General features: G+C 67.8%; 57 protein-coding genes and 2 pseudogenes (1 of these 59 cut by a window edge). 19 read left to right on the plus strand and 40 right to left on the minus strand.

Annotation, left to right across the window (positions count from 1 at the left end; translation table 11 throughout):
• The 20 genes and pseudogenes from KBI52_RS18905 to KBI52_RS19000 all read right to left on the minus strand — a co-directional run.
• Positions 1-800: pseudogene (locus KBI52_RS18905) on the minus strand (hypothetical protein); the annotation flags it as partial.
• A gap of 485 nt (positions 801-1,285) precedes the next feature.
• Positions 1,286-4,273 carry a bifunctional [glutamine synthetase] adenylyltransferase/[glutamine synthetase]-adenylyl-L-tyrosine phosphorylase gene (locus KBI52_RS18910; protein ID WP_262265451.1) on the minus strand — a complete coding sequence of 996 codons (2,988 nt, stop codon included), beginning with the start codon at positions 4,271-4,273 and terminating at the stop codon, positions 1,286-1,288.
• Positions 4,274-4,572: 299 nt separating this feature from the next.
• Positions 4,573-6,006 carry an ATP-binding protein gene (locus KBI52_RS18915; RefSeq protein ID WP_210810322.1) on the minus strand — a complete coding sequence of 478 codons (1,434 nt, stop codon included), beginning with the start codon at positions 6,004-6,006 and terminating at the stop codon, positions 4,573-4,575.
• 10 nt (positions 6,007-6,016) lie between these two features.
• Positions 6,017-6,715, minus strand: coding sequence for a response regulator transcription factor (locus tag KBI52_RS18920; RefSeq protein WP_210810327.1), 699 nt, complete (start codon positions 6,713-6,715; stop codon positions 6,017-6,019).
• 140 nt (positions 6,716-6,855) lie between these two features.
• The gene (locus KBI52_RS18925; protein ID WP_210810332.1) at positions 6,856-8,076 is read right to left on the minus strand and encodes a trypsin-like peptidase domain-containing protein; all 1,221 of its coding nucleotides are present in this window, start codon (positions 8,074-8,076) and stop codon (positions 6,856-6,858) included.
• 293 nt (positions 8,077-8,369) lie between these two features.
• Positions 8,370-8,804 carry a hypothetical protein gene (locus KBI52_RS18930; protein WP_173946979.1) on the minus strand — a complete coding sequence of 145 codons (435 nt, stop codon included), beginning with the start codon at positions 8,802-8,804 and terminating at the stop codon, positions 8,370-8,372.
• 183 nt (positions 8,805-8,987) lie between these two features.
• Positions 8,988-9,446 (minus strand): cytochrome c-type biogenesis protein, encoded by a 459-nt coding sequence (locus KBI52_RS18935; protein ID WP_210810335.1) that lies wholly within the window; start codon positions 9,444-9,446, stop codon positions 8,988-8,990.
• Between the two features lie 3 nt (positions 9,447-9,449).
• Entirely contained in the window at positions 9,450-11,429 is a 1,980-nt protein-coding gene (locus tag KBI52_RS18940; RefSeq protein WP_210810342.1) for a heme lyase CcmF/NrfE family subunit, read from the minus strand.
• Between the two features lie 28 nt (positions 11,430-11,457).
• Positions 11,458-11,916 carry a cytochrome c maturation protein CcmE gene (gene ccmE / locus KBI52_RS18945; protein ID WP_173946982.1) on the minus strand — a complete coding sequence of 153 codons (459 nt, stop codon included), beginning with the start codon at positions 11,914-11,916 and terminating at the stop codon, positions 11,458-11,460.
• Positions 11,913-13,004, minus strand: coding sequence for a c-type cytochrome biogenesis protein CcmI (gene ccmI, locus KBI52_RS18950; RefSeq protein ID WP_173946983.1), 1,092 nt, complete (start codon positions 13,002-13,004; stop codon positions 11,913-11,915). The genes ccmE and ccmI overlap by 4 nt, the downstream gene beginning before the upstream one ends.
• Positions 13,005-13,069: 65 nt before the next feature.
• The gene (locus KBI52_RS18955) at positions 13,070-14,467 is read right to left on the minus strand and encodes a sensor histidine kinase (protein WP_371823192.1); all 1,398 of its coding nucleotides are present in this window, start codon (positions 14,465-14,467) and stop codon (positions 13,070-13,072) included.
• Positions 14,464-15,135, minus strand: coding sequence for a response regulator transcription factor (locus KBI52_RS18960; protein ID WP_173946984.1), 672 nt, complete (start codon positions 15,133-15,135; stop codon positions 14,464-14,466). The genes KBI52_RS18955 and KBI52_RS18960 overlap by 4 nt, the downstream gene beginning before the upstream one ends.
• Positions 15,136-15,149: 14 nt before the next feature.
• A complete protein-coding gene (locus KBI52_RS18965) occupies positions 15,150-15,464 on the minus strand; it encodes a PepSY domain-containing protein (RefSeq protein ID WP_210810349.1) in 315 nt (104 codons plus the stop codon).
• A gap of 95 nt (positions 15,465-15,559) precedes the next feature.
• Complete coding sequence (locus KBI52_RS18970) at positions 15,560-15,769, minus strand: hypothetical protein (protein WP_210810353.1); 210 nt, start codon at positions 15,767-15,769, stop codon at positions 15,560-15,562.
• Position 15,770: 1 nt separating this feature from the next.
• A complete protein-coding gene (locus KBI52_RS18975; RefSeq protein ID WP_210810391.1) occupies positions 15,771-16,319 on the minus strand; it encodes a glycoside hydrolase family 108 protein in 549 nt (182 codons plus the stop codon).
• Positions 16,320-16,329: 10 nt separating this feature from the next.
• Positions 16,330-17,865, minus strand: coding sequence for a DUF2793 domain-containing protein (locus KBI52_RS18980; protein ID WP_210810395.1), 1,536 nt, complete (start codon positions 17,863-17,865; stop codon positions 16,330-16,332).
• Positions 17,866-18,053: 188 nt separating this feature from the next.
• Positions 18,054-21,911, minus strand: coding sequence for a glycoside hydrolase/phage tail family protein (locus KBI52_RS18985; RefSeq protein WP_210810401.1), 3,858 nt, complete (start codon positions 21,909-21,911; stop codon positions 18,054-18,056).
• Positions 21,911-22,339: an NlpC/P60 family protein gene (locus KBI52_RS18990; protein WP_210810405.1), complete on the minus strand. Its 429-nt coding sequence runs from the start codon at positions 22,337-22,339 to the stop codon at positions 21,911-21,913. Before KBI52_RS18990 ends, KBI52_RS18985 begins: the two co-directional genes overlap by 1 nt.
• Before the next feature lie 218 nt (positions 22,340-22,557).
• Positions 22,558-23,448: a DUF2163 domain-containing protein gene (locus KBI52_RS18995; protein WP_210810409.1), complete on the minus strand. Its 891-nt coding sequence runs from the start codon at positions 23,446-23,448 to the stop codon at positions 22,558-22,560.
• A gap of 144 nt (positions 23,449-23,592) precedes the next feature.
• The gene (locus tag KBI52_RS19000; RefSeq protein WP_210810413.1) at positions 23,593-24,231 is read right to left on the minus strand and encodes a DUF2460 domain-containing protein; all 639 of its coding nucleotides are present in this window, start codon (positions 24,229-24,231) and stop codon (positions 23,593-23,595) included.
• 83 nt (positions 24,232-24,314) lie between these two features.
• Here KBI52_RS19000 and KBI52_RS19005 point away from each other — a divergent pair, with 83 nt between their 5' ends.
• Positions 24,315-24,560: a YdcH family protein gene (locus tag KBI52_RS19005; protein ID WP_173946993.1), complete on the plus strand. Its 246-nt coding sequence runs from the start codon at positions 24,315-24,317 to the stop codon at positions 24,558-24,560.
• Between the two features lie 84 nt (positions 24,561-24,644).
• On the opposite strand, the gene KBI52_RS19010 is transcribed toward KBI52_RS19005, so the two are convergent.
• The 7 genes and pseudogenes from KBI52_RS19010 to KBI52_RS19040 form a co-directional block, all read right to left on the minus strand.
• Positions 24,645-25,328, minus strand: coding sequence for a phage tail tape measure protein (locus KBI52_RS19010; RefSeq protein ID WP_247654500.1), 684 nt, complete (start codon positions 25,326-25,328; stop codon positions 24,645-24,647).
• A 335-nt stretch (positions 25,329-25,663) separates the two neighbouring features.
• Positions 25,664-25,882 (minus strand): annotated as a pseudogene (locus KBI52_RS19015) (phage tail assembly chaperone); the annotation flags it as partial.
• A 110-nt stretch (positions 25,883-25,992) separates the two neighbouring features.
• Positions 25,993-26,325 carry a gene transfer agent family protein gene (locus KBI52_RS19020; RefSeq protein ID WP_210810419.1) on the minus strand — a complete coding sequence of 111 codons (333 nt, stop codon included), beginning with the start codon at positions 26,323-26,325 and terminating at the stop codon, positions 25,993-25,995.
• An 89-nt stretch (positions 26,326-26,414) separates the two neighbouring features.
• A complete protein-coding gene (locus KBI52_RS19025) occupies positions 26,415-26,825 on the minus strand; it encodes a phage major tail protein, TP901-1 family (protein WP_210810429.1) in 411 nt (136 codons plus the stop codon).
• A 242-nt stretch (positions 26,826-27,067) separates the two neighbouring features.
• Positions 27,068-27,478 carry a DUF3168 domain-containing protein gene (locus KBI52_RS19030; RefSeq protein WP_173946997.1) on the minus strand — a complete coding sequence of 137 codons (411 nt, stop codon included), beginning with the start codon at positions 27,476-27,478 and terminating at the stop codon, positions 27,068-27,070.
• A complete protein-coding gene (locus KBI52_RS19035) occupies positions 27,475-27,810 on the minus strand; it encodes a phage head closure protein (protein ID WP_173946998.1) in 336 nt (111 codons plus the stop codon). The genes KBI52_RS19030 and KBI52_RS19035 overlap by 4 nt, the downstream gene beginning before the upstream one ends.
• A 267-nt stretch (positions 27,811-28,077) precedes the next feature.
• A complete protein-coding gene (locus KBI52_RS19040; RefSeq protein WP_173946999.1) occupies positions 28,078-28,644 on the minus strand; it encodes a hypothetical protein in 567 nt (188 codons plus the stop codon).
• A gap of 24 nt (positions 28,645-28,668) precedes the next feature.
• Between KBI52_RS19040 and KBI52_RS19045 the strand changes: the two genes are divergently transcribed.
• Both KBI52_RS19045 and KBI52_RS19050 read left to right on the plus strand, forming a co-directional pair.
• A complete protein-coding gene (locus tag KBI52_RS19045) occupies positions 28,669-29,409 on the plus strand; it encodes a trypsin-like serine protease (protein WP_210810434.1) in 741 nt (246 codons plus the stop codon).
• Positions 29,410-29,644: 235 nt separating this feature from the next.
• On the plus strand, positions 29,645-30,442 hold the full coding sequence (locus KBI52_RS19050; RefSeq protein WP_173947001.1) for a trypsin-like serine protease: 798 nt from the start codon (positions 29,645-29,647) through the stop codon (positions 30,440-30,442).
• Between the two features lie 250 nt (positions 30,443-30,692).
• Here the strand turns inward: KBI52_RS19050 and KBI52_RS19055 are convergent, their stop codons facing one another.
• The 9 genes from KBI52_RS19055 to KBI52_RS19095 all read right to left on the minus strand — a co-directional run bounded on the left by KBI52_RS19055 (position 30,693) and on the right by KBI52_RS19095 (position 39,318).
• Complete coding sequence (locus KBI52_RS19055) at positions 30,693-31,931, minus strand: phage major capsid protein (RefSeq protein ID WP_210810440.1); 1,239 nt, start codon at positions 31,929-31,931, stop codon at positions 30,693-30,695.
• A gap of 205 nt (positions 31,932-32,136) precedes the next feature.
• The gene (locus KBI52_RS19060; protein ID WP_173947003.1) at positions 32,137-32,340 is read right to left on the minus strand and encodes a hypothetical protein; all 204 of its coding nucleotides are present in this window, start codon (positions 32,338-32,340) and stop codon (positions 32,137-32,139) included.
• Positions 32,341-32,447: 107 nt separating this feature from the next.
• Positions 32,448-32,984, minus strand: a complete 537-nt coding sequence (locus tag KBI52_RS19065) for an HK97 family phage prohead protease (RefSeq protein WP_173947004.1) — start codon at positions 32,982-32,984, stop codon at positions 32,448-32,450.
• Positions 32,981-33,163, minus strand: coding sequence for a hypothetical protein (locus KBI52_RS19070; RefSeq protein ID WP_210810443.1), 183 nt, complete (start codon positions 33,161-33,163; stop codon positions 32,981-32,983). The genes KBI52_RS19065 and KBI52_RS19070 overlap by 4 nt, the downstream gene beginning before the upstream one ends.
• Complete coding sequence (locus tag KBI52_RS19075) at positions 33,160-33,360, minus strand: hypothetical protein (protein WP_173947006.1); 201 nt, start codon at positions 33,358-33,360, stop codon at positions 33,160-33,162. The genes KBI52_RS19070 and KBI52_RS19075 overlap by 4 nt, the downstream gene beginning before the upstream one ends.
• A gap of 376 nt (positions 33,361-33,736) precedes the next feature.
• Entirely contained in the window at positions 33,737-34,912 is a 1,176-nt protein-coding gene (locus KBI52_RS19080) for a phage portal protein (protein WP_210810451.1), read from the minus strand.
• 847 nt (positions 34,913-35,759) lie between these two features.
• Positions 35,760-36,917, minus strand: a complete 1,158-nt coding sequence (locus KBI52_RS19085) for a terminase large subunit domain-containing protein (RefSeq protein WP_210810525.1) — start codon at positions 36,915-36,917, stop codon at positions 35,760-35,762.
• A gap of 103 nt (positions 36,918-37,020) precedes the next feature.
• Positions 37,021-37,569 carry a hypothetical protein gene (locus KBI52_RS19090; RefSeq protein ID WP_173947008.1) on the minus strand — a complete coding sequence of 183 codons (549 nt, stop codon included), beginning with the start codon at positions 37,567-37,569 and terminating at the stop codon, positions 37,021-37,023.
• A 642-nt stretch (positions 37,570-38,211) separates the two neighbouring features.
• Positions 38,212-39,318, minus strand: a complete 1,107-nt coding sequence (locus KBI52_RS19095) for a helix-turn-helix transcriptional regulator (protein WP_210810456.1) — start codon at positions 39,316-39,318, stop codon at positions 38,212-38,214.
• A gap of 217 nt (positions 39,319-39,535) precedes the next feature.
• Between KBI52_RS19095 and KBI52_RS19100 the strand changes: the two genes are divergently transcribed.
• The 3 genes from KBI52_RS19100 to KBI52_RS19110 are packed head-to-tail and all read left to right on the plus strand — an operon-like array spanning position 39,536 to position 40,590.
• The gene (locus KBI52_RS19100) at positions 39,536-39,886 is read left to right on the plus strand and encodes a hypothetical protein (RefSeq protein WP_210810462.1); all 351 of its coding nucleotides are present in this window, start codon (positions 39,536-39,538) and stop codon (positions 39,884-39,886) included.
• 2 nt (positions 39,887-39,888) lie between these two features.
• Entirely contained in the window at positions 39,889-40,233 is a 345-nt protein-coding gene (locus KBI52_RS19105; RefSeq protein ID WP_173947012.1) for a hypothetical protein, read from the plus strand.
• Between the two features lie 57 nt (positions 40,234-40,290).
• Positions 40,291-40,590, plus strand: coding sequence for a hypothetical protein (locus KBI52_RS19110; RefSeq protein ID WP_210810467.1), 300 nt, complete (start codon positions 40,291-40,293; stop codon positions 40,588-40,590).
• 36 nt (positions 40,591-40,626) lie between these two features.
• Here KBI52_RS19110 and KBI52_RS19115 read toward each other — a convergent pair whose 3' ends face one another.
• On the minus strand, positions 40,627-41,658 hold the full coding sequence (locus KBI52_RS19115; protein ID WP_210810477.1) for an endonuclease/exonuclease/phosphatase family protein: 1,032 nt from the start codon (positions 41,656-41,658) through the stop codon (positions 40,627-40,629).
• 163 nt (positions 41,659-41,821) lie between these two features.
• Here KBI52_RS19115 and KBI52_RS19120 point away from each other — a divergent pair, with 163 nt between their 5' ends.
• The 7 genes from KBI52_RS19120 (at position 41,822) to KBI52_RS19150 (ending at position 46,862) form a co-directional block, all read left to right on the plus strand.
• Complete coding sequence (locus KBI52_RS19120) at positions 41,822-42,028, plus strand: hypothetical protein (protein ID WP_210810482.1); 207 nt, start codon at positions 41,822-41,824, stop codon at positions 42,026-42,028.
• Positions 42,029-42,136: 108 nt separating this feature from the next.
• The gene (locus tag KBI52_RS19125; RefSeq protein ID WP_210810485.1) at positions 42,137-42,403 is read left to right on the plus strand and encodes a hypothetical protein; all 267 of its coding nucleotides are present in this window, start codon (positions 42,137-42,139) and stop codon (positions 42,401-42,403) included.
• 161 nt (positions 42,404-42,564) lie between these two features.
• Positions 42,565-43,653 carry a TRAP transporter substrate-binding protein gene (locus tag KBI52_RS19130; RefSeq protein WP_173947017.1) on the plus strand — a complete coding sequence of 363 codons (1,089 nt, stop codon included), beginning with the start codon at positions 42,565-42,567 and terminating at the stop codon, positions 43,651-43,653.
• A gap of 160 nt (positions 43,654-43,813) precedes the next feature.
• The gene (locus KBI52_RS19135) at positions 43,814-44,419 is read left to right on the plus strand and encodes a DUF2939 domain-containing protein (protein ID WP_173947018.1); all 606 of its coding nucleotides are present in this window, start codon (positions 43,814-43,816) and stop codon (positions 44,417-44,419) included.
• Between the two features lie 71 nt (positions 44,420-44,490).
• The gene (locus KBI52_RS19140; protein WP_210272057.1) at positions 44,491-44,805 is read left to right on the plus strand and encodes a glycine zipper domain-containing protein; all 315 of its coding nucleotides are present in this window, start codon (positions 44,491-44,493) and stop codon (positions 44,803-44,805) included.
• A gap of 390 nt (positions 44,806-45,195) precedes the next feature.
• Positions 45,196-46,284, plus strand: coding sequence for an AI-2E family transporter (locus KBI52_RS19145; RefSeq protein WP_173947019.1), 1,089 nt, complete (start codon positions 45,196-45,198; stop codon positions 46,282-46,284).
• A gap of 230 nt (positions 46,285-46,514) precedes the next feature.
• Complete coding sequence (locus KBI52_RS19150) at positions 46,515-46,862, plus strand: hypothetical protein (protein ID WP_173947020.1); 348 nt, start codon at positions 46,515-46,517, stop codon at positions 46,860-46,862.
• Positions 46,863-46,893: 31 nt separating this feature from the next.
• On the opposite strand, the gene KBI52_RS19155 is transcribed toward KBI52_RS19150, so the two are convergent.
• The 3 genes from KBI52_RS19155 to KBI52_RS19165 form a co-directional block, all read right to left on the minus strand.
• Positions 46,894-47,115, minus strand: a complete 222-nt coding sequence (locus tag KBI52_RS19155) for a hypothetical protein (RefSeq protein WP_173947021.1) — start codon at positions 47,113-47,115, stop codon at positions 46,894-46,896.
• Positions 47,116-47,138: 23 nt separating this feature from the next.
• The gene (locus KBI52_RS19160) at positions 47,139-48,530 is read right to left on the minus strand and encodes a M10 family metallopeptidase (protein ID WP_210810526.1); all 1,392 of its coding nucleotides are present in this window, start codon (positions 48,528-48,530) and stop codon (positions 47,139-47,141) included.
• Positions 48,531-48,893: 363 nt separating this feature from the next.
• Positions 48,894-49,397, minus strand: a complete 504-nt coding sequence (locus tag KBI52_RS19165; RefSeq protein WP_173947022.1) for a YcgN family cysteine cluster protein — start codon at positions 49,395-49,397, stop codon at positions 48,894-48,896.
• 348 nt (positions 49,398-49,745) lie between these two features.
• On the opposite strand from KBI52_RS19165, the gene KBI52_RS19170 reads away from it, so the two are divergent.
• The 6 genes from KBI52_RS19170 to KBI52_RS19195 all read left to right on the plus strand — a co-directional run.
• Complete coding sequence (locus tag KBI52_RS19170; RefSeq protein ID WP_210810490.1) at positions 49,746-51,953, plus strand: transglycosylase domain-containing protein; 2,208 nt, start codon at positions 49,746-49,748, stop codon at positions 51,951-51,953.
• A gap of 20 nt (positions 51,954-51,973) precedes the next feature.
• Positions 51,974-52,624 (plus strand): DUF1214 domain-containing protein, encoded by a 651-nt coding sequence (locus KBI52_RS19175; RefSeq protein ID WP_210810493.1) that lies wholly within the window; start codon positions 51,974-51,976, stop codon positions 52,622-52,624.
• The gene (locus KBI52_RS19180; RefSeq protein WP_173947025.1) at positions 52,621-53,184 is read left to right on the plus strand and encodes a hypothetical protein; all 564 of its coding nucleotides are present in this window, start codon (positions 52,621-52,623) and stop codon (positions 53,182-53,184) included. Before KBI52_RS19175 ends, KBI52_RS19180 begins: the two co-directional genes overlap by 4 nt.
• Before the next feature lie 4 nt (positions 53,185-53,188).
• Positions 53,189-53,698: a GNAT family N-acetyltransferase gene (locus KBI52_RS19185; RefSeq protein WP_210810498.1), complete on the plus strand. Its 510-nt coding sequence runs from the start codon at positions 53,189-53,191 to the stop codon at positions 53,696-53,698.
• Between the two features lie 590 nt (positions 53,699-54,288).
• The gene (locus KBI52_RS19190; RefSeq protein WP_210810502.1) at positions 54,289-55,200 is read left to right on the plus strand and encodes a hypothetical protein; all 912 of its coding nucleotides are present in this window, start codon (positions 54,289-54,291) and stop codon (positions 55,198-55,200) included.
• 108 nt (positions 55,201-55,308) lie between these two features.
• Positions 55,309-55,735 carry the 5' portion of a carboxymuconolactone decarboxylase family protein gene (locus tag KBI52_RS19195; protein ID WP_210810506.1) on the plus strand. It continues 158 nt past the right edge of the window, so the window shows 427 of its 585 coding nt (coding positions 1-427); its start codon is at positions 55,309-55,311; its stop codon lies off the right edge, out of view.

Below are 55,735 nucleotides of genomic sequence, written 5' to 3' on the forward strand. Positions count from 1 at the left end.
ATGCCGCTCGTGGCGCTCTGGTACGAGGCCACGTCCCAGCCCTCGCCGCCGTCGATCAGGTCGGCGCCCACGCCGCCGTCGAGCCAATCGTGGCCGGTGCCGCCGCGGAGAGCGCCCGCATCACCATTCCCAACAAGAATATCGTTACCGGCGTCGCCTAGCAGGAGCCCGGCACCTTGAATACGGTCATCATTCATAGTGCCGAATTTTAACTCGACTTCGGCATAGGATGATTGGCTCGTTGCAATGTAGAAGCGCGCTTTCTGGATCCCCGCAACTGGTTCAGATGGAGTTGTAGGTTCTTGGGGCTGCGAAGGGACCGTTTCACCAAATACCTGGTCCCGAACCCAGTGGTTGAATGAGTTCCATGTGTCACGCTCGAAATTGAAGATCGAGTCGACCACTGCAACGCCGGCCGAACCAAAACTATTCCAGCCTGAGGCGATCGTTTCCGAGAGGAATGTGGGAGTGGAGGTGCCAGGCCGATACATGACAACCATATCATAGTGATCGGCGCCGTCGGAGACGTTATAGTTGACAATGTAGCTGTCGCCTGACCAGTCCGAATAGCCCCACTCGCTTTCGAGATTTCCGTCAGGACCATACTGTTTGCCATCTGAGATATCGCCTACGATGTACGACGATCCGGTTCCCGACCCGCCGGTCGGGTTGCCTGTGACCGCTCCGCCTTGCCCGGTACCTCCATATTGGATGCCCGTACTTCCATCGGGATTCCGTCCGCCCGTGTTGTTGAACACGCGCAGCAATTCCTGCAAGAAAAAATCCTGGACAGTGGCCATCTTCTAATCCCCCAAGCGTCCGGTGGACCTCATGATCCGACATGCCGCAACCGGCCGGAACCGGACAAGGCAGCCGCGCTCATGAGGGCAATCGGCATCGTTCAGCCATGAACCATTGCAACGTTATATCTTTATAAACGTTTGGCAAGTGCCTTACCGCACATCTCATAGTTATCGCCGGCAGCAACTTGTGGTTTTGCATTCTTGATTAAGGTAAAAAGATAATCCGTCCGAATGAATTAAGTTGATTTCACCAATAGCGCTGCAAATCAACTTCGTGCAGTTAGTCTTTACTACATATACCGCCCAATGAGCATTAATCCCGGCAGCTACGATAGCCAGCCTTCTCAATGAAGTTCCTGCAACCACAGTGTCATCTTTGAGAAGCTCATTATTTCCTCTGCGACATGACAACGGCCGTGCTTCGCCTGGATCGATACAGCCATCGATTTGTCACCGAGCCTCAGATCGCTGAATCCCGATAATCAAGCCAGGCGCCCTGTGGATTCCCGGCCCTCTGCAACCTTCAGTATCCGGTCGTAAAGGCCGGCCACTTGGCTCTGCGTCTCCTTCAGGTGGTGCAGGAGCACTTTCGGGTTCGGTAATCCCGCGATGGCGGCGAGGCGCTTCAGGATGGCGGGCGAGACGGATGAGGGGTCGAAGCGCCCCTCGATGGTGAGGCGCTGCCATTGGAAGATCGCATGGAACAGGCGATGCGCCTCCACGAGACTGCGCGCCTCCTCCCCGTCGATCAGCCCGACCCGGCTCGCCTCCGCGAACGTCTCCTCCGATGCATGACCGATGAGGCCTGGATGGGCGGCGCCGTGCGCCAGCACGAGGGCCTGCGCGATGAAGTCGAGATCCGTGAGACCGCCCCGCACGAGCTTGAGATCCCACGGATCGTCGTCGCCCTTTTCCTGCGCGATGAGATCGCGCATGGAACGGACCTCCGCGAAGACCTTTGCCGCTTCCCGCCGGTCTCCCACGATCCGCCGCACCGCCGCCTGCACCTTCGCGCCGAAGCCGTCGTCTCCCGCCAGCACGCGGGCTCGCGTGAGGGCCATGTGCTCCCAGAGATCCGCCTCCGTCGTCTGATAGGCCACGAAGCCCTTGAACTGCGACGCCACGGGCCCCTTGCCGCCCTGCGGGCGCAGGCGCAGGTCGACCTCGTAGAGCAGGCCCCGGCGCGTCGGTACCGTGAGCGCCGCCACGAGACGCTGCGTCAGGCGCGTGAAGTAGACCACCACGTCGAGGGGGCGCGGTCCCGTGCTGTCGCGCCGCTCCTCGTCGAAATCGTAGATGACCACGAGATCGAGGTCGGACCCGGCCGTCAGCTCTTTCGTGCCGAGGCGGCCGAGACCCAGGATCGCGATGCTCGCCCCCGGCACAATGCCATGTTCGGCCTCGAACTCCTCGCGCACCCGTTCGAAGGACGCCCGCACGATGGCGGTCGCGACGGCCGCATAGGCCTCGCCGGCCTGCGCGGGCGAGATGATGTCGGAAAGGAGCCGCGCGCCGGTGATGAAGCGCATCTGCCGGGCGGCGTCGCGGGCACGGTCGAGGAAGTCCTCGTAGCTCTCCGGATGGCCGATGATCTGGCGCACCTGCTCTTCGATCGCGGTCTCGTCGACGAGCGGCGTGTTGAAGGCGGGATCGATCAGCACGTCGAGCACGTGCGGGGATTGCGCCACCGTGTTGGCAAGCCGCGGCGCGGTGCCGAGGAGATCCGCAAATCGCAGGCGCAGCCTGTCATGGGATTGCAGGATGGTGAGGAGTTCGACGGCGGCGGGCATGCGGCCGAAGGCGCTGTCGAGGGCCGCGAGCGCACCATCGGGCTCGGCGGTGCCGCCGAGCGCCAGGAGCAGCGCCGGCGTGAGTTCCGTAAGGACCTCGCGGGCCCGCGCGCTCTGAATTGCGGGGCGGCGCCCGAAATGCCAGCCGCGGACCGTCTCGGCCACACGCTCCGGTTCGCGAAAGCCGAGGCGCTGGAGGGTAGCCAGGGTCTCCGGATCGTCGCCGGTGCCGGTGAAGACGAGGCTCCCGGCATCGGACGCAAGCTCCGGCCCCTCCTCGAAGAGAAGCGCGTAATGGCCCTGCACGATCTTGGCCTGATCGGTCAGGGCCCTGGCGAAAGCCTTGATGGTGGGATAGCCGCAGAACCTAGCGAAGCGCTTGAGCGTGTCCTCGTCGGCAGGCAGACGCTGCGTCTGCTCGTCTGCGACCATCTGCAGCCGGTGCTCGATGGTGCGCAGGAAGCGATAGGCGTCGGAGAGTTCATCGCGCGCCGTGGCCGTGATCCAGCCCTCGTCGTGGAGCGCCTTGAGCATGTCGAGGGTCCGCCGCCCGCGCAGGGCGGGCCGGCGCCCGCCGAAGACGAGCTGCTGCGTCTGCACGAAGAACTCGATCTCGCGGATGCCGCCGCGTCCGAGCTTGATGTCATGGCCCGCGACAGCGATCTCGTCATGACCGCGCACCGCATGGATCTGCCGTTTCATGGCATGCACGTCGGCAATCGACGCGAAGTCGAAATACTTGCGCCAGATGAACGGACGAAGCTCCGTCAGAAAAGTCTCGCCGAGGACGAGATCACCCGCCACGGGGCGCGCCTTGATGAAGGCGGCCCGCTCCCAGTTCTGCCCGACGGTCTCGTAATAGACATAGGCCGACGACAGCGACATGGCGGTCGGCGTCGAGCCCGGATCGGGCCGCAGGCGGTAATCGACACGATGCACGTAGCCGTCCGCAGTGCGCTCCTGCAGGAGCTTGGCGAGCTGCTGGGCAATGCGCGTATAGACCGTGGCCGCCTCGGACGGATCCTTCAGGGCCGTGGTGTCGGGGTCGAAGAAGATGACGAGATCGATGTCGCTCGAATAGTTGAGTTCGCCCGCGCCGTGCTTGCCGAGCGCCAGGACCGTGAAGCCGGAGCCCTCGCCGGGAGATTCGGGATTTGCGAGGTGGATGCGTCCGAGATCGGCCGCCTCGCTCAGCACCAGGTTCACGCCGCCGGTCACGGAGGCGTCGGCAAAGTCGGACAGGGCCTGCGTGACCTGCTCCGTGCCCCAGAGCCCGCCGATATCGGCCAGCGCCACGAGCAGCGCATGGGCGTTGCGGTTCTGCCGGAACGCCCGGATGGCATCATGGCGCGTCATCGCGCCGGCCCGCACCTCGCGGAACAGATGGGCCTGGCTGTCGATGATGGCGCGGTGCGCCTCTTCCGGTGGCGTGAAGGCGAGGCGTGCCATCCGGACCGGATCGTTGACCACGAGCTGCCAGAGAAAGGGCGAGTGATCGGCTAGCGCCAGAAGAAGGTCGCGCGGCAGACCGGCCGCGAGACGGCCCGCGAGCGCCTCCGCCTCGGGCTCTTCGCGGACGCGCCCGAGGAAGTCCGCCAGCTGCGCCTTGGCGCGCCTCGCATCCGAAACCAGCGGGGCCCTCGTCAGGCGTTCGAGCAAGGAGTTCGTCGGGTCCGGCACGGCCAATCCATCGGGTGTCTGCGGGGTCCCTGAGTGTTCACGCCGGAGCCGAGGAGGCAATCGAAATCTTGCCCGGCGGGTTTGCATCGCTCGAGAATGAACCCGACCCCGTCATGGCCGTCCCTGGGCTTGATCCGGGAATCAGTCCCGGCCATCCCGCTCCCGTCCTGACACCCTCTCTCGTCATGGCCGGCCTTGTGCCGGCCATCCCAACACGGAAAACCGCGGCGTTCCAAGCAGTCGGGATTACCGGGACAAGCCCGGTGATGACGTGGAAACCGCAGCGATGTCCTTCACCGTCACGCGGCCGATTGCAGGGGCGCCTGCGGCAGTTCGACGGCCTTGAGAGGCATGGCTAGGATCACCCGCAAGCCGGGCTCGTTATCCTCCAGCAGCAGGGCTCCGCCGTGCAGCCTCGCGACGGCGGCCGCCAGGCTGAGGCCGAGGCCGAATCCCGGGCGGGAGCGCGCCGTCTCGAGACGGACGAACCGCTCGAGCACGCGGCCGCGTTCCGAGGCCGGGATGCCGGGGCCGTGATCGGCCACCGCGATCCGCACCTCGCCGTCGCGGCGATGCGCCGACACGCTGATCGTCTGAGGCACGCCGCCGGCCGCGGAACCGTATTTCAGCGCGTTGTCGAGGAGGTTCGCCATGGCCTGCCCCAGAAGCTCGCGGCTTCCATGGATCGGCAGGTCGTCCTCCACGGACACGGCGAGCGACACGCCCGCCTCCTCGGCCAGCGCCTCGTAGAGCTCGGCCACATCCCGCACCGCCTCGGCGGCGTCGAAATCCGCCAGCCCCTCGCGGGCGTTGCCGGCCTCCAGGCGGGCGATCATGAGCAGCGCGTTGAAGATGCGGATGAGGTTGTCGCTCTCCTCAATGGTGGCCTCGAGGGCGGATCTCAGCTCGTCGGGCGTGCTCGCGGTACGCAGGGCCTCGTCGGCCTTGTTGCGCAGGCGCGTCAGCGGCGTCTTCAGGTCGTGGGCGATGTTGTCCGAGACCTCCTGCATGCCGCGCATCAGCTCGCCGATGCGGTCGAGCATGTCGTTGAGGTTCTGTGCCAGGCGGTCGAGCTCGTCGCCGGTTCCGGCGATCTTGAGGCGCCCGCCCAGATCTCCGGTCATGATGTGGCGCGTGATCTCGGTCATGTCGTCGACGCGCTTGAGAACGCGCCGCGTGATGAACCAGCCGCCGACGCAGCCGAGCACGACGATGAAGAGCAGCGAATAGCCGAAGGCGCGGTAGATCACCTCCTGAAGGCGCCGGCGTTCCTCGATGTCCCGCCCGACCAGCAGCCTGAACCCGCCGGGCAGGAGATAGACCCGCACGATCGCCATGTCGGGCCGCGCCTCCGTCTCGTCGGTGCGGTTGTAGAGCGTCTCGAACTGGCCCGTGCGGCCGATCACGCCTGGCGGCAGGGCGCCCACGTTGCCCGCGACCCGCTCGCCCGTTTCCGTGGTGACGAGGTAGAGCATGGCGCCCGGCGCGCGCGAGCGTCGCTCGACGATGTTCACGAGGCGGCGCAGGCCGCCGAACCGGTACTGGTCCGACAGGCTGTTGATCTCGCTCTCGATGGTCGACACGAACTGCTCGGTGAGCAGCCGCTGGGCGTTCCAGGCCACGTAGCCCAGGCCCACGAAGGCGAAGATGGTGAAGATGAGGAGATACGCGAAGGACAGCTTGAACGCCGTCGTCCGGACGAGCTTGCCGAGGGCGCTCATGGAAGCGTTCATCGCGGCACGCTCATTCCTCGTCGCCCTCCTGGCCGACGCGCACCATGTAGCCCGCCCCGCGGATGGTGTGAATCAGGGGCTTGTCGAAGCCCTTGTCGATCTTGGCGCGCAGGCGCGAGACGTGCACGTCGATGACGTTCGTCTGCGGGTCGAAGTGATAGTCCCACACGTGCTCCAGCAGCATGGTGCGGGTGACCACCTGGTTGGCGTTCTTCATGAGATATTCGAGCAGCCTGAACTCGCGCGGCTGCAGCACGATCTCCTGGCCGGAGCGCGTCACCCGATGGGACAGGCGGTCGAGCTCGAGATCGGCGATGCGATAGACCGTCGGCTCGGTGCTGGGGGCCGCGCTGCGGCGGCGCGAGAGAACCTCGACGCGGGCCAGAAGCTCGGAGAAGGCATAGGGCTTGGGCAGGTAATCGTCGCCGCCGGCGCGAAGGCCCTTCACCCGGTCGTCGACCTGGCCCAGGGCGGACAGGATGAGGACCGGCGTCTCGACCCGCTGCTCGCGCAGGGACCGGATCAGGGACAGGCCGTCGAGCTTGGGCAGCATGCGGTCGACCACGAGCACGTCGTAATCGCCCTCCTCGGCCATCGCGTAGCCGTCGAGCCCGTCGGCGGCGTGATCCGCCACGTGGCCCGCTTCCCGGAACGCCTTGACGAGATAGGAGGCCGCCTCTTTGTCGTCCTCGATGATGAGAATGCGCATCTGCCCGCTTGTCACGCGATGGAAAAACCCGACGGCAGGCCGGCCTTGGAGGGGGATGAGGCCGGCCTGCCGTGGGCAGAAGACACCAGGTGTCAGGGGCAATCAACTCAAAACCCCGGTGTCCTACTACCTTGTGTGGATCATGCGCCCTTCGGCTGAGCCCCGACCTCGAGGGTCACGGTCCGCTCCTTGCCCTCACGCCAGAGGGTGAGCGACAGGGACTTTCCGGGAGCGACGCCCGCCACCTTGCGGGACAGATCCTTCGCTTCCTTGATCGGCTCGCCGTCGACGGCCACGATCGTGTCGCCGGTCCGGATGCCGGCCTTGGCGGCGGGGCTGTCCTTCAGGGCCTCGGCCACGAGGGCGCCCTTGGGCTCCTTGAGGCCGATCGCCTCGGCGATCTCCTTGGTCACCGGCTGCATCTGCACGCCGATGAAGCCGCGGGTCACGGAGCCCTTGTCCTTCAAGGACGACACCACGCTGTCGACGGTGCTCGCCGGGATCGCGAAGGCGATGCCCACGTTGCCGCCCGACGGCGAGAAGATCGCCGTGTTCACGCCGACCACCTCGCCGGCCAGGTTGAAGGTCGGGCCACCCGAGTTGCCCTTGTTCACCGAGGCGTCAATCTGGATGTAGTCGTCGTACGGGCCCGAGCCGATGTCGCGGTGCTGGGCCGACACGATGCCGGCCGTCACCGTGCCGCCGAGGCCGAACGGGTTGCCGATCGCCATCACCCAGTCGCCGATCCGGGCCTTCTGGGGCGCCAGGCGGACATAGGGAAAGTCGTTGCCTTCGACCTTCAGCAGGGCGAGGTCGGTCTTCGGGTCGGTGCCGATCACCTTGGCGTCGAGGGTCTTGCCGTCGTCCATGGTGATCTCGACCGCGGAGCCGTTCTCGACCACGTGGTTGTTCGTCACCACATAGCCGTCGCCCGAGATGAAGAAGCCGGAGCCGAGAGCCTGGCCGAACTGGCGCGGGCGCTCCTGGCGCGGACCACGATCGCCGCGGCCGGGCATCTGATCGCGGAACTGGCGGAAGAAGCGCTCCATCGGATGGCCCGGGGGCAGGTCGGGCATCGAGAACTGCTGGCCGTCCTCGTCGTCGTCGTTGTTGTTGCGGTCGGCGACGTTCTGCACCTTGACCTTCACGGCCACGACGGCAGGCTTGACCCGGTCGATCACGTCGGCGAAGGACGGGACGCTCTGGACCGGCTGCGCCATCGAGCGCAGTTCGGCATGGGCGGGCGTGGGAGCAACCAGACCGCTCTCGACGGCGCCGCCCGCGATGATCGCGGCCACGGCCGCTGCGCCGAGCCACTTTGCGGTGCGCTTGCGGGCGGGGGTGGAAACCTTGTCCAACATCTCTTGTCTCTCCTCGAAGAATCTTCGGCGGAACCCTCTCGGGTTCGTCATGGGAGCAAGATGGGGGGTCGCGCCTTACGGCACCCTCACCCGGAGATGAATTGTTGGTAAGGTTTGAGGATGGGCGGCCTCGGCCTCCCCTCCCTCGTCATCACCGGCCTTGTGCCGGTGATCTCGCTTGTTTGAGGTGCCGCGCCTCACCGGACCGGGATGGCCGGGACAAGCCCGGCCATAACAGCCCGAGTGTCTTGAAACAGCCCGAGTGTGTTGAAGCGGCCACGACGTGGGAGACGTTACCGCCCCCGGCGGGACGAGACCCTGACCTTCCGGCCCTTGGACTTCGCCGCTTTGGCCGGCCTCGCCGAAGCGATCTTCGTCCTCTCGCGGTTCGCACGCCCAACCTTGCGGCTCGGCGCGTCCCGGCCAGGCAGGACCGCGTCCGGCCGCCCGTCGGCGTCGTCGAGCACCCGCTGCGGCGGCAGCGGCGCGCTGCTGCGGGCCACCACGGTGCTGCTGATGCACTGGGTCACGTAGGCCGCGCGCCGCTCCACGATGCGCCGGTAATCGTCGACCTGGATCTTGCGCTTGGGCACGATCCGGCTTCGCGCCTCGATGCGGCAGGACTCGCGCTTGGCGACGAGATCCTCGGCCACGAGATCCTCGCCCGCGCGGGCGGTGAAAGGAAGGGCGAGAAGGAACAGACACAATCCACGGGCCGCAAGCTTCACGACCGGACCTTTCGCAGGGGAAATATCGGGAGATGTGAGTGTCGGATATCAGCCGATCCTCAGCTTGGCGCCGCGACAAAATGGCTTGCTCAACAGAAAGGCGGGAACGTGCTTAACGCGCGCCGCGCCGCCGTTCGAGAGACCGGCCCGGATCGCCCGTCCCGCGGACCCGGCCGCGGGCCGTCAGGCCCCCTGATCGCGCTTGAGCAGGTCCTCGAGCGCCTTCTGCTCCTGCGCGTCGAGTGCGGCGGCGGGCCGCAGGCGGCGTTTCATGGCCGCGTAGGCCCCGATGCCGCCGAGGACCAGAACGAGCGCAGGCGTCAGCCAGAGCAGCAGGGTGTGCCCCCGGAACGTAGGCTTGAGCAGCACGAACTCGCCGTAGCGCTGCACCAGGAAGTCGCGCACCTGGGCGTCCGTGTCGCCCGCCACCAGGCGCTCTCGCACCAGGAGCCGCAGATCCTTGGCGAGCTGCGCGTCGGAATCGTCGATGGACTGGTTCTGGCAGACGAGGCAGCGCAGGCCCGCTGAAATGTCGCGCGCCCGCTTCTCCAGGGCCTGATCCTTCAGCACCTCGTCCGGCTGCACGGCGAGGACCGGACCGGCGAGCGCGAGAGCCGCGAGGAGAGCGAGCACGAAACGCATGGCCTACTCCGCCGGGACCGCAGCCGGCGGCGCGATCTTCGCACGCGCCGGAGCCCCGATGCGCAGCCGCCGGTCCGTCAGGGACAGCGCGCCGCCGGCCGCCATCACGAGGGAGCCAATCCAGATCAGCAGGACGAGCGGCTTGTGGTAGAGCCTCATGCCGATCGACCCGTCCGCCTGCACCTCGCCGATGCTGGCATAGACTTGACCGAGGCCCGTGGTCAGGATGCCGGCCTCCGTGGTCGGCATGCCGCGCGTCACGTAGAGCCGCTTCATGGTCTCGATCGTGCCGAGCTCCCGGCCCGCCCCCATGACCGTCAGGATGGCGACGTCCTCCCGGTAGTTCGCCTCGACGCGCGGAATGATGCGTTCGAGGCGCACCTCGTAATCGCCCGCCCTGAGCCGCTCGCCGACCCGCAGGCTGCCGATGGCTTCCACGCCCCAGGCCGTCGCGGCGATGCCGATGACCGTCAGGCCGACGCCCGCATGCGCGATCGCCGTGCCCCAGGCGGAGCGCGGCAGGCCGCGGGCCTTGCGCCAGGCGACGGCAAGCGGCGTGCCCCGGGACCAGGACCGCGTGAGGATTTCGTTGAGGGAGCCGAGAACCAGGTAGACGCCGAGCCCGACCCCGAGCGGCGCGGCCACCGGCCCGCCGTGCTGGAGCGCGAACAGGGCGACTGTCGCCACCAGCGAGACGCCGAACACCGCATAAAGGCGCTGGGCCGTGCCGAGGAAGTTGCCGCGCTTCCAGGCCAGCGTCTGGCCGAGCGGCAGCAGCAGCAGCAGCGGCACGATCAGCGGCAGGAAGGTGAAGTTGAAGAACGGCGCCCCGACCGAGATCTTCTCGCCGGTCAGCACTTCGAGCGCGAGCGGGTAGAGCGTGCCGATGAACACGGTCGCGCAGGCGGTGGCGAGGAAGAGGTTGTTGAGGACGAGCGCGCCCTCCCGCGACACGGGCGCGAACAGGCCGCCCTGCCGGAGCATGGGCGCGCGCCAGGCGAAGAGCGCCAGCGAGCCGCCGATGAACAGGATCAGGATCCCGAGGATGAACGTGCCGCGCTCCGGATCGACCGCGAAGGAATGCACCGAAGTGAGCACGCCCGAGCGGACCAGGAAGGTGCCGAGCAGCGACAGGGAGAAGGTCAGGATCGCGAGCAGGATGGTCCAGACCTTGAGCGCGTCGCGCTTCTCCATCACGACGGTGGAATGCAGGAGCGCGGTGCCGGCGAGCCACGGCATGAGCGAGGCATTCTCCACCGGGTCCCAGAACCACCAGCCGCCCCAGCCGAGTTCGTAATAGGCCCAGTACGACCCCATGGCGATGCCCAGCGTCAGGAACGCCCAGGCGCCGAGCGTCCAGGGACGCACGATCCTGGCCCAGACCGCATCGATGCGACCGTCGATCAGGGCCGCGCACGCGAACGCGAAGGAGATCGAGAAGCCCACATAGCCGATGTAGAGCAGCGGCGGATGAATCGCGAGGCCCGGATCCTGCAGCAGCGGGTTGAGATCCTGTCCCTCGGGGGCCGCCGGGAGGACGCGGGCGAACGGATTGGACGTGGTGAGGATGAACAGCAGGAACGCGATGGTGATCAGGGCCTGAACGGCGAGCGTGTTCGCCTGCAGCCGCATCGGGACGTTTCGTGCAACCGCCACCACGGCGCCGAACAGGGACAGGATCAGCACCCAGAGCAGCATGGAGCCCTCATGGTTCCCCCACACGCCGGAGATCTTGTAGATCAGCGGCTTCGCCGAATGGGAGTTCTGGACCACGTTGAGCACCGAGAAGTCGGAGTTCACGTAGGCCAGGGTCAGGGCCAGGAACGAGAACGCGATGCAGGCGAGCACGGCGAGCGCGCCCGCCGGCGCCACGGCCATGAGCACGGGATCGTTGGCGCGCGCGCCCCAGAGCGGCACGACGAACTGGATCAGGGACAGCCCAAGCGCCAGCGCGAGTGCGAAATGTCCGGCCTCGACCAACACGAAGGCTCTCCCTTGCTACTGCGTCACGTTACTGCGTCTTGGGCGCGGCATTGGCCTCGCCCATCCAGTGCCCCTGCTTCTTCAGGGTATCGGCCACCTCGCGGGGCATGTAGTTCTCGTCGTGCTTGGCGAGCACGGAATCGGCCCGGAAGGCGCCTGGGCCGACGAGCACGCCCTCGGCCACGACGCCTTGTCCCTCGCGGAACAGGTCGGGCAGCAGGCCCTTGTAGCTCACCTGGATGGCCGCCTGCGCGTCCATGACCTCGAAGGTGATCTGCTGGTCGGAGCCGCGCTGCACGGAGCCCTCCTTGACGAGGCCGCCGAGGCGGATGCGCGTCCCGGGCTGCACGTTCTTCGCCTGGATGTCGGCCGGCGAATTGAAGAACACGATCGTGTCGTTCATGGCGTAGAGCACGAGGCCGAGCGCGATCGCCAGGACGCATCCTGCGACACCGATGAGAGTGAGGCGGCGTTGTTTTCGCGTCATGGCTGAGCGTCGGTCAGTTTCAGTTCCTGGGCCATCGTGTCGATGGTCTTCAAGCCGGCGTTGTCCTGCGCCAGCGCCTCCCGGGCCCGTCGTGCGGCCGCCAGGGCTTTATCACGCTGGCCCAGGACCGTATAGGAGCGCATCAGTCGCGCCCATTCCTCGGCCGAGCCGCCTTGCGCCTCCAGGCGGCTCGCGAGGCCCGCCACCATGCCGGCGATCGCCTCCGGGCCGATCCGGTTGTCCGCCGCCTGGCCGGCCGGCGCGTCGAGGGATGCCAGTTCCTGCCTCACGGCCTCGACCCAGGGCGCGTCCGCGGGCGAGGATGCGAGCAGTTCCGCATAGGCGGCCTTGGCCTTCGCGGTCTGCCCGTCCTGCGCCGCCGCGCGGGCCAGGTAGAAGCGGGCCTTGGGCGAAGCCGCATCGAGCTTGACGGCCTGTTCGAAGGCCGCCTGGGCATCGGCCGACACGAGCCCGTCCTTGGACATGACCAGGACCTCGCCGTAATTGGCGAACCGGTCGGCATCCGGCGGCAGGGAGCGGACCGCCGCCTCGTAGGCCTTCACGGCATCGTCCATGCGGCCCATGCGGAGGTAGACCGGCGCGATGACCTCCCAGCCGCGGCCGTCCTGGGGGTTGTTCGCCAGATGGGTCTCGATCTGGGCCACCGCCTGCATGAGATCGACGTTGCCGGCCGGCTGGGCCGTTGCAGCCGTCGGCACCTGGGCGGGCGCCTGGGGCGACCCGTAGATTTCATAGGTGGCGAGCGCCAGGATCGGGATGATCGACAGGGCCAGGGTCGAGGCCGCCCGACGGCGGCGCAGGGCCGGCTCCCCGACCGCCGCCTGATCCTGGCCGTGCAGCCCGGTCGCCCGCAGGAGGCGCCGTCCGGCCTCGGCCTTGGCGGCGTCGGCTTCGCTCGGCATCAGCACGCCGCGCGCCTGATCCCGCTCGATCTCGGCGATCTGCTCGCGGTAGAACTGCGTGTCCGGATCCGCCTGCCGCGTGACGGCGTAATGACGCGACAGCGGCCAAAGCACCGCCATCACGGCCGCCGCCGTCATCGCCAGGAGAATGATCCAGATCACCATAAAGTCCTATTTACTGCGTGTCCCCCTGAAGCACGACGGTGGCACGGTGTCACGCGTAAATGTCCTTAAGGCGCGCTCCTATCCCCTGGCAGTTCGAGGATGGCGCGCAGGCCCCCCATGGGCGACGCGTCGAGTCGGAGCGAGCCGCGGTAGAGCGCCGCCAGATCGCTGACGATCGAGAGCCCGAGGCCCGATCCGGGCTTGGTCTCGTCGAGACGGCGGCCGCGCTTGAGGACCTCCGCGCGGGCGGCCTCCGGCAGGCCCGGGCCGTCGTCGTCGATGAGCAGGCGGAAGCGGGGCCGGTCGTCCTCGCGCACGATCTCGACCGACACCTCGACCTTGCCGGCGGCCCATTTGGCCGCGTTGTCGATGAGATTGCCGGCCATCTCCTCCAGGTCCTGCCTCTCGCCGCGGAAGCGCAGGTCCGGCGGGACCGCCAGCGCCACCTCCAGGTCCTTGTCGCGGTAGATTTTCGCGAAGGTGCGCGCGAGGCCCGCGATGACGGGCTCGGCCTCGGTGAGCGTGCCGAGGGTTCCCGCGAGCGCCGCCGCGCGTGCCCGGTCGAGATAGTAATTGACCTGGTCGCGCATGGTCGTGGCCTGCTCGCGGACCCGGGCGGCCACGTCGTCGGGTGCGTTCTCGGCCTCGTTCATGATGATGCTGAGCGGCGTCTTGAGCGCGTGGGCCAGATTGCCGACCTGCGTGCGGGCGCGCTCCAGGATCTCCCGGTTGGTGTCGAGCAGAAGGTTCAGCTCGCCTGCCAGCGGAGAGATGTCGCGCGGGTATTCGCCGACGATCCGCTCCGCCTCCCCGCGCCGGATCGCCCCGAGAGCGCTGCGCAGATTGGCGAGCGGCCGCAGGCCGAAGCGGATCTGCAGGAGCGTGGTGAAGCCGAGGCCGATGCCGAGGAGCGCGAAGGTGACGGTCAGGGCGAAGATGAAGTCCCGCACGGCCACGTCGATCTCGTCGGCCGGGCCGGCGACCCGGATGATGTAGCGTCCGTCCTCGCCGAGATCGATGTCGCGCTCGATGATGCGCAGGTTGCGCTCGTCCGGCGCCCGGCCGTAGCCGCGGCGGATCTGGCCGAAGCGGTTGTCCCCGGTGGCGAGGCTCGGCAATTGCCCGCCGAACAGGGATTTCGACGAGCGGATCTCGCCCGCCGCCGCATTGGGCCGCGCCACCTGCCAGTACCAGCCCGACAGGGGCAGCTCGAACCGGGGATCGCCAATGGGGCCGAGATCCCGGTCCGGATCGCCCGGCCCGACGAGGTTGGACGCGAGCGTGTTGGCGTAGACGAGGAGCCGCTGGTCGAAGGCGCGTTCCGTGTTGTCGCGGTAGAGCGTCGACAGGATGAGCCCGGCGATCAGCAGGATCACGAAGCTCCAGAAGACGGACGAGACCGCGAGACGGACCGCGATGGGCCGGCCCGCGAACCGTTTGACGAGCGGCGACAGGCCGGTCACGTCTTGGTCTGGCTCGCGTCGAGGAGATAGCCCAGTCCCCGCACCGTCTGGATGATGTCGACCCCGAGCTTCTTGCGCAGGCGGCCGATGAAGACCTCGATCGTGTTCGAATCCCGATCGAAATCCTGATCGTAGAGATGCTCGGTCAGCTCGCCGCGCGAAACGATGCGGCCGGTATGGTGCATGAGGTAGGACAGGAGCCGGTACTCGTGCGAGGTGAGCTTCACCGGGTTGCCGTCGACGGCGACCCGGCCCGAGCGGGTGTCGAGCTTCACGGGCCCGCAGGCGATCTCGCTCGTGGCGTGGCCGGCGGAGCGGCGCAGCAGCGCGCGGACGCGGGCGAGAAGCTCCTCCATGTGGAAAGGCTTGGTCACGTAGTCGTCGGCGCCGGCGTCGAAGCCCTGGACCTTGTCGCTCCAGCGGTCGCGTGCGGTCAGGATGATCACCGGGGTCTTGTGCCCCTCGCGGCGCCAGGCGGTCAGGACCGACACCCCGTCCACCTTCGGCAGGCCGAGATCGAGGATGATGGCGTCGTAGGGCTCGGTTTCGCCGAGGAACTGCCCTTCCTCGCCGTCCATGGCGGCATCCACCGCGTAGCCCGCCTGCTCAAGGGCGGTCACGATCTGCTGATTGAGGGTTCTGTCATCCTCGACAACGAGTAGGCGCACGGTTCGAGCTTCCCTTAATGGACCGACTTCACGCGACCGGAGGGTCCGTCGATCGTCACCTGGACGATGCGACCGTCCTTTTGCAGGACCGAGATCACATAGACAAGGTCGTCGCTGTTGCGGCAGAGGCTGGCCCGGACCACGTCGGCGCCCGGGATCTGGCGCCGCGCCGTCATCACGGCGGATGCCGGAGCGACGACGCCCTTGGCCGCCACCGCCTCCTGCATCTCGCGGGGAGGCAGGCAGTTCTTCAGGGCCGCGGCCGCGCTCTGCGCCGACGCCGCCCCCACCATGCCCCACAACGCTATCAACACCCAGACCAGACGCATGAGACGACCATGCCTTTGCCGCACTGAACGAATTCTGAATGCGATCGGGGCCGGCTTCCGTGCCGACGACCGGCCCCATCTCCCTGAAAATGCTTCTAATTCAGAATCTGTTTCGTGGCCAGGATCCGGAACATCGTCGAGGCGATGAAGCTCGCCGCCGCGACGAGCTGGACGAGCGCCTCCTCGAAGGCGCCGGTGGCCAGGGCCGACCCGTCGAAGCCGAGGAGCCCGAGGATGAGCGCCGCGAGGCCGACGAGGTTGGCCCAGACGGTGCGGCTGGCGAGAATGGTCTTGGTATCGAGCATGTCAGACGTTCCTTGAGGACGAGGGTGGAAGGGATGCGAGCCGGAGGGCCTCCCGCTCGACGGCGAGGACGCGCCGGCGCCAGCCGATGCCGAAGACCGGCCAGGCGGCGAGGCATCCGAGAAAGCCGAGACGCGCCTTCATGAGGCGGCGGATCGTCTCCGGGATGTCGGCCGCGCGGGCCGCCTCGAGCGTGACCGGTCCGACGATGCCGTCGGCCGGGACGCCGAGGATCTCCTGCAGCATGCTGGCGGCCCGCGCGGGGCCGGAATTGACCGCGAGGTCGAACACCGCGAAATCGAGCCCGGGCGGCAGCTCGTCCGCCCGAACGGCGTTCCAGAACAGCCGCCGGTAGATGGCGACCGCCTCGCGGCGGGTGAGGCGCCGCACGTCGGCCGCGGAGACCGGACGGCCGCGCGCCCGGGCGAGGGTCTCGCGGGTGATGCCGAACTTGGTCGCGCCGCCCGGGTCGCGGGGATGCTGCACGAAGCCGCCTTCGTGCCGGAGCGTCTGTTCGACGGCGGTCTCGAAGCGTGACGAAGAACCAGTCATCCGCGTCTCCTCACAGTTCCGCCTGCAGGGCGAAGAAGGCCAGGTTACCCAGATAGAGGTTACCGACCGCGCCAACCGATCCGCTGAACGCGGTGCCGGCCTGCAGCCGAAGGACGAGGCCGGCCGCACCGGCCGCCGTCAGGGTCGTGACGGTCAGCGCTCCGGTGATCAGCGTCCAGGACGCGCCGGAATTGTTGTAGAAGCCGATCTGGTTGCCCGACGGGACTCCGTTGAACCAGCCGAGCCCGCTGGTCGTCAGCACCGGGTCGGCCCGCATCGGCACCGGCAGGGTGCAGGGACAATCGATGACGTTGTTGCCGACGCGCTGCCCGAGGGCGCCGAGGATGGCAGGCGTTCCGCCGCTGGCGGCAAGGCGCTGGTAATAGCGCCGGCAGCGCAGCTCCTCGATGTCGGCCGTCACGCCCGCCCAGGGCGTCGCCTGCACGCCGAGCTCCAGCTTGACCCGCCGGAAGGAGCATGGGGCCGACGGCTGGAGCCGCACCGTGACGGGCCAGGTCTCGGACCCGTCGAGCGTGACGCTCGCCCAGCGCCGTCCGGGACCGGCCGGGATCGTGGCGGTCTTCGTCCCGACGGCGACCGGCAGAGGATCCGACGGATCCTCGACCGAGAGCGTCAGGGTCGCGCCGGCGAAGCTCGCCGCGCCGGTCTCGGCCGCCTGGGCGACGTCGACCACCTGATCGAGCGCCCCGGACAGCGAAACCGTGCCGTCCGCCGCGACGCCGAGGGTGCAGCCGCCCGGTCCGGCCTTCCAGCGGTCGAAGCCGTAGATGCCGGCCGCGAGCGCCCCGCCGGCGAACCGGCGCTGGTTCACCCGAAAGGCCGCGTTGATCAGGAGGTTCGCACCCGGCACGTTCGCGAGGCCGCACGGAAAGGACGCGACGCCGGTCCGGCGGTCCACGAGCAGCGCGTCGCGCCACAGGGTGCCGTCGGCGGACACGCGGATGCAGAAATCGTCGCTGCCGATCAGGCCGGTCTCCGCGCGCCCGCTGTATCCGCGCTGGTAGAGCTGCGACAGCACCCCGGCCTCCGTGCTCTTGTCGAGCACGACGCGCAGATCGCCCGTGCCGCCCTCCTCGGCGGACAGCGCCGAGAACAGCGCCGCGTTGAGCTTCGCCGACAGGCGGTTGGTCCCGTCGGCCGCCGTGCCGATCCCGAGCCGATCCAGATTGTCGAGCGCGTCCGGAACCGCCCCGACGGGAGTCCAGGCGGCGCCGTCGAACAGGACGAGCAGATCCTCGGCCTCCACATAGGCGCGCCATCCGGGGCGCGGCGTGAGGAAGCGCCAGCTCGCGAGGTCGAACAGCGCGACGGCGCCCTCATGGCCCGCGAAGGCGCCCGTGGCGCCCGCGCCGACGAGGAAGCGGTCGCCGTCCTCGGGCGAGGCCGGCGGCGCGGTGCGGCCGCGTTCCTTGACGGCGAGCTGCACGAGCGCGTCAAGCGATGCGAGCGCCTCGTTGTGGGTGACGTGCTTTTGCGCCTGCGCGGCAGCGAGCAGCGGCAGGGAGAGATGAGGCGTGGAGGACATGAGGTGATGGGCTCTGATGGAGACAGGGAAATGGGGCCACCCGCCACGTCATCACCGGCCTTGTGCCGGTGATCCCGATACGAAAAGCGCGGCGCTTCAAGCAATCGGGATGGCCGGGACAAGCCCGGCCATGACGGTGGAGGGTATCGTGCCCGGCGCGCCGGCGCGGCCGAAAAGCACGCGGTCGGTCAGCGCACGGCGACCGTTGCATGCCGCTCGAGGCCGCGCCCGGCCACGGCGCTCCATTGCGCGATGCGGACGGCGAGCGCGGATTGAGGCGCGCCGAAATCGGCCGCCTCGTCGGCATGGGCGTAAAGGACGGAGGCCTGTGGGCTGGCGAGCGTGCGCACGACCCCGTTGTCCTTGAGGATGTCGATCGCGTAGCGCTCCGCATCCTCGGCCAGCGGCACGTCGAGCGGCTCCCAGCCGTCGCCGCCCTGGCGCGTGCGGCGCGTCCATGCGAGGCGGACGCCGCCGGCCTCGCGGGTGGCCGCGACATGCACGGGGCTCAAGGGCCTGAGTGCATCCGCCCCCGCCGTCGCGATGGTTTCGGCAACCGCCGGATCCGCATGGTCCCGGCCCGAGGGACCGACGCGGTAGCGCCAGGTCCGGCCGAGATCCTGCAGGCCCGTGGCGAGTGGTACGACAGCCTCGTCGAGTTTGACCAGAAGGGCTCCCGCCGGCACCGTGCGGCCGGCCTCGGGCTCGGACCCGGCGAGGCCGCGCAGGAAGCGCGAGAGCCGATAGCTGCGCTCGCCGATCATCTCGGCGCGCGCGGCGGCGACGATCTCCCAGCGGCCGTCCGGACCCTGCAGGGCAAAGAGGTTGCGGCCGCCGAGCACGGCCTCGTCGTCGAGGCTGCTCAGGGCTCCCGAGGAGATCTCCACGTCGAGCGTGGCGCGCGGGTCCCAGCGCCAGAGCGGACCCGGCGGGAGCGCCGTCCCGGTCCGTCCGATCACGGCCGGCAGGTCGATCACCCGGACGGGCGCGAAGCTGGCGGCATCGCCGGAACGCCAGATCGTCATGGCGCCGGGCCAGGGATCGGCCGCGACCGCCACGTATTGCAGGGGCGCCGGATCGCCGAAGGCCGCCGGCAGGTCGAGCACCACGACCTGCGGCTTGCCGGGAACCGGCGGCGGACGCCTCACCGGTTTCTCGGCGGATGCGCCCGGCCGCTCGAACACGGCGGGTTCGACCGCGCGCGTGCTGACCTTGCGCGTCGCCCCGTCGGCGATGCGCGTGATGCGATGCAGTTTGGGACCCGCATCGGTGGGAAGCGCGATCACGTCGCCCGGCTCCAGGTCGAGCCGCCGCGGCGACAGCTCGAACTCGGCGCCCTCGCGCCCGGCCCACAGGTCCTGAAGCCAGGTCTCGGCGAGGCGCTGCGCCTCCGCCCGGCGGGTGACGACGGCGCTGTCCGCCCTCGCCTCCCGGCGGCTCGCACCGGACAGGCGCCGCGACGCCACGGAGGCGCGGCGATAGTCGGTGTCGCCTTCGATGAATCCGATCTCCACCTGCTGCGGCAGCTCGGTTTCCTGGGCGCGCGTGAGCGTGAGCGACGGCCCCCGGTCGCCGAGCACGAGGTCGTCCTTGGTCAATTGGACGACGGCCCGGCCGCCGCGCCCCTGCCACGCGATGGCACCGCCGCGCGCCACGGCATCGACGCCGAAGAGGCGCAGCAGCGGCTCGAGCGCGCCGCGCACGGACATGGGCCGGTCGATCACGTAGCCGTCGACGAAACCGTCGACGGGAATGGTGCCCGGATCGGCAAACCCGTAATCGCGCAGGATGCGCGCGATGAGGCGGTCGAGAGTCGCGCCCTCGATCCGTCCGGTGATCCAGTGACCCGTCTCCCAGTTTCGGCCGTCCGACCACACGGTGTCGAAATCGGGAAAGGCCGGATAGGGCCGCGCATCCCAGGCCCAGACGAAAACGCTGTCCGGATCGACCATGCGCCCGCCATAGAACGGGGACGTCGGATTGTACTCCGGTGAGAAGCCCCTCTGGGCCGGATCGAAGCGCGAGAGAATGGCCTCGAGCGTACGCGCCTGAGCGAGATCGTCGCGCACGCCGCGGGAGAACGGCGGATAGGCGGATTCCGAGGATTTCGGATCGGGAAACACGTTGGGGCCGTTCGGCCCCTTGTCCACCGCGGGCACGCCGATCTCGGTGAGCCAGATCGGCTTCGCGTGCGGCTGCCACGGGGTCGCGCCGGTCTCGACGCCGTTCACGCGCTCCACGTGCCGGTTCGACCACCACGAGACGAGATCCTTGGCGCGGAAGACCCACGGCTTGCCGTGCGCGCCGTCCGTGATGGGCCGGCGGACCTGCGCGGCCCGCTCGGACGCATCGGCATAGTACCAGTCGAACGCTTCGCCGCCGCCGAGGCGCGCGCGCAGGTAATCGACGTCGTAGACGCTGCGGGCGGCGGAGAGATCCGCGTGACCCGGACCGTCGCGCCAGTCCGCAATCGGCGGGTAGTAGTCGATGCCGACCGCATCGATGGCGGAGCTGGCGAAGAGCGGGTCGAGGGGAAAGCGCACCTCGTCGCCGCCGTCGAGAACATGCGCGCCGTATTCCGTCCAGTCGGCCGCATAGACGATCTTCGTGGAGGCGCGCAGGACATCGCGCGCCTGCCCGGCCAGCGCCTTGAGCCGCGCCACGGCCGGATAGATGCCCGATGCGGAGCGCACGCGGGTCAGGCCCACGAGCTCGCTGCCGAGGATGAAGCCGTGAACGCCGCCGGCTTCTTCGGCCAGGTTCGCGTAATGAAGCACCATGCGGTTGAAGCCCGCCGAGCGGGTGAACCAGCTGTCGACCTGCACGGCGGCGGCGGCCGTGCCGTCGGGCGAGCCGCCGCGGCCCGGCGCGGGATGGCAGGTGATGCGACCGCGCCAGGGATAGGGTGCCTGCCCGGTGCCGCCGTAAGGGTCGGGCAGGTCATTGTCCTTGGGCACGTCCATCATCACGAAGGGATAGAGCACCACTTCGAGACCGCGCGCCTTCAGATTCCGGATCAGGCGCATCACCGTCTCGTCGGACGGGGTGCCGCCATAGGCGGGAGACCCGCCGGCGAGCGACACCGCCTTCGCGGCCTCGCGCGTCACGCCCGCGACCGACCAGGCGGCGCCGTCGGTCGTCTTGGTCTTCACGTCGACGCGCGGCTCGATCAGGCACGACCCGGCGCGAAGATCGTCGCCGAACCAGCTCACCACCAGGGACACGCGCTTCAGGTTGGGGCACAAAGCCTCGAGCGAATCGAGGGAGGCGGCCACGTCGGTGTCGCGCCGCATCTGGTGGCGGTTCTCCGGCCGGGTCTTGCCGAGATCGAGCACCCGCATGACGGGCAGCGTGTCGTAGCCGAACTCGCTCGCCCCGGGGATCAGGCAGACGGCCCGCACCATGCGGTTGAGGCCGTCCACCGGCCGCACCACCTCGAAGGAGAATTGCGGCACGCGGTTGCCGAAATCGGCCAGCGGCAGACGCTCGAACACCACATAGGCGAGGCCGCGATAGGCGGGCGCGTTCTGCGCGCCCTCCTTGGCGACGATCAGCGGATCGGCGCTCTGCGTCTCGCTGCCCGCATGCACGCGCATGGTGAGGGTGCTCAGATCGATCTCGCGCCCGTCGGCCCAGACGCGGCGGATGAAGGCGATGCGCCCCTCGCACAGGCCGACCGCGAGATTGGCGAAGTAGGAATAGGTGGTGGTGACGGTCTTCGGCCCGCTCATGCCCTTGCCGCCCTGGGATCCCCGGTCGACATCGGTGTTCACCGCCTCCTCGAGGCGCGTCGCCCAGATGAGCTGGCCGCCGATGCGCGCGCGGCCGTAGACCCGCGGGATCGGCGCGCCCTCCGTCGAGGTGAGCCCGTCGATGTCCTTGAGGCGCGGGCCCTCCACATGCTTGGTGGTGTCGCCCCCGAACAGCGCGTTGTCGATGGCCGCTCCCGCGAGCCCGCCGAGCGCGCGCCCGGCCATGGCCCCGAGGGGTCCGGCGATCATGCCGCCGACCGCGGCGCCGACGGTTTGCAGAACGATTGTGGCCATCAGTTCGTATCCGGAAAGCGAAAGGCATGGGCGAGGTGTCGCCGCCACCAGGGATGGAACGCCACCTCGGCGACCGACGCGCCGTCATGGGCGTGGATCATCGTGTCGCGCGAAGCGGCAATGGCGCAGTGCTTGGCCGGCATGGCGGCGCGCCAGCGGAACAGCAGCACGTCGCCGGCCGCGAGGGCGTCGCGGTCGATCTCGACGAGGTGTCGTCGCGCGGCGGCAAGCAGCGTGTCGGCGCCCGCCTCCGCCCAGTCGGGCGAATACGGCGGCGGCATTTCGGGCTCGCGGCCCATGACGCCGCGCCAGACGCCGCGCAGCAGGCCGAGGCAGTCGCAGCCCACGCCCTTGAGCGAGGCCTGGTGGCGGTACGGCGTGCCGATCCACGAGCGGGCCTCGGCGAGGATGAGATGGGGTTGGGGCATCGTGATATTCGCAACAGCTGTTCGAACGAACGAAGAAGGATGCGCTGATTCAGGTCGCCGCCAACGACGCCCTCGCGTCATCACCGGCCCTGAACCCTCGACGTCATCACCGGGCTTGTCCCGGTGATCCCGATTGCTTGAGGCGCCGAGCCCCTCCGTATCGAGATGGCCGGCACGAGGCCGGCCATGACGGGCAGGTTGCGACCCGGCGACGCCCCTCACCGGAAGAAGCTGCCGCCGTCGAGGCCGGGCTCGCCCTGCTGCGGCATGCGGATGATGAAATCGTTGCCGGGCATGTGCGGAAAGCCGCGGAAGTTCAACGCGTTCCGGAACTTCGCCCGGCATGTCCCATGGGTCTTGTCGCAGCCGGCCGTGACCCGGAACGTGTCGCCGATCCTGATGGGCTGTGGGGGGCGCTGCCACAGGTCGAATGTATCTGTCCCGCCCGTGGCGCGATGGACCTTGATCTCGACCGACAGACCGGCATTGTCGCCGCTCGTCCACGTGAGCTGGCCCGCCGTGCACCATCCGTCGGCGAAACCGATGCCGGAGGCCGCGAGGGTCAGGGCCCCGTCGGTCGCCGCGACGGCGCCGGTCGCGGAATGGCGCGACGACGACAGATCGATCCCGCACCGCGCATCGCCGAGATCGGCCGCGCAGGTGGCGCGGAAGAGGCGCCCGCGCTCTTCGTCGAACCGGTGCATGAGCCCCCTCACCTCGGCCACGAAGCCGCCATCGGCGCGGCGGATCTCGCCGATCGAGCCGATGTCGAGGAGCAGGCGCTCGTCCACGTTGCTCCAGTTGACGAGCCAGGTCTCGACGCCGGCATCGTCGTAGAGGCCCGACGCGATGTCGTCCTCGGTGAGCCCGGCCGACACGAGCGCGCCCGACACCTCGCCGCCGCCGACCGCGAAGCCGAGCTCCGCCGTCACCTCGGCGGCCTCGAGCCCGGTGCGGGCCGCGTAGATCGTCCCGCCGAAGGCGAGGTCGCGGTCGTGATCGGTGAAGCCGAAGGCCGCGCCGTCGCGCCGCACGAGCCTCCAGCAATGGCACAGATTCGTGGCCCCGCCGGCCAGATGGGCGGAGAGGTTTTGGGAAATGGGACGCATGGGGATTCTGATCTTTATTGGGGCGATGTCCGCGATCTCAGCACGTCATGGCCGGCCTTGTGCCGGCCATCCCGATCGATTGAAACGCCGCACCCATCGGGATCGGGATCACCGGCACAGGGCCGGTGATGACGTGGAGGGTGTCTAAGGCACGATCTCGACCAGCGGGATCTGCGGGATGTCGCCGGCCTCGAAGGCCGAGAGGTCGATGTCGAGCTCGTCCGTGTCGAAACGCACCGGCACGTCGAAGGCGAAGCCGGCCGTCACGATGGCGCCGGCGCGCGGCGGCGCCGTGAAGGTCACGAGACCTGTGGTCGGGTCGCAGTTGAAGCCCGACCCGACGGCCTGCTCGATCCCGTCGAGCGCCACCCGGACGGTGCCGCCGACCGGCTTGGCGATGGGGCGGCTGTAGGGCGCAAACGACGCCCCGTAGGCTTTCACCAGCAGGAAGCCGGCGGTCTGCCCGTCGCCGGTGCCGATGCGCTGGTCGAGGGGCGTCGGCTCCTTGGAGGGCGGGCCGGAGCGCCAGTCGGTGCGGTCGCGGAAGCGGAACCCGTAGAGCCGGCCGCGCCGCTCCTCGAAGAAGGCGATCACCGCGTGCAGCGCGTCGACGGTCCGGACGCCGAGACCCGCATCGTAGCGGCGCCGGGACCCGGCCCAGCGGCTGTTGCGGTGCTCGCGGCCGGACGCGAGCGTGACGATGTCGGTCCGCCGCACCGGCCCGCCGCGGCCGCCGAGGCCCACGTCGAGGGGAAAGCGGACCTCGTGGAAGTCTGAGGCCATGGTCGGTCCTGCTGCAATGTGAAACGAAAGAACCGGGGTGGCGTTGACGGTGCGAACCCCGAACGGCACGGAGGCCACTGGCGATGAGCAACGCTCCCAACGACCTCGCGGAGGATTTCCCCGACAAGCGCGAGCGGATCCACCAGCTCAAGACGAGCGACAACCACTTCGCGCGGCTCTACGACGAGTACGACGAGCTCAACCGTACCATCCACCGGATCGAGACCCGGGTGGAGCCCCAGTCCGAGGATGCCGAGGAGGAGCTCAAGCGCCGCCGCCTGAAGATCAAGGACGAGATCATGGCGATGCTCGACGGCGCGGGCGGGTGAGCCCGACACTCTTCAGCGCGGCGCTTTCCTGATCGGGATGGCCGGGACAGGACCGAGCATGACGGGCGGAGGCCCCGAGAGCCCCTACATGCCGCGCTGGCCGCGGGCCACGGCCCGGGCGAGCGCCGCCGAGACCTGGGCCTCGGAGCGGCGGAAGCTGTCCGCGTCGGGGGTCGAGACGTTGACCGTCACGGAGACCGGCCGCCCGCCGCTCCCACCCGCGCGCACGCCGAGCCGCCCGTCGGGCCCGCGCGCCAGCGGCATCACCGCCTCGGCGCCGCGCTCGCCCATGAGGCCGAGACCGCGTCCCATCGGGAAATAGGTCGGCGCGCCGACCACGCCGCCTTGCGCGAACGGCATCACCAGGCCGCGCGAGACCACGCCGCCCTGCGCGAAGGCCGGTCCGCCGCCGCCGAAGAGCGAGCCGAGGATCGAGCCCAGCCCCTTGGTGAGACCGCCGATGAGCCCGCCCCCGTCGAGGGGCAGCGAGCTCCCGAGCGCCCCCGTCATCATGCCCTTCACGCTCTGGCTCAGGGCCGTCTGCAGGGGCGCGAGCGCCAGGCGCAACCCCGTTTCCACAAGGGATTGGCGCACGGACTTGAGAACGTTATCAAATTTCTTGCCTTCCGCGACATTCTTGGCGAAAGCATTGGACAGGGAATCGCCGAATTTGTCGGAGAGGCCGATGAGAGTGGTGAGCTGGCGCTTGCGGTCGTCCTCTACGCTATTGTTGGCCGCGATGGGGCTTTTGGCAGGGTTGTCGCTCAAACGAGCCTCCTTGGTCTTCCTCTGCGCAGGTCTGACGCTCACTGCACCAGCCTGTGTGCCGAGCCGTCCACCTGACGATGTCTTCGACATCGGAAGCATCAGCGCCGCGCAATGGTCGAAGATGCAGAACGAATGCGACTACGAAGCGACAAAGGCCGTCGCATCGCAGAAGCCAGGTCCGGTCCGCCATTTGGATTGGCGGAACGTCTTCTTCAAATGCTTGGCGCTGAGAGGTGCAAAGCACCTCGGAACGACAAACGATTTCCCGGATGCATGACGATCCGCGACACTATCGGAAAGGCCGATGAGCGCAGTGAGCTGGCGTGCACGGTTTTTCACGATGATGTCGTCTGGCGCGGAAGGGACTCCCTGTCCCTGATCGCGTCGCCATCCGGAAACGCCTCCATCAGGCGTCCGAGATCGCCCCGCGAGGCGGGCTCCGTCCGCCGTGCGCCGTGCAGCCCCTCCCAGGCGGCCGCGAGCTCGCGCGGCGTCGCGCGCCAGAACCCATCCGGGCTCCAGCGCAGCAGGCTCAGGCCCAGGGCCATCGCGTCGTCCCAGGGGAAGGCGCGCGGCGCGCATCCTGCGGGAGCATCCGGACGGGCAGCGGACGAGCCGGTGCTCGTGTCTTCGACAAGCGCATCGTCCGCGACCGGGCGATGCGCTAGGGAGGGTTTGGCGTTTCCTCGCCTCCCCCGAAGGTCACGAGCAGAAGATCGGCGAGCGCCGCGGCGACCGGCGCGATGCCGTCGTCGAGCGGCAGCCGCGCCACCTCCTGGTCGCTCATCGCGTGACCGCCGCCGCGCAGCGCGACCGCGAGCAGGGTGACGAGATCGCGGCTCGCCAGGCGTCCGACGCCGAAGCGTTCGGCCAGCGCCGAGAGGTCCTGGACGCCGAACGCGTCCTCGAGCTCCGCGAGCGCGCCGAGCGTCAGGCAGAGGGTGTAGCGCGTGTCGCCGATCTGCAGCGCCACCTCGCCCCGTCGTCTGTTGGGCATCGTGTGTTCCTTGGTGTGGATTGTCGTCCTTGTCAGGTCAAGGCCGGTGATGGCGGAGGTGGCGCGATGCATGCTGAGGGTCCGCCCGCTCACAGCGCCACGAACGCGAGCGCGCCGGCGGATTCGATGCCCATCTCGAACGTCACCTCGCCGGCATGGTCGCCGCGATATTCCAGGCTCGTGACCTGGAACGGCCCCTCGATGCGGCCGAAATCCGGGATGACGATCTGATAGATCAGAATGTCCCCGTCGAAGAAGACCTGGCGCATGCGCGTATCGGACGCCTCGTCCTTGAACACGCCGGAGCCGGAGATGGACGCGCGGCGCACGCCGGCGCCGGCGAGCAGCTCGCGCCAGCGCCCGGCGGATTCCGCATGGGTGACGTCCACGGTCTCGGCGTTGAAGGCGATCTGGCGCGTGCGCAGCCCCGCCACGGTGACGAAGCCGCTGCTGCCGTCGCCGATCTTGATGAGCAGGTCCTTGCCCTTCTGAGCAGGCATGGGATGTCCTTTGTCGAATGAGGAAAGAGGCCCTTTGCAGGCGGGAACGACACCCCCACGTCATCACCGGCCTCGTGCCGGTGATCTCAGTTCTGTGAAGCGCGGCGCCTCACCGGATCGGGATGGCCGGAACAAGCCCGGCCATGACGTGGCGGGTGCTGACAGGGCAGACGCAGGGCCGGTCATGACGTGAGAGACCGGCACGATATGCGACACTGCCATGACGGGAGGAACGGACCCGGTCACGCCACCTCGGTGACCGCGCGCAGGCGCAGGGTGACGCGGGTGAGCCGCGTGTCCTTGTCGCGCTCGCCGGAAATCTCCGTGACGCGCAGGTTGACGAGGCGGTGCCCGTCGAGGGTCAGCGCCGCGTCGTCGAGGATCGCGTCGAGGCGTTCGGCCACGGCGAGCGCCGTGCGGGCACCGCCGGGCTCGGACCACACGACGATGCCGAGGCTCTGCTCGTGCCCACGCTCGCGATCCGTCGACCAATCGGCGGCACGCACGTCCGAGAACAGCGCATAGACCGGAGCGGCGCCCCGCGGCGGCTCGTCGTAGAGGCGCAACGAGCCGCCCATGAGCGCGCACAGCTCCGCATCCGCGGCCGCCGCGTCGAGGATTGCGCCGCGCAAGGCCAAAACGGGACTCGTCATGGCCGCATCTCCTCGACCAGGCAGACGAGATCGCGCCGCGACCCGTCCGGGTCGGACGCCGCCCGGATCGCGAAGCGGCGCAAGCCCGCGCTCAGGCGCATGGCGCCGGTCACGCCCTCGCGGTAGCGCAGGGTGATGCGGTGGGTCAGGCTCTGCTCGGGCCGGTCGGCGCGCACGCGCTCGACGCCCGAGAGCATCTCGATGGCGCCCCAGAGCTGCGGCCCCGCCGTGTAGGTGCGGATGACGCCGCCGAATCCGTCGGGTCGTTCGAGCGGCAGTTCGAGCACGAACCGGCGCGCCCGCGCGCCGATGCGAATGGGTCTGGTTCTCATGGCAATGTCTTTGAGAGGGAATGCGAGGGTGAAAGAAGGGAACGGTTCCCGCCGGGTCATCGCCGGCCCTGTGCCGACCACGACGTGGGCAGGGATCGGGCGTTTGCGCTTCCCGTCATCACCGGGCTTGTCCCGGTGATCTCGATATGAAGAGCGCTGCGCTTCACAGCATCGGGATGGCCGGGACAAGCCCGGCCATGACGTCGAGAGTGACAGGACCGGACGGGTGATGACGCGAAGGCTGTAGAGGGTAGCAATGACCCCGGCCTATAACCGCGCCCGCTGGAACGGCGCCACGAGGGCGAGCGCTTCGGGCGGGAGGATCTGCGCGCCGGTCACGTCGCCCCGGTTCTCGAACCAATGCGCGACAAGGATGCGGACCGCGAGCTTCAGCGGACCCGGCACCGCCTCGGGCCCCGTGCCGAAGCCCGCCCGCACCGCGATGGAAATCCCGTGCCGCGCCCGGCCCGGCTCCGGCGCGCCCGTCACGGCGATGCGCGGCGGATCGCTCACCAGGTCCGCCTCGAAGGCGCTCGCCGGAACGCCGGACGGGTTGCCTGCGGCATCGGTCAGGGTGATGCCGTCCACCGCGATCAGCGGCGCGAGCGGCAGCAGGATCGTGCCGCCGGACGGCCATCGGTCCAGCACCACGCGCCAGCGCTGCTCGATCAGGATCCGCCGCGATGCCGCCTCGACCATGAGGCGTGCCGCCTTGACGAGGCCCGCGACCAGGTCGTCCTGCGTGCCGTCGTCGCCATCGACGCGGAGATAGGCTTTCATGTCGTCGAGCGTGACGGGCTCGACGGCGGGCCCGCTGATGAATATGGGAATCATCTCGAACAGGGATCCTTTGAAGTGATGCAACGTGTGGTTATGCTCGGTCTTGCCCTGTCGCTCGCCGCGACACGGGCGGATGCCATCGTGGGAGGCAGCGAGGATGCGGGCCCCCTCGCCCGTCGGAGCGTGATGGTGCTGAGCTCGAACGGCGGCGTGTGCAGCGCCGTTGTGCTGGCGCGCGACGTGGTGCTCACCGCGGCCCATTGCGTGACGGGCGCGGCCGAGCACCGGGTTCATTTCCGCGACGAGACCGGCGCGCCCGTGCTGATCGTCCCCGCCGCGAAGGCGGTGCATCCGGGCTACAATGCGAAGGCCATCGAGACCCGGCAGCGTTCCATCGATCTCGCCCTGCTGCGCATTCCCGAGGCCCTGCCGGGGCGCTTCGAGCGCGCGACCCTCGCAACCACGACAATCGCGGAGAACGATCCGGTCACCGTCGGCGGGTATGGGCTGGCGCGCGAAGGCGATGCCAAGACCTCCGGCACCTTCCGCACCGCGTCCCTGACCGCCGTCGAGCCGTTCGGTCCGAGCCGCATCCTGCTCTGGGCCGAGGGCTCCGGCACGGCCAGCGCCTGCCAGGGCGATTCCGGCGGCCCGATGGCGTCCGGAGAGACCATCGCGGCCATCACGAGCTGGTCGTCGCCGGCCAGGGGCCGGCAATGCGGAGGCGTCACGCAGGGCATTCTCGTCGGCCCGCAACGCGCGTGGATCGACCGCATCCTGAAAGGCTGGAGCCGCACGGCCCTATGGGCCGGCGAGTAGGGCTTCCCACCCTCCCCCGTCATGGCCGGGCCTGTCCCGGCCATCCCGATGAGTTGGAGCACGGCGCTCTTCCGATCGAGATCACCGGGACAAGCCCGGTGATGACGCGGAGGGTGGTATGAGCCGGTGATGACGCGCAGAGGAGACGCCCGGGAAATTCATAAACGTCCGGAACCATCGCGAGCGCCCAGATCTTGCCTTGAAAAATTCACCCCCCTCACGGCATCATCATCCCATGCGCGCTCTGCCAACCCTCGCCCTTGCGGTTCTCACCCTCATTGCCACTCCCGCCTGGGCCATCCTGCAGGGCTCCGCCTCGCGCGATCCGAACGGGTTGCGGCGGTCCGTGGTCTCCATCGAGAGCTCCACGGGCGAGCTCTGCTCGGGGGTGATCGTCGCACCGGATGTCGTGCTCACCGCGGCGCATTGCATGACGGACCGCGCCGCCTATCGGGTGACGGGGCTCAGCCGCGCCTTCCGGCAGCAGCGCTTCAACGTGGCGGCGCTCGCCATCCACCCGACCTTCGTGCCCGGCACGACGCCGCGCACGCAGCCCGGCATCGATCTCGCGCTTCTCAAGCTCAATCGGCCGGTCGGGCCCGAGTTCCTCGCCCTCGACCCGACGCAGGCCGGCCGGATCGACGTAGGCGACGGCGTGACGATCGCGGGCTTCGGCGTTCTGACCGAGCGGGCGAGAGGCACCGCCCGGACCCTGCGCCAGACCAACCTGGTGTCGCTCGGCCCCATCGAGGTCGCGAACCGGGTGCTGATCGTCGTGGATCGCGACCGGCTCGCCGAGACGGCGGGCGCAGGCGCGTGCCGGGGCGATTCCGGCGGGCCGATCCTGGCCGCCACGCAGACGGGCTATCTGCTCTACGGAATCACGAGCTGGTCGAGCGGGCCGTTGCGCAGCCGCCAGCCGAGCGCCTGCGGGGGCCTCACGGCCGTCACCCCGCTCGTCGAGCATCTCGGCTGGATCGCCTCGACCATGCGCGGCCTCAGCGGGCTGAACAGCGCCTGGTCGGGAAATTGAACGCCTGACGCGCGCTACCCTCCCCGTCATGGCCGGGCCTGTCCCGGCCATCCCGATCGTGTTGAGCGCGGGGCATCTCTTCATGGAGATCAGCGGCACGAGGCCGCTGATGACGTGGGGAAGGTTCAGCCACGCACCGTCATGGCCGGCCTTGTGCCGGCCATCCCGATAAGTTGAGGCTCGGCGCCTTTCGCATCGGGATCACCGGGACAAGCCCGGTGATGACGTGGCGGGTGGAACGGATGCCGCTCTAAGCGGAGAACTTCAACAGCTTGATCGCCGCGTAGTCCTGCACGCCGCCGCCCACGCGCTTGGTGGTGTAGAACAGCACATAGGGCTTGGCGGAATACGGATCGCGCAGCACGCGCATGCCGGTGCGGTCGACCACGAGATAGCCGCGCCTGAAATCGCCGAAGGCCACCGCGCATGCATTCGCCGCGATGTCCGGCATGTCCTCGGCCTCCACCACGGGGAAGCCCATCAGGGTGGCGGTCTGGCCGAGGCTCGCGGGCGGCGCCCAGAGATACTGGCCGTTGTCGTCCTTGAACCGGCGGATCGCGCTCTGCGTCTTGCGGTTCATCACGAAGGAGGCGTTCTGGCGATAGCCGCTCTTGAGCGCATAGATCAGGTCGACCAGCACGTCGGACGGGTTCTCCGCCGGGAAGGCCGCGCCGCCGGTGCGCACCGTGCCGAGCTTGCCCCATTGCCAGATCTCCTCCTCGACCGTGTCGACGGAGAGAAACCCCTTCGGCTTGTTGAGGCCGTCGCCGCTCACGAAGGCGGCACCCTCCTGCTCGGCGAAAGCCGCCTCCACTTCTTCCGCGATCCAGCGGTCGACATCGACCACCGCGTCGTCGAGCAGGGTCTGGGTAGCGGCCGGCATGGCGTAGATCTCCATGGCCGGGAAGCTCATCTCGGCGAGCGTCGGGCTGGCGGTCTGCGGACGGGCCGCGGTCTCGCCGACCCAGCCGGTCGCCGGACCGGTGGCCGAGACGGCGCGCTTGTACTGGCCGCCGGAGATCACCCGCACCGACGCGATGGCGCGGATCGGCGAGACGCTCGCGAGACGGCGCAGCACCTCGCTCTCGACCGCGTCGGGCACGAGATAGCCACCGTCCGGGCCGGATGCGGCCGACAGGGCCTTCTCCTCGAGCTGCTTCAGCCCGGAGGCCTCGCCGGTCCGGATATAGGCGTGGAACGCGGCCTTGTGCTCGGCCTGCGCGGGATCGCGCGCGGTGTCATGACCGGCGGACAGCGGCGGGCGGGCGCGCTCGAGGGTGAGCCGGTCGATGCGGCGCTTGGCGTTGTCGAGCGCGCTGTCGATGCGGGTGAGCTTCTCGTCGGTCACCACGTCGGTCGAAAGCCTGGTCTCGATCTCGGCGAGGCGCGTGTCGTTGGCGTCCTTGAACGCCTCGAACGCACGGGCGAAATCCTCGAACGCCGAGGCGACGTCGTCGGATACGGCTTTGGTGTCTGGAGCGTGAATCATATCAATCAATCGATCTCGAAAAAGGGCTTCAACGAAAAAGGCCCGCCGGAGGGCGGGCCCGTTTATTTCCCGTGAGGGAACGGTTTCGGCGGCGGGCGTCTCGAAGGACCGTCCGGAGCGCGCAGACGCCCGGCTCTGCGGGACGCGAGCGGGCTCGCTCCACAGGACGGCGCTTGGCGCGGCGGCCTTGTCTCGACGCGCCGCTTCAGCGACGGCGGGTGTTCTTCTGCACCGTGCGGGTCACGGTCGGTCCGGTGGCCGCCCCGATGGCGCCGCCCGCCACTGCGCCGACAGGACCGGCAACCGCACCCACGCCCGCTCCGACGGCCGCGCCGCCGACGCGCTCTTCCGTGGTGGTGCAGGCCGCGGCCGCCAGGCCGATCAGCGCGACGAAAGCAAGCTTCTTCATGACAACCTCCCAAGATACGCGGAGATCCGACGCCTTCCCGTCCAAGAAGGGCCCGCCGCTTCCGCATCCGCGGGGGCGTTCAACTAACGCGCGCCCATGGACAAGGTTCAGGACAATAGTCGCAGTGCCGCCCGGCGGATGCGCGCGGCAAGGTCCGGGCTTGCGTCCTTCACGGCTTCGACCCGCGCGTCGGGCAGCATCGGGAAGGTCACGACGGAAATCTCCCACAGGTCGAGCTTCTCCAGCCGGCGCAGGCCGGTGGGACGCTCGGCGCGGGCGCGCTCGACGCGAAACCCGATGGAGAGCCCGTCGACCGCGCCGTCGCGCATGAGCGCATGGATCTCGCGCGCCCGTTCGACCGCGAGGTTGAGCTTGCCGCGCACGCGCAGGCCGCGCCGGTCCTCGGCGATGCGGAGCCAGCGTCCGATGGGCTGGCCCGGATCGTGCTGCCATAGCAGCCGCACGTCGCGGGCGCCGCGCCTGCGCAGGGACTCGGCGAAGGCGCCCGGCACGACCACGTCCTTGCCGAGATCGGGCTGTCCGAACAGGCTGGCATAGCCCTCGAACACCCCATCCTGATCGACCGCGCCCGGCGGCTCGGGGAGGAACTTGCGCTCATGGATCGTCGCGGTGCCGGGCTTCATCGCACGGCTCCGCGAAGGACCCTAGAAGGAGTCCCGGCTGTCGCATCGAGCTTCTCGAGCTGGCGCACGAAGTCGCGGAACACGAGCGCCGGGCGGCACTGCCCGTCCCGCGCCGCCTTCGGCGCGCGCGGCGTTCGGACCGTGGGGCGGACTATCGAGCGGATTGCGGGGCGGGTCATGAGAGGTCTCCCGAGTGACGGCGGTTGAAGAGGGACAATTCGCGCACGAACTCGTCGAACCGGCGGTTCGCCGCGAAGAGGTCGCGCAGGGTCATGGCCAGCAGGGCGGACGCCCCGCTCGCCCAGACGAAGAGGGCCAGATGGGCAAGATCCCCGCGCCGGATGACGGCCTCGGCGATCTGGTCGAACATGTTCATGATCTGTTCTCGCAAAAGAACTCCGTTGGATGGGCCGAGGGCCGGCGCCGTCCAGGCGGCGGGCCCGGGCGGCGGGCGCGGCGGTCCCCGCGTGTCGCTGCAAGAGATGGCGGGAGGTCGGCGACCGTTGCCGGTCACTCCACGACGTCATGGCCGGGCCTGTCCCGGCCATCCCGATCCGAAGAGCACCGCGTCTCACAGCATCGAGATCACCGGCACAAGGCCGGTGATGACGTGGAGGGTGCGTGAGGCGGTGATCACACCCTCCCACGCCATGGCCGGGCCTGTCCCGGCCATCCCGCTCGGAAAGGCACGACGCCTCCGACGATCGGGATCACCGGGACGGGCCCGGCGATGACGGACGAGCGGGCGCCCTCTAGGGTTGCCGCTCCTGCCCCGAAGCCGCGCGCCCGTAGCCGACCGCCTCGCGCTTCTCGTCGTCCGACAGGAACGCCGCCGCCGAGACGCGGCGCCACAGGCTCTCGCGCTCCTCGGCGAGCGCCTCGATGGCGTCGAGGTCGGGTTCGAGGGTCAGCGCGTCGCCGTAGGCCGGGCCGAGCCAGTGCGCCAGGGATTCCGCCGTGCGCTTGACGAGCGGGATCACCGTCTGGCGGTAGAAGGCGCGGTTGGCTTCCGCGTAGTTGGCATGCGTGCTGTCGCCCGGCAGGCCGAGCAGCAGCGGCGGCACCCCGAAGGCGAGCGCGATCTCGCGGGCGGCCGCCGCCTTCGCGTCCACGAAGTCCATGTCCTTCGGCGAGAGCGACAGGGGCCGCCAGTCGAGCCCGCCTTCGAGGAGCAGCGGACGGCCCGCATTGCCGGCGCCCTGGTAGTTCGCCTCGAGCTCCCCTTTCAGCCGGTCGAACTGCTGGTCCGTCAGGCTCGGGCCGCCGACCACGAGGGCGCCGGACGGCCGGGCCGCGTTGTCGAGGAGCGCCTTGTTCCAGGCGCCCGCCGCGTTGTGGATGTCGAGCGCGGTCGCGGCCGCCTCCATGGGGGAGAGGCCGTAATGGTCGTCCGCCGGATGGAACAGGCTGAGGTGCAGGATCGGCGACGGCGCCTCGTCGCCGCCGGTCGCGAAGCGGATCGTCTGTGCGCCGACCGCGTATTCGTAGGCGGCCGGCCAGCCGTCCGCATCGGGCACCACGCGCATCCTATCGGGCCGCAGCGCGTGGAGCTCCTGCGGCGTCCCGTCGACGCTCACCGCCTCCACATAGGCGTTGCCGGACACCATGAGATGGCCGTAGACGCCCTCCAGGAAGCGCTGCCCGCCCTCGCGGGCGTTGGGCCGCGCCAGCAGGGCGAGGAGCGGATGGGCGGCAAGCTCGCGGCCCTGGCCCTTGAGCATCAGGGGCAGCGCGGCCGCCGCCTCGCTCACGAGCCGCACGGCGCGATGCACCACGGCGTTCTTCTGGAACCCCTCGCGGGAGAGCGCCGCATAGTCGCGCGGCGTCCACACGGCGCGCCCCGCCCCATAGAGCGCGACGGCGCGCTGCACCCGCGACGCCTTGGCCTCGGACGGCGCCCGGGGCCGGCGGAAGAATCGATCGAACATGAAAAGCTCCTGCCCGGCATGGGGCATGAAGGGATGGTCTGACGGGGTGAGGCAGGTGCGTCATGGCCGGGCTTGTGCCGGCCATCCCGATGGTGTGAAGCGCCGGCCCGTTCCGATCGGGACCGCCGGCACGAGCCTGGTGACGACAGGACGAGTCCGAGGGCCGACACGCCCACGGACACGGAAATGCCTGCCGGTTCTCCACGCTGGCGACAACTTCCGCAGCGGATGCCGAAGAAGGCGGCAGTTTCCGCCCGGTTGTCATTGGACGGTCACAGACCCTGCGGTAATCTTTGACCGTTGCAGGGGCTTCCGGCGACATTCACGCGCCAGCCGAGCGGGTCCCCCTCCTCGGCTGGCGCGACCAACAGTTTCTCGGGCTCGGCCGTCCTTTCTCCTATTCGGGACGGCATGAGGCAGATGGCGGGGCGGAGCGGCACGGATGGACTGCCATCCGCCCCGGCCCTGCAGCCGGACCCGCATCGCCTCCGGGCGCCCGTCCGTTCCGGCGCCATGCTCCTTTGGAGACACGCTCGCCCGAAAGGCTCACCCCATCAGGAGACGTTGAGCATCGCCGCGCGCCGCTTACCTTAACGGCTGTGGCTCCATCTCTTGCCCCTACGGGAGTCACGGCGCCCCGGCCGATGCGTGCGTGAACACCGTCCTTCGGCTGGGGCGTTTTTTTCGAATGCTTCGGGCCGGCGATCGCACCCTTCCCACGTCATGGCCGGCCCTGTGCCGGCCATCCCGATTGATCGAAGCGCAACGCCCTTCGGATCGAGATCACCGGGACGAGCCCGGTGATGACGTGGAGGTTGATCGACGGGTTCGCGCGACAACCTCCCCCTCACAGCACGCGCACCCGCGGCTCGCGCCGCTCGCGCAGCATCAGCTCCGTCAGGGCCCAGACGAGCGCGTCGAGGCGGTCGGGTGAGCGGCCGGAGGTGAGGCCGCCGGGGCCGAAATCGCACATCTCGTCCTCGAGCTCCGGCAGCGCGCCCACGTGGCGCACGCGGTTCTGCGCGTAGAGCACCGAGACCGGCTCCGCGCGCAGATACTTTCCGCGCGTGGCGCGCACGCTCACCACCGGCACGGACGGATCGACCTCGCGGATCACGCCGGTCGCCATCTCGCCGCCCTGGTTCGTCTCGACCACGAGCGCATCGGCCTCGAGCCTGCGATAGACCGCCACCGCCTTCGCGGCCCAGTCCGGCGGCTTCAGGCCCGACGCGGTCGCGTCCTCCAGCACATGGGCCGTGCCGGCATCGTCCACGCCCGCCGCGACGATCCCGCAGGCATCCGCCCGCTTCGACGACGAGGCTGGCGGATCGACCGCCACGACGATGCGCGCGAGCGGCGGTGCCGACGCAACGCGGCTGCCTTCGATCATGTCGCGCGTCCACAGGGCATCCGGGCGGTCCTCGATGATGTCGCCGTCGAGTTCCTGCCGGCCGAGACGCGTGCCCGCATAGCGGCGCATCACCGTGTCGAGGAAGACCGGCGCCAGGTTCTCCGCATTGTCGGCGGTGCGCATGCGCGACACCGCCACGGTCGGATCGGCGAGGAAGCGCTTGATGAGCGGGATCGGACGCGGCGTCGTGGTGACGATCTGGCGCGGATGCGCCCCGAGGCGCAGGCCGAACTGCAGCATGTCCCAGGTCTCCTCCACGTGCCGCCACTTGGCGAGTTCGTCCGCCCAGGCCGCATCGAATTGCGGGCCGCGCAGCGAATCCGGATCCTCGGCCGAGAACACCTGCGCGACCGCGCCGTTCGCCCATTCGAGCTTGCGCAAGGACGGCGACCACGCGGGGCGCTCATGGCGCGCGTGGACGGCGAGGATTCCGGCCGGCCCCTCGATCATCACGTTGCGGGCGTCGGAAAACGTCTCGCCGATCAGCGCGATGCGCCCGGACGCCTGATGGGCGAAATCGGGAGCCCCGAGGGCGATGCCGCGAACCCATTCGGCGCCGGTGCGGGTCTTGCCCGCGCCGCGCCCGCCGAGCATGAGCCAGACGGACCACGGAGCATGCGCGCGGGAGAGCCCCGGCAGGCGCTGCTCGGGCCGGCAGCGGACCGGCCAATGGCGCAGGACCTGGTCGAAATCGTCGTCAGACCAGGATGCCGTCGCGTCCGCGAGCCTCCTCTTCCGCGATAACCCGGTCAAGATGGTGAGCAAGTTCGTCGCGCAGCTCGTGGAGGCTGCGCCTTGGTTGATCGCGAGGCTCGGTGACATCGAGCGATGAGCCTTCCTGTTGCAGCAGGGCCCGGGCCGCCGCCAGCGTTCTGGCATAGGCGGCGAGCCGGCGGGCCGTCCTGTCGTGGTCCTTGGCGCGTCCGGTGCGCTGCTCGTCCATGAGCGTGTCGATCTGCGCCCTGGTCGCCTGGGCGAGCGCGCGCGCCGCATCGTTGACGGACGCCGTGGCGGCCTTGTGCAGACCGGCGATTCCGCCCTGGTCCTTCGCAGCCTTGCTCAGCGCGTTCTCGTTCAGCGCGGCATAACGCGGCGGCCAGCCCCAGAGATCGCGCTTCCGGGCGAAGCTGCTCGACGAGATGCCCAGGAATGCCTGGATGTCCGGCAGATGCTTGTCCGGCTGGCGGGCATAGATCTCCCAGGCCTGCTGCTTCTGCTCGTCGGAAATGTCGATTCTCTGGCCCATGGATCATGCCAATAAAAAACCGCCCAAGCGGGGGCGCTTGAGCGGCGGAGGTTGCACCGAGCGGTGAATGCGGGGGCTTGATTCACACTTCGTCAGTGTTCACGTTTTGTACTCTAAGAGCGTCGCGCTGTCAAGGGGAAAATTCCTGTCCGGAATCGGGCACAGGGGTATGCCCTCCTGGAGAAGGCCGCCTTCCTCCTCCTGCGACCTTCCACGGGATGGCCGGGCCTCATGACCGGCCATCCCGATCCGGTGAGGCGCGGCGCTCCAGATGATCGGGATCACCGGGACAAGGCCGGTGATGACGTGGAGGATGGTGCGGGCCGGTGACGACACCCTCCTCCGTCATGGCCGGGCCTGTCCCGGCCATCCCGATCCGGAAAGGCTCGACGTTCCAATCGATCGGAATCACCGGCACAAGGCCGGTGATGACGTCGAAGGTGGGACGAGCCCAGCGATGATCCGGATAGAGACGTCAAGGAGCGTTCGCGAATGTTCCGGAATGGCCAGGAGTTTAAGGATAGTGTCACAGGTTTCCTGGACGGAATCAGAACAAGTGGCCAATGAACGGGAAACCTCGATTCCGTTCCATGCAAGTCGGGAATGGCCGCATTCGGCAGGTGAATTCCGGCCCGGTGCCGGTCAGTCCCGTCGGCCTCCGAGCGGCGACGCGAGGCTCATGATTCGCGACACGAGTTCGGCCTGCCGATTCGTCTGCGTCTTGCGGTAGATCCCCTCCAGGTGGGTCTTCACCGTCGAGCGGGCGAGGCCCAGGATGTCGGCGGCGTCGGCCAGGGTATGTCCCTGGAGCACCTGGCCCAGCACCTGCAGCTCGCCGATGGTGAGCCGATAAAGGGAGGCGGCGCTTGCGAGCGGTGTCGTGAACGCCGCCTCCGGCTCGCGCAGCAGCACCAGGATGGGACTGCCAATCTCCTCCCCGGCCTGGTCCAGCGCGGCCCCGGTGGCGTGCATCGTTCGTCCCGCCGAGTCGGTCAGGAAGGCGTCAATGCCGTGATGCGTCCTGCCGGTGCTGAACGATCCGAGCATGCCGAGCAGCCGCACGGCCTCCGGGGTCACGCCGACCAAGCGGCCGTTGTGGTCGCGCAGCAGCTTCTGCGAAGCGAGCTCCTGGTCGGCCGCCCGGTTGCGGAACAGCACGGTGCCGTCGGGCTCGACGATCAGCGCCGCGATCGCGAGCGCATCGAGGGCCGCGCGCAGGGTTCCGGCCTCGACGCGGCGATGACCGATGACGCCGGAGATGTCCACCGCGCGCTTGATGTGCGGCGAGAGGAGCCGGGCGAGTTCGAGATCCTCGTCCCCGAAGGCTCCCCGGGCCTCACTGCCCACGACGCCCCAGGTGGCGAAACTCGTCACCGTTCGCGTGAGCGGCGTCGTGACGTAATCGAAGATGCCGCGGTCCATGAAGCAGGTGCGCCAGAACCGGCTGCGATGGAGTTCCGGAAAATCCCGCGTCGTGCAGAGGGGCTGCCCGACCGGGGCGGCCAGACCGATCGGAAGCGCAGGATTGATGTGGACGTTGGCCTGCACCTTGGCGACGAGTTCGTCGGGCCAGTTGTGGACCGCCGCGATGATCTGCCTTGGCTCGAACGGCTCGTGGACCATCAGGTCGGCCATGACACCGCCGAAGGCCTGCGTGATCTCGCCGAGAACCGCCGGCCAGGCCGACGTATCGAGAGCGCAGTCGTAGATGCGGCCGATCAGGTCCGAGAAGGCTTGGTCCGGCTTCATGGAATCCCCCGGGGCGACGTGGACGACGTGCGCGCGAGCACATCCTGGCAGCGTAACCGACGCCGAATCGCCGGCCCTCCGCCAAATGGCGGAGGACGGCGCGTTTCGTCCGATTCATCCTGATCCACGAGCGCTCATCCTCGATTCGATCCTCCGGATCGGGAGCGGCCTGCGGGCGGCTTCCCGATCCCAGACTGGAACCGCGAAGGAACAGCCGATGCGACATGCACACCTGGCCCTCACCGCCCTCCTGGTCGCAGCGGCGCCACCGGCGATGGCCGGTTCGGCGGCGTTGGACGTGGAGGGCGAATGCGGCGCCATCGCCGACGCCGATGGGACCGGGTGCGGCTGCCAGGGGCGCTATTTCGCGAGCCGGTTCGGACCGGGGGACGGCGCGGCAGCTCTGCACCTGGTGGCGCGCAGCTACGTGAGCGAGCCGCGCTCCGCGGCGTCCGTGCTCTACGAGCGCTTCGGCGCCGAGACCCTCAACAGGGTCGCGTCTCGGATCCTGGACACGCGCGACGATGTGGTCGCCTACTGCCCCACCAGCGTGCACGTCGCGGATTGACCATGCCGGTCACGACCGCCGATGCGGCGCTCCTGGTGTTCACCGCGTGCAACACGGCCAGGATCCTGGCCTATCTGCCGCAGATCGTGAAGATCAGCCGAGACCGGCAGGGCGCGGCCGCCATCTCGTACACGACCTGGACCCTCTTCGGCGTCTCCCATCTGTCCACGGTGGCCTACGCGGTGCTCGTGGTGGATGACTGGCGCATGGCGACGGTCTTCGCCGGCAACACCCTGTGCTGCGTGCTGATCGTGACCCTGACCGTCTGGAAGCGCCAGGACTACGCCCGGCGCCGGGCACAGGAATGTTCGGTTCCGTACCCCAGGGCGTTCCCGGACCGGCGGTGACGCCGCCGCGCCCCGGCCGCTGGCCGCCAGGGCGGCAACCATCGGAGGACCTCGGACATGATCGTGGGCTGGATCGACCTCATGGGTTATGCCGCGTCGGGCCTGACGCTGGCGACTTTCGCCCAGCGCACCATGCTGCCCATGCGCGTCATGGCCATCGGGGCCAATGTCTGCTTCATCGGCTACGGGGCGATGGGCCCGTTCATCCCGGTTCTCGCCCTGCACGTCATCCTGCTCCCGGTCAATGTCCTGCGCCTTCGCGCGCTCCTGCGCCCGGCCCGGGAGGAGGCCGGGCTCGCCGGGCAGCGAGCCGGCGATCAACGGTCGATCGCCGGCATCTCCAGCGGCTTGCTCTGAGGCTGGCGGCGCGGGCCGGAGCGGCGGGATCGCCGGTCAGGCGAGCCTGACATCCACGGCGATCATCTCGTGATCCGACACCGCCCTGCCCTCCCGGTCGAGGGCCGGGACGATCCGCGGGTTCGCCGCCTCGAGCCCGCGCACGACGATCCAATCGAGCTTGCCGAAGGGCGGCTCGTGCTTGGTCTTCGGCCCCGGCGTCTGGGTCGGGCGCGCGAGATTGGCGCCTGCCCAGGTAAAGCCCGCCCGCGCGAGATCGCCGAAGAGCGGCTCGGTGCGCTCCGGCGCCTCGAGGAGGAGATGCAGTTCGTCCTCGGCCCGCGGCAGCGCCTTGGTGTTGAAGTCGCCGCCGATCACGCAAGGCGCGTCCGGCGCGAGGGCATCGAGCGCCTGCAGCAGGGCGCGGATCTGCGCCTGCCGGTCGGCCGGATCGGTCTTGCTTTCGAGATGGGTGCTCACGACCCAGAGGGGCTGCGGCGCATCGCCGATACGGGCGGCGAGCGCCATGCGCCGGCCGATCCGCCTCTGCGCGCCCGAGAAGCCGGAGAACCACAGGCCGCCCTCCTCCAGCGGGATCAGGTGCGGCGCCTCCAGGGCGAGGCCGGTCACGATGGCGTTGCCATGGAGGCTCGCCACGTTGCGCTCGCCGGCATGCTCGCGCATCTCGCCCGCATCGCCGAGATCGAGTTCCACGAACTCGGCGCCGAACAGATAGCCCTCTCCGGAGGCGGCGGTGAGATCGCGCAGGTTGTGCGCGTTGCCCGATCGCGCCATGCCGCAATCGACCTCGCTCAGGAGCGCGATGTCGGCGCCGGCCCGTTCCAGGAGAAGGCGGGTCGCCGGCCGGTTCCCGAGACGCTCGCTGTTGAAGGCCGCGATCCGAAGGGTCGCCGGACAGGCCCGGACGCGGTCGGGCGGACGCTGTTCGATCGCCGCGAAGGCCGGGATCCGCCGCAGCAGGCGCGCATGGATATCCTCGCCGCGCCGCGATGCCGCTCGGGCCTCGTCCAGGATGGTTTGGTCCGGAACGGCGAGGTTCGGCACGACCCTGTCGATGACGGACCGCATGATGCGCGCTTCTCTCAGAAACAGGTTCTCGGTCCTTCGCCAGATAGGGCGCTTCGCCCCGGCCGGAGCGTCGGGATTCAGGAATTTTTCAGCGTGACCTTTAGGAACTTTTTTATGCCAAGCCCGTTATATGTGCGCATCAAGCTTTGCCGGGAGGAAGCCCATGATCTTTTGGGCTGCTGTTGTTGCGCTCGTCGTGGGCGCATTCGTCTATGTCGGCGACCTCTCTTCGGCCCTGCCCTCGGCCCTCGTCAGCCTGGCGGAGATCGGCGGCGTCGTCGCCCTGTTCACCCTGGTCTGCGCCGCCGAGGTCTTCAGCATCCCGAAGGGGTCGAGCTTCGACAAGGGATCTCCGACCCCCGAAGCCTGACCGGCTGCCGCCGCCCGACGGACCGTGCCGGGGACGGCTGTTCTGCGAATAATGTTACGATAAATCCTTGCATAGGCTGCAGGTCGTGCTAATCCTCGCGGCATGAGCATGCCCGACCCGACCGCCCCTGCCTCGTTCGATCCGGACCTTCACGGCGCCGACCTCGGCGTTGCCCTGCGCGATGCGGCGGGACGTTGCCGGCACGGGGCCGAGCCGCCTGGCGAGACCGGGGGCTCCGTCATTCGGCCGGACGTCGTCGCTGCCGTCGCTCCAGGCTTCGTCTCATGGGCGACCCTCGAAACCGCCATGGGCCCGCGCCGGATCATGTCCTGGACGAAGCGCCGCGCGCCAGGTGCCGTCCGGCGCCGGCGCTGACGGGCGCGCCCTGCGTCTTTCCCGAGCAAGATCAAGGCTCTGAGGGGCGGACGCATAGATCATTAGTCGATAGTACCGCCAGGCTTCTTGCGAAGGGAACCGAATTTAGTGTCAAGTGGCGCCAAGTGACGGAAGTCACGAGCCAGAGAGGAAAAAAAGCAATGAAACGTCGTCAGTTCCTGCAGGCCGCAACGGTCGGCGCCGCCGCCACCGCGGTGGCCGCCCCGGCGATCGCCCAGTCCAGCCCGGAGATCAAGTGGCGCCTGCAATCGGGCTTCCCCAAGTCCCTCGACACCATCTTCGGCGCCGCCGAAGTGATCGCGAAATACGTCTCGGAAGCGACGGACGGCAAGTTCCAGATCCAGCCCTTCGCGGCCGGCGAAATCGTCCCGCAGCCGCAGATCGCCGACGCGGTCGGCAACGGCACGGTCGAGCTGGGGCACACCTGCTCCTACTATTACTTCGGCAAGGATCCGACCTTCGCCCTTGGCACGGCGGCGCCGTTCGGCCTGAACGCCCGTCAGATGAACGCCTGGCTCTATCAGGGCGGCGGCAACGATCTGCTCAACGAGTTCTATGCCAAGCACAACCTCTACGGCATGCCCGCCGGCAACACCGGCGTGCAGATGGGCGGCTGGTACCGCAAGGAGATCAAGACGGTCGACGACCTGAAGGGCCTGAAGATCCGCATCGCCGGCATCGCCGGCATGGTGATGCAGAAGCTCGGCGCCGTGCCGCAGCAGATTCCCGGCGGCGACATCTATCCGTCTCTCGAGCGCGGCACCATCGACGCCGCCGAGTGGGTCGGCCCCTATGACGACGAGAAGCTCGGCTTCTCGAAAGTCGCCCCGTACTACTACTATCCGGGCTTCTGGGAAGGAGGCCCGGCGATCCACCTGTTCGTCAATCAGGGCAAGTGGAAGGAACTCCCGAAGTCGTACCAGGCGATCCTGACGACGGCGGCCGCCTATGCCAACAACGACATGCTGGCCAAGTACGACGCCCGCAACCCGGCCGCCCTGCGCCGCCTCCTCGGCGCCGGCACGCAACTGCGTCCGTTCTCGCAGGAAATCCTCGAAGCCGCCTACAAGGCGACCAACGAGGTCTTCGACGAGGTCTCGGCCAAGAACGCGGATTTCAAGAAAGTCGTCGACGCGGTCAAGGGCTTCCGGAACGAGGAATATCTCTGGTTCCAAGTGGCGGAATACGCCTACGATACCTTCATGATCCGCGCCCGCGCCCGCGGCTGATCCGTTCAGAGCCATCACCGTAGAGAGGGCGGCCGAAAGGTCGCCCTTTTTTCTCGCCCCCTTCGTGCCCAGATAAGACGCTCGCCGCAACGGACCTCGTGCGCTCGCGCCTCGGCGGGCGCTGGGCCATCGCCTGAGTATCAAGGGGCACCGACAGACGATGCGTTGGACGTTCCGGATCAGTTTTCTCCTTTTCCTCGCCTGGGCGATCTTCATGGTTTCGCCCTTCGTCGCGCTCTACGATCTCTCGAAGGCCGTCGAAGCCCGAGACATCGGTCGGATCACCGAACGGGTCAACTTCAATGCGCTCCGCGCTTCCCTGGCCCGTCAGATCCTGGGCGAGTACCTGAAGAGCCAGGACCTCGACGGACTTGGCCAGCAGGCTGCCGCACAGGCCGGCACCGCCGTCCTGAACCCGGTTCTCGAAGAACTCATCACGCCGCAAGCCGTCATCGACCTTCTCGACGACGGGCAGTTGCAGCAGGTGGCCGGCCCGCAGGGCCGCGGCGCCCTCTTTTTCCCCGTCGGCTTCGATGCTTCGTCGCTCGAGAACGGGTGGCGCACCTTCATCTTTTCGGAATCGCAAGGCTTCCGCTCGGTCACCATCCCGCTCCCGCCCGATGAACCGAAGGAGCGACAGTTCAAGATCACCCTGCGCCTGAGTGGCACAACCTGGCGGCTGACGGGGATCGAACTTCCCGATCCGCTTCGGGAAGAATTGATCAAGCGCGCGACGGCCGCAACGAAGTCTAGGCCAAGGCTCTAAGGCTAATGCTGGAACCTTAAGCATAAAAGGGGCGTTACCCATCAGACGATTATCTGATGAAGGATCAAGTTATGCGTAAGTTTGCTTTCGGGATCGCCGCAGCCTCCCTCTTGATCATGCCTCACCTTGCTTCGGCACAGGAAGGCACCGCCGCAGGCGTCGCAACCGGCGCTGTGACAGGCGCCATCGTCGGAGGTCCGGTGGGCGCGGTCGTCGGCGCCGGGGTCGGCGGCATCGCGGGTGGTCTCGCCGAGCAGAACGCGAAGATGCAGAACGCCCCGGGCGTCGTCGTGGTCCCCGATGCCGCGACGACCGGGTCGATCCGGCAGCGGACATGCACGGTGGACGCCTACGGCAATCAAGCCTGCACGGAGGTCGTTCGATAGCGGGAGAGTCGATCAGAGATGCCGAAAAGCCCGCCTGGGAAACCAGGCGGGCTTTTCGCTACGCGGGACTAAAACAATCCCTAAACAGTCCTCATCGATGAAGAACAGTATTCAAAACGTTGGTCAGTGGATGAATAGCCACCCCACCATTGCGAGCGGAAACACAGTGCCAAGAATAAAACAGATGACTTGCGAAGTCATTTGAATCCCTCCATGGCACGATAACCGGTAACATTAAAATACGTTCCCCCGAACTACGAAACTGCGCAAACAGATCCCGCGGAACCACAAGGATGTAGTCTGAAATATCTTGGATCTACGTCGACATCGATTGAGGGAACCGAGCCCCGCCGCCTCGATTGTCACAACAGACAGCGTGAGGCGTAAACGATGATGGATCAGGACCGTTCCGGGTGGGGCAACATGGACGACGCGCAATTCGTCCGTAAGACCTTGATCGTTCTAGGCATAGCGGCGCTCGCCCTCCTCCTGTGGAAGCTGTCGGATGTTCTTCTCCTCGCCTTCGGGGCCGTTCTGGTGGCCATTCTTCTGCATGCGGCTTCGGAGGCTCTCGAACGCTTTCTCAGGGTGCCCAGCCGCTGGAGCTTGACCGTTGCCAGTCTGCTCATCTTCATCCTGTTCCTGGCCATCATTACGCTGTTCGGAACGCAGGTTCGGGCCCAGTTCTCCAACGTGGTCGAGCGGCTGCCTTCGGCAATCGACAATTTCAGCAAGCAGCTCGGCATCGGCCCAGTGAGCGACGATCTATCGGAGATCGTGAACAATGCGCCGACCAGCGGAATGGCGGCTCGGCTCGCCGGGATCGGCGGCGCCATTCTGGATGGGCTGGCGGACTTCATCCTGGTGGTGATTGCAGGCCTCTACATCGCGGCCGCGCCGCGCGTCTACCGCCAAGGCTTGGTCAAGCTGTTTCCCGTAAGGCATCATGGGCGGGTCGAAAGCTCGCTGCAGGCATCCGGCCAAGCCCTGAAGCTGTGGCTGACCTCGCAGCTGATCGCCATGGCCTGTGTGGCGGTGCTGTCGACCATCGCGTTCTGGCTGATCGGCCTGCCCTCCGCGCTTGCGCTCGGCCTCATTGCGGGCATGGCCGATTTCATCCCGTTTCTCGGCCCGATCCTGGGAGCGCTGCCGGCCGTCCTGATCGCCTTCAGCGTGAGCGGCGAGGCGGCGCTCTGGACCGTGGTCGCGGTTATCGCGATCCAGCAGATCGAGGGCAACGTGATCTTCCCGATGGTTGCGCGACGGGTGATCAGCATACCTCCGGCTTTGGCGCTGTTCGCCATCCTGATCGGGAGCGTCCTGTTCGGGACCCTGGGGCTGATCTTCGGCTTCCCCCTCGCGGTGGTCACCTATGTGCTGGTGAAGAAGCTTTATGTGCGCGAGACGCTCGGGGAGCAGACCGACGTCCCGGGCGAGCCGGGCCATGGCGGTCGACGGGAGGCCGATTCGAAGGCGTGAGACCAAGCGAGACACGCGAGGCCGACAAGGCCCACGGCCGCCTGCAATCCCGAGGAACACGCCCTTGAGCGCATGAGCATATGCCTTACACTATGATTAGCTTCTATGCGGCGGAATGAGATCCTGCGCGTCCTGCACCTTCTCGCCAGACAGGTCCCGCATCGTTTTGAGTCCAGGAATGATCGTTCGAAGTTGGGGTCCGACGAAATCGATACATGAAGGAGGCTGGCATGAAGGCTTATAAGCTCGGTCTGTTGGCGCTGTTCGGAACCCTGTCAGGCCTGCCAGCTGCGGCGCAGCAGCTCCCCCGTTTCAATGTCGAGGCAACCTGCAAGGAGGCCCAGCCCCTCACTCCACAGGATACGAACCCTTACGAGAGCTGCATGCGGGACGAGACGGCAGCCGAACGCCAGCTCCGAGACATCTGGAGCAGCGCGCCGGAGGGCACGCGCACGACCTGCGGGCAGGAAGCGCAGATCGGCGGGACGCCCAGCTATGTGGACATGCTCACCTGCCTGCAGGTCGCCCAGGGAACGAGCCCGACCCTGACGTCGCGTCGCCGGAAGCCCGGCCAGTAAACCGCTCGGGCGAGCTCTGGACCAGACAATCTCACATTTGTGGTGGCGGAATGGGATTGGAGCGGCGCGGCTTTGGCGCCGCGACGAGGCGAAACTGCACTGGGGGCGACGTCCAGTCGAACGGCAGTTGGAGGGGAACGGAGCAGGTGGTCAGCAGGTTGCGGCCCTCCCCGTTCCTGACCTCGAACACGAAGCCGGGCCGCTCCAGCTGCGCGCAGCTTGGCCACCGATCGAAGTCGATCCAGTCACTCATCGGCGGATCTCCTCGAACCTCCATCAGAGAAGGAAGTCGCTCGCGGCGAGGGTTGTGATTCCTGCGACATTGATGCGGAAATCCGCGATCTTGTCGCCGTTGACGTCCCCGGAGAGCACGCTGCCGGAGAAGGCCAGCTGTCCGCTCGCACCCGTGAACGCCTTGTTGCCGATGAACGAGAATGCCTGATCCCCGCCGGCCGCCGTGTTGGCATCGATGGTGCGCAGATCGATGCGGTCGGAGCCCCGCAGGAAGTCCTGGATCGTATCCCGCGCGTTTGGGAGAGAATCCTTGACGGAGTTGAAATCGAAGATGTCAGCCCCGGCGCCTCCGGCGAGCGTATCGGCTCCCGCACCTCCCTCAAGTGAGTCGCTTCCTCCGATGCCGTACAGCCTGTCCGAGCCGGAACCGGCTCTGAGCAGGTTGGCGCCATCGTTACCGGTCAGGGAATCATTGCCCGATCCGCCGACGGCATTCTCGATGAGCGACCGGGCATCGCCCTGGAAAAGCAAGGCATTGGCGATGTTGCCGGCGGCCGTTTTCGTGCCCTCCCAGTTCAGTTTCGCCAGTTGAGCCGTGGACGTCTTGATCCATTCACCGGGACGGAGATCGATAGTGAGGTTCGATGTATAGGCGGAAAGGTCGTAGGTATCGTTTCCACCCCCGTCCCAGATCGTGAGGAAGACCTTGTTGGCGCCCGGCCTCCCCTGGCCGACCCCGTTGATGGACATCTCTCCGGTCGTCGGACTCCACGCATAGGTCGAGTTGCCGCCATTGGTGGCGTAGTTTGCCCCGTACATCTGCTGCACGGCCGCGATATCGTACATCATCAGCGACTGCGCATAGCTCCAGGTTTCATTCGTGTAGCCTGCCGTGTTCGAGGCCCCGACATAGGAGCGATAGCTCATGACCGTATACTCCAGCGAGTCTCGGTCCTGCGGCATGACGTTGCCTTCATGCGTGTGCTCGAGCCCGAGCGCGTGCCCGAGCTCGTGCAGGAACACCATGAAGGCGTAGTTGCCCTTCACGGGGCTGGTGAAATAGCCGTTTGAGCTGTTGAACCAGACATCCCCACCTTCGGCCGCCGTATTGGGGAGGTAGGCCCAGGCCGACTCGGTCTTGTCGGACATCGCAAAGCGGATGTCGGCGTGCTGCGTTGCGGTTTCGCCGCTTTCGGTGAATGCCAGGTTCGCGACTGCCGCATATGTCTTCAGAGCATTGCGTGCGGTCGTCTGCTGAACTGCACTAAGGCTGCCGAAATTCGTAATGTTCTCCGCTGTACCGTAAGAATTTCCGTAGTCGGAACCAATCGTAGGAAAGCTATAGATTAAGCTGTTAGACGCCCATTTATAATCGCCGAGAACACCATCGATATACGCATTTCCAGTCATGCCGTAAGTAGCAATAGCAGGCATAGAACCACCCTGTTTGGAAATTATTCTGAAGAATAGTGGGATCAGAGCTGTTGCGGGGTCGATAAGGTTTGCCTTTAGGCGCGACCGTGGCAATTACCCGAAAGAGATGAGGGTGACTCTAAAGGGGTAGAATCGCGCGTCGCACCCGATGCCTCAGGCTCCCAGGCGCCGGTGGCGAGACCGGGTCGCCGCGCTTTCCCAGGGTGCGGAGGAATACGTCAGAGGCTTGAGAGCACGGGATCTGCGGCGGTTTGTCCTGCAGGATGAACAGGACCTTCGAACGCTGCACGGAGGGGTGCGTGGGCTGGCACGCGCCAAGGACGCCCCCTGGAACGGCGGCCTTGCGATTCGACCGCCGAGCGGTCACTCGTTTCTGGCGCCCGGGTCTTCCATCGGCCAGTCGGTGATGCGCTCCAGGAGTTCGGCGATCGTGAACTCCTCCTCCGGTCCTGCGACCCGGTCACGGACAGAGATCCCGGCCGCATGCACCGTCTCCGGGTCCCCCGAGACGAGCGGGTGCCACCAGTAGAGGTCGTGACCCTCGGCGAGAAGGCGATAGGCGCAGGTCTCGGGCAGCCACGAGAGGCTGCGCACCGCCTGAGGCGTCAGACGGACGCAATCGGCCACCTTGGCCTGACGGTTTGGATAGTCGCGGCAGCGGCAGGTCTGGTCGTCGAGAAGAGTGCAGCCCACGTCCGTGTACATCACCTCGGCCGTATCCTCGTCCTCGAGCTTGACCAGGCAGCAGCGTCCGCATCCGTCGCACAGGCTCTCCCATTCATCGAGGCTCATGGCTTCGAGCGACTTCGCGCGCCAGAAGGGCTGCTCCTCCGGCAGAGGGCGAATGACGGGTGCGGCGTTTGGCATAGGGGCGCTTTGACGTCTCATTGAGGCGGTTTGAAGGAACGTGCTAATCCGCACGGAAGGCCGCCCTTACTTCCTAAGAGGTAAATCTCTGTGAACCTACAAACAAGGTTCTGAGTTATATATATCAGCAGCGCCACGCTTCGGCGTCGCCGCCAGCGTATCGGGCAGAACGGGAAGTCCGCGTCAGCACAAAGGGGACCGGGCTCATCTTTCCGCGCGAGGCGTTACCGAGAAGGCCGAGCCTCGGATGCATCCCGAAAGTGCATTCCTCTTTTGGGACCGATGCTCTAGGGAATTCAAAGATCATAATCGAGGCATGTCAGGTCTCTGACTGCCCAAAGGACCACCGTGAGCCAGCAGCCCCCCATCCCTTTTACGACGCGGATCAAGCGCGCGGCGCTTTGGTTCGATGCGTGGCTCAACTCCGCGCTGTTCCAGAGCGGACGTGGACTGGCGGGTGCCTGGGGCTGGTACTCGGAGAAGATGAAGTGCCTGCGGTTCCGCGGCCCCCTTCGGGTCATCCTGGATCTGACCAGCGAGGCCACGACCCTGGGCTCCTTGGGCGCGGTCGTCATGCTGGCGCTCGCCCTGCCGGCGTTCCGCGAAACCGAGGATGACTGGCTCAAGACACAGGATCTCGCCGTCACTTTCCTCGATCGTTACGGACAGGAGGTCGGGCGGCGCGGCCTGCACCTCGACGATTCCTACAAGCTGGAGGATTTCCCGGACTACATGATCAAGGCCGCGCTGGCGACGGAAGACCGGCGCTTCTATGACCATTGGGGCATCGATCCGATCGGCACCTTCCGGGCCGTCGTGGTGAATGCCCAGGGCGGCGGCGTGGTGCAGGGCGGCTCCTCCATCACCCAGCAATTGGCCAAGAACCTCTTCCTCACCAACGAGCGCTCCTTGGAGCGCAAGATCAAGGAAGCCTTCCTGGCGGTGTGGCTGGAGTTCCATCTGACCAAGGACGAGATCCTCAAGCTCTATCTCGACCGGGCGTATATGGGCGGTGGCGCCCATGGCGTCGTAGCGGCGGCCGACTATTATTTCAGCAAACCCGCCAAGGAGCTGACCCTGGCCGAATCCGCCATGCTGGCCGGCCTGTTCAAGGCTCCGACCAAATACGCCCCGCACGTGAACCTGCCCGCCGCCCGCGCCCGGGCGAACGAGGTCCTGCGCAACATGGTCGAGGCCGGGTTCCTGACCGAGGGCCAGATCCAGACGGCCCGCCGGAACCCTGCGACGCCGGTGAACCGGGAGCGCGAGACGACCCCGGACTTTTACCTCGACTGGGCCTATGATCAGGTCAAGGGTCTGGCCTCTCAGAAGAAATTCGGTCACGAGCGCGTGCTGATCGTGAAGACGCCCCTCGACACGGCCCTCCAGCGGCACACGGAAGAGACCCTGGAGAACATGCTTCGCCAGCACGGCCGCCAGTACAAGGCCGGCCAGGGCGCGATCGTCGTCATGGACGTGGACGGCGCCGTGCGCACGATCGTCGGCGGGCGGGACTACGGCCAGAGCCAGTTCAACCGCGCCACGGCCGGCCTGCGGCAGCCCGGCTCGTCGTTCAAGCCCTTCGTCTATGCCGCCGCCCTGACGACCAATCCGAAGCTGCGCCCCAACTCGGTCGTCGTCGACCAGCCGATCTGCCTGGGCAACTGGTGCCCGCAGAATTACGGCCGCTCCTTCTCCGGCTCCATGCCCCTTGTCTCGGCCCTGGCGCGATCGATCAACTCCATCCCGGTCCGCATGTCGCTCGAAATCGGCAAAGGCAATGCCAAGGCCGGCCGGGCGGTGATCATCGACACGGCCAAGCGCATGGGCCTGACCCACCCGCTGACGGATTCGAGTTCGCTGCCCATCGGCGCAGCCGAGGTCACCCCGATCGACATGGCGGCATCCTACGCGGTCTTCGCCAATGGCGGAAAGCGCGCCGACCCCTATGCCGCCTGGGAGGTCCGCAACTCGTCGGGCGAGGTCATCTACCGCCACGACCGGGATACGCCGCCCAAGCAGGTGCTCGACACCCGCGTGGTGAACGACATGAATTTCATGCTCAACAAGGTGGTCGAGGAAGGCACCGGCAAGCGCGCGGCGCTCGAGGGCATTCCGGTCGCGGGCAAGACCGGCACCACGAACGGGTACAAGGATGCATGGTTCGTGGGCTTCACCGGAAACCTCGTCGCCAGCGTCTGGTACGGCAACGACGATTCGAGCCCCATGAACGAGATGACCGGCGGCACCCTTCCGGCCATGACATGGCATGAGGTGATGGGGGTCGCTCACCAGAACCTTGAGATCCGCCCCATCCCGGGCGCAAGCCCGGCGAATGCCTCCCGGGTGGCCTCCGCCAAGGGGCCGGCGGCCGATCAGGCCCAGGCCCCGACGCAAGCGTTCCTGGCCGGCACGCTCTCCCGCAAGTCCTATGAGGTTCTGGGCGGCATCGGCAGCCTGTTCCAGTCGATCGACCGCTCCGCCACGATGGGCAAGGCTCCGGAGACGCCGAGCAGTTCCGCCGTCAATGGCCGTCGCCAAGTGGCCATGCCGTAACGATGCAGACCGAGGCTCCCTTGACGAACGCCCATCCGGCCGCGTCCATGCGTGCGCCATCGCGCTCGGCGTCATCCCTGACCGTCAGACGTGTCCCGACGGCCTTTCTCGTCGTCTATGCGCTGCTTCTGGCGCTGGGGTTGGGGCTGGGCTCCGCCTATTGGGCCATCAACGGCGACCCGCCTTTCGGAAGCCTGCGTCTCGGCCCCTGGCAGGCCTGGCCGAAGCTCGGATCGCCGGAGGCTGATCCCTACATGCGCGCGATCCTCGCCCGGCGCGGCGACATTCCTCTCGCCACCGGCGAGGGGCTCGGCTTCACCGCCCGGACCGACAGCGACGGCATGCCGTTCGACTCTGCCTGCACCTACGCGGTCGGGGCTGTCGCCCCCGTCGCGCGGGTCTGGACGCTCACCCTCTACGACGGAGACGGGCGGCTTCCGGTGACGGAGCTCGGACGCCGGAGCTTCACCTCGGCTGAACTGCTTCGGGACACGCAGGACCGGTTCAGCATCGTCCTGTCCCGCACGCTCCAGCCTGGCAACTGGCTCCAGCTTCCCGCCTCGGGATCCTTCGCGGTCGCCCTGCGGCTCTACGATCCCCCCGGGGCTGCCGGCGCGAACCTGGAAGAGGTCGATTTTCCCGTCATCCAGCGCCTGGGGTGCGGATCATGAGAGGCTTCGGTCGCTTCTTCATCGCCACGCTGTGCGGCATCGTGATCGCCGCGGGGGTTCATATCGCGGCCATCCTCGCAAGTCCGTACCTTGCCGAACAGGATGCCTTCGCCAAGGTCCAGAGCACGCTGACCGCCGACAAGGCGCAGATCATCAGCGCACCGGGCGGCGAGAGCACCTGGCTGCCGCGCCCGGATCCGGCCGTCGCCGTGGCGGCCTGCGCGTTCGACCTGCGCAACGGCCCCATGCGCGTTGCGGCTCAGACCGGGTCGCTCCCGCTATCCTTCTCGTTTCACAAGGAGTCGGGCGGCGTGTTCTTTGCCGTCACCGATCGTGCCGCCGTGCGGGGCGAACTCGAGATCGTCGCCATGACGGCCCGTCAACTCGACGAGGCACGCGCCGCCGAGGATGAGAACGACCCGTCGCGCGACGTCCGGATCGTCGCCCCGGAACAGCAGGGCTTCGTGATCGTGCGCGTGGCGGCTCCCAGCCCGAGTCTGCGGCCGCAGGCCGAGGAAGCCGCCAAGGCCGTGTCCTGCACGGCCGAGCAGGACCCCTGACCCTATGGCCTGGCGCCTCATGACGCCCGAGGATCTCGCCCAGGTGCAGGTTCTCGCGGACATGATCCATGTCGACCACCCGGAAGACAGGGCCGTGCTGGCCGAACGTCAGCGTCTTTATCCAACGGGGTGTTTCATGCTGACCGAGGATGAACACGCCATCGGGTACGCGTTCACCCATCCCTGGCACCTCGGGGAGCCGCCACGGCTGAACAGGCTGCTGGGGGAACTCCCGTCCAGCCCGACGACCTATTACATCCACGACGTAGCCCTGCTGCCGACCGCGCGCGGCAGGGGCTACGCCGCGCAGGTGACGGACAGGCTGATTGCTCACGCCCGGGAGGCCGGCTTCGACAATCTGTCGCTCGTCGCCGTCAACAAGTCTCAGACGTTCTGGGAGAAAGCTGGCTTTCGCGTGCTGGCCGCAGAAGGCCTGAAGGCGAAACTTGCGAGCTACGGGCCGGATGCGGCGCTCATGATGCACCGTCTGGCAAGCCCGCCGCGTGGCGCCTAACGGCGCCTCATCGTCATGAAAATCAGGATGGACTACGAGCGGCGACGTCCCGGGCTGTTGGAGGCCAGGGGACGGGAAGGACCGGGGTTGGGAGAAGGCCGCTCATAGCGCACGCCGGTGAAGAGAAGGATCTCGCCTCGAGGCTCGCCGGCGGACAGAACTGGGCGCTGTGGACGCTCGGAATGATCCGGAAAGGCGATCACCACTCCCGGTGATCTGGTCCAGACGTCTCGCATTGTGCCCTCCTCTATCGTGCCACTGACTGCCTCTATGACTGACTCACAAAAAGTGACCTATGGTTAACAGTTCGTTTCCGCGGGGCTCTGCGCTGCAGAAAATTGCTTGCCCTGACATGAAAACAACAATCACTGCCGCGCTTATGTTCCCTGAGGAGGACGCCTAGAACCGGGTGGCCGCCTCCCATTAAAGATGCGCTAAGGAAGGGCTCCTAGCCTTCGCTCGGCTGCGTTGAAGCGAGTGTGAGCATGGTGCCCTCTGCCAATCCCGATCTGTGGTCGGACCTGTCCGGATTCGGATCCTCGGCGGGCCGATCCGATGCGTGCTCTGCTCTCCTAAAAGTGAACGCGGACATGTTCGTTGCCGCGCCGACGCGCGACCGCGAGAGCATCGAAACGTTCGAGACCCTCGTCCTGGGCTTCCTGCCGAAGGCCGATTCTGCGACCCTTCTCGAGCTGGCCCGCATCCTCGCACCATGCCCGGATACGCCGATCTCGGTGCTCGACTACCTTTCGCGGCATTCACCCGATGTGCGCGCGATCGTGCTCCGGCACGCGGCACGGCTGCCGCCGGCGCTTGGCACGAAGCAGCTGGCGACGCCCGAGGGGCGCCTCGCCCTGGCATCGCAGCCGGACATCGATGCGGCAGCCATCCCGCGATTGCTCGCATTGCGTGAGAGCGCGGTCGAGGACGCGCTCGCGGCCAACCCGGCTTTTGCTCCGGACACCGCGTCTTTCGCAGATCTCCTGCGGCGTGCCCGCTGCCGTCCCGCCCTCGCGTCCCTTCTTCTCACACGCGCCGACCTCCCGACGTCAGCGCTGGCATCCCTTTATCTCACGGCCGATCCGGAGCGTCGCAAGGTCATCCGGGACCGGGTCGCACAGGCCCTGGCCCACCGGCGCGCCACGGTGGCGTTCACGTTGACGGAGCAGGATCTGGCCGATCTGCTGGCCACATGTCTCAAGGGCGACGACCGTCGGCTCGAGCATCTCCTCACCACGCTTTTCGGCTTTCCCGCCTCGACGGAATGGCGTCTCCTCGAAATCGGACGCCATCGGATTCTTGCTCTCGCGCTGAAGGCCCTCGGAGTGACGCGAAGGGACGCGATCAGGATCTTCCTCACCTTGCACCCGGCTCTGTCCTATCCACTCTCCACGATCCGGGAGCTGATCCGGGAGCTGCGCGACGTTCCCGCTCCCGTCGCGCTCGTGGTCGTCGAGTCCATCCTGGATGTCAGGGCATTCTCCGGGGAAGTCCTCGCGTAGTGTCCGAAGAGATTCGCGCCCTTCGTCCCACGACGCCATGGGAATGACTGCCGGACCGACCGGCATTCTGCTAGATTGCCTGCATCGGCGATCTGCCCGGAGGGTCGAATGTACCTGCACACGATCGAGGAAGAGCAAGCCACCGGCCAGGTCGCGGAAATCTACGAAAAGCAGAAAGCGCAGCTCGGTTTCGTGATGGAAGCCGCGAAATGCTTCACGGCCCGGCCGGATCTCCTGCCGATCTATACGGATTTCTCGGACCGGATCCGCGCAGGCTTTTCGCTCGGATTGCGGGAATGGCGGCTGATCACGCTGATCGCCGCAAAGCACATCCCGTCGACCTATTGCTCCCATGTCTACAGCAAGCAGCTCATCGCCGATCTCGGCTCGAAGGAGACCGTCCTGGCGGTTCAGCGCGATTTCCGGACCGCGGGCTTGCCCCACCGGGACGTGGCGATGCTGGCCTACGCCGAGAAGGTCGTACAGGAGGCCTCCCAGGTCACCGCGGCCGACATCGACCGGCTGCGCACGGCCG

Source organism: Microvirga sp. HBU67558, assembly GCF_018069605.1.
GTDB classification, from domain to species: Bacteria; Pseudomonadota; Alphaproteobacteria; order Rhizobiales; family Beijerinckiaceae; genus Microvirga; species Microvirga terrae.

Coding starts and splice junctions, on each gene's coding strand:
- KBI52_RS18915 (WP_210810322.1), bottom strand. CDS start 6,006: ATGAACGCTTCCATGAGCGCCCTCGGCAAGCTCGTCCGGACGACGGCG.
- KBI52_RS18920 (WP_210810327.1), bottom strand. CDS start 6,715: ATGCGCATTCTCATCATCGAGGACGACAAAGAGGCGGCCTCCTATCTC.
- KBI52_RS18925 (WP_210810332.1), bottom strand. CDS start 8,076: ATGTTGGACAAGGTTTCCACCCCCGCCCGCAAGCGCACCGCAAAGTGG.
- KBI52_RS18935 (WP_210810335.1), bottom strand. CDS start 9,446: ATGCGTTTCGTGCTCGCTCTCCTCGCGGCTCTCGCGCTCGCCGGTCCG.
- ccmE (WP_173946982.1), bottom strand. CDS start 11,916: ATGACGCGAAAACAACGCCGCCTCACTCTCATCGGTGTCGCAGGATGC.
- ccmI (WP_173946983.1), bottom strand. CDS start 13,004: ATGGTGATCTGGATCATTCTCCTGGCGATGACGGCGGCGGCCGTGATG.
- KBI52_RS18965 (WP_210810349.1), bottom strand. CDS start 15,464: ATGCGTCTGGTCTGGGTGTTGATAGCGTTGTGGGGCATGGTGGGGGCG.
- KBI52_RS18970 (WP_210810353.1), bottom strand. CDS start 15,769: ATGCTCGATACCAAGACCATTCTCGCCAGCCGCACCGTCTGGGCCAAC.
- KBI52_RS18975 (WP_210810391.1), bottom strand. CDS start 16,319: ATGACTGGTTCTTCGTCACGCTTCGAGACCGCCGTCGAACAGACGCTC.
- KBI52_RS18980 (WP_210810395.1), bottom strand. CDS start 17,865: ATGTCCTCCACGCCTCATCTCTCCCTGCCGCTGCTCGCTGCCGCGCAG.
- KBI52_RS18985 (WP_210810401.1), bottom strand. CDS start 21,911: ATGGCCACAATCGTTCTGCAAACCGTCGGCGCCGCGGTCGGCGGCATG.
- KBI52_RS18990 (WP_210810405.1), bottom strand. CDS start 22,339: ATGCCCCAACCCCATCTCATCCTCGCCGAGGCCCGCTCGTGGATCGGC.
- KBI52_RS18995 (WP_210810409.1), bottom strand. CDS start 23,448: ATGCGTCCCATTTCCCAAAACCTCTCCGCCCATCTGGCCGGCGGGGCC.
- KBI52_RS19000 (WP_210810413.1), bottom strand. CDS start 24,231: ATGGCCTCAGACTTCCACGAGGTCCGCTTTCCCCTCGACGTGGGCCTC.
- KBI52_RS19005 (WP_173946993.1), top strand. CDS start 24,315: ATGAGCAACGCTCCCAACGACCTCGCGGAGGATTTCCCCGACAAGCGC.
- KBI52_RS19020 (WP_210810419.1), bottom strand. CDS start 26,325: ATGCCCAACAGACGACGGGGCGAGGTGGCGCTGCAGATCGGCGACACG.
- KBI52_RS19025 (WP_210810429.1), bottom strand. CDS start 26,825: ATGCCTGCTCAGAAGGGCAAGGACCTGCTCATCAAGATCGGCGACGGC.
- KBI52_RS19030 (WP_173946997.1), bottom strand. CDS start 27,478: ATGACGAGTCCCGTTTTGGCCTTGCGCGGCGCAATCCTCGACGCGGCG.
- KBI52_RS19035 (WP_173946998.1), bottom strand. CDS start 27,810: ATGAGAACCAGACCCATTCGCATCGGCGCGCGGGCGCGCCGGTTCGTG.
- KBI52_RS19040 (WP_173946999.1), bottom strand. CDS start 28,644: ATGATTCCCATATTCATCAGCGGGCCCGCCGTCGAGCCCGTCACGCTC.
- KBI52_RS19045 (WP_210810434.1), top strand. CDS start 28,669: ATGCAACGTGTGGTTATGCTCGGTCTTGCCCTGTCGCTCGCCGCGACA.
- KBI52_RS19050 (WP_173947001.1), top strand. CDS start 29,645: ATGCGCGCTCTGCCAACCCTCGCCCTTGCGGTTCTCACCCTCATTGCC.
- KBI52_RS19055 (WP_210810440.1), bottom strand. CDS start 31,931: ATGATTCACGCTCCAGACACCAAAGCCGTATCCGACGACGTCGCCTCG.
- KBI52_RS19060 (WP_173947003.1), bottom strand. CDS start 32,340: ATGAAGAAGCTTGCTTTCGTCGCGCTGATCGGCCTGGCGGCCGCGGCC.
- KBI52_RS19065 (WP_173947004.1), bottom strand. CDS start 32,984: ATGAAGCCCGGCACCGCGACGATCCATGAGCGCAAGTTCCTCCCCGAG.
- KBI52_RS19070 (WP_210810443.1), bottom strand. CDS start 33,163: ATGACCCGCCCCGCAATCCGCTCGATAGTCCGCCCCACGGTCCGAACG.
- KBI52_RS19075 (WP_173947006.1), bottom strand. CDS start 33,360: ATGAACATGTTCGACCAGATCGCCGAGGCCGTCATCCGGCGCGGGGAT.
- KBI52_RS19080 (WP_210810451.1), bottom strand. CDS start 34,912: ATGTTCGATCGATTCTTCCGCCGGCCCCGGGCGCCGTCCGAGGCCAAG.
- KBI52_RS19085 (WP_210810525.1), bottom strand. CDS start 36,917: ATGCTCGGCGGGCGCGGCGCGGGCAAGACCCGCACCGGCGCCGAATGG.
- KBI52_RS19090 (WP_173947008.1), bottom strand. CDS start 37,569: ATGGGCCAGAGAATCGACATTTCCGACGAGCAGAAGCAGCAGGCCTGG.
- KBI52_RS19095 (WP_210810456.1), bottom strand. CDS start 39,318: ATGAAGCCGGACCAAGCCTTCTCGGACCTGATCGGCCGCATCTACGAC.
- KBI52_RS19100 (WP_210810462.1), top strand. CDS start 39,536: ATGCGACATGCACACCTGGCCCTCACCGCCCTCCTGGTCGCAGCGGCG.
- KBI52_RS19105 (WP_173947012.1), top strand. CDS start 39,889: ATGCCGGTCACGACCGCCGATGCGGCGCTCCTGGTGTTCACCGCGTGC.
- KBI52_RS19110 (WP_210810467.1), top strand. CDS start 40,291: ATGATCGTGGGCTGGATCGACCTCATGGGTTATGCCGCGTCGGGCCTG.
- KBI52_RS19115 (WP_210810477.1), bottom strand. CDS start 41,658: ATGCGGTCCGTCATCGACAGGGTCGTGCCGAACCTCGCCGTTCCGGAC.
- KBI52_RS19120 (WP_210810482.1), top strand. CDS start 41,822: ATGATCTTTTGGGCTGCTGTTGTTGCGCTCGTCGTGGGCGCATTCGTC.
- KBI52_RS19125 (WP_210810485.1), top strand. CDS start 42,137: ATGCCCGACCCGACCGCCCCTGCCTCGTTCGATCCGGACCTTCACGGC.
- KBI52_RS19130 (WP_173947017.1), top strand. CDS start 42,565: ATGAAACGTCGTCAGTTCCTGCAGGCCGCAACGGTCGGCGCCGCCGCC.
- KBI52_RS19135 (WP_173947018.1), top strand. CDS start 43,814: ATGCGTTGGACGTTCCGGATCAGTTTTCTCCTTTTCCTCGCCTGGGCG.
- KBI52_RS19140 (WP_210272057.1), top strand. CDS start 44,491: ATGCGTAAGTTTGCTTTCGGGATCGCCGCAGCCTCCCTCTTGATCATG.
- KBI52_RS19145 (WP_173947019.1), top strand. CDS start 45,196: ATGATGGATCAGGACCGTTCCGGGTGGGGCAACATGGACGACGCGCAA.
- KBI52_RS19150 (WP_173947020.1), top strand. CDS start 46,515: ATGAAGGCTTATAAGCTCGGTCTGTTGGCGCTGTTCGGAACCCTGTCA.
- KBI52_RS19155 (WP_173947021.1), bottom strand. CDS start 47,115: ATGAGTGACTGGATCGACTTCGATCGGTGGCCAAGCTGCGCGCAGCTG.
- KBI52_RS19160 (WP_210810526.1), bottom strand. CDS start 48,530: ATGCCTGCTATTGCTACTTACGGCATGACTGGAAATGCGTATATCGAT.
- KBI52_RS19165 (WP_173947022.1), bottom strand. CDS start 49,397: ATGCCAAACGCCGCACCCGTCATTCGCCCTCTGCCGGAGGAGCAGCCC.
- KBI52_RS19180 (WP_173947025.1), top strand. CDS start 52,621: ATGAGAGGCTTCGGTCGCTTCTTCATCGCCACGCTGTGCGGCATCGTG.
- KBI52_RS19185 (WP_210810498.1), top strand. CDS start 53,189: ATGGCCTGGCGCCTCATGACGCCCGAGGATCTCGCCCAGGTGCAGGTT.
- KBI52_RS19190 (WP_210810502.1), top strand. CDS start 54,289: ATGTTCGTTGCCGCGCCGACGCGCGACCGCGAGAGCATCGAAACGTTC.